At 55.8% G+C, this 53,510-nt stretch carries 69 protein-coding genes, 1 pseudogene and 1 riboswitch (1 of these 71 running past the window's edge); of the genes and pseudogenes, 8 read left to right on the plus strand and 62 right to left on the minus strand.

The window, feature by feature from the left end; genetic code table 11:
• Positions 1-180: 180 nt before the first annotated feature.
• From E0E20_RS05480 to E0E20_RS05695, 45 genes and pseudogenes are all read right to left on the minus strand, one after another.
• Entirely contained in the window at positions 181-624 is a 444-nt protein-coding gene (locus E0E20_RS05480) for a GNAT family N-acetyltransferase (RefSeq protein ID WP_207302833.1), read from the minus strand.
• Positions 625-651: 27 nt separating this feature from the next.
• Positions 652-972, minus strand: coding sequence for a TfoX/Sxy family protein (locus tag E0E20_RS05485; protein WP_130837218.1), 321 nt, complete (start codon positions 970-972; stop codon positions 652-654).
• A 19-nt stretch (positions 973-991) separates the two neighbouring features.
• Positions 992-1,420 carry a VOC family protein gene (locus tag E0E20_RS05490; RefSeq protein ID WP_001033924.1) on the minus strand — a complete coding sequence of 143 codons (429 nt, stop codon included), beginning with the start codon at positions 1,418-1,420 and terminating at the stop codon, positions 992-994.
• A 26-nt stretch (positions 1,421-1,446) separates the two neighbouring features.
• A complete protein-coding gene (locus E0E20_RS05495; protein ID WP_130837219.1) occupies positions 1,447-2,064 on the minus strand; it encodes a DNA alkylation repair protein in 618 nt (205 codons plus the stop codon).
• 33 nt (positions 2,065-2,097) lie between these two features.
• A complete protein-coding gene (locus tag E0E20_RS05500) occupies positions 2,098-2,379 on the minus strand; it encodes a CD1845 family protein (protein WP_009529863.1) in 282 nt (93 codons plus the stop codon).
• Between the two features lie 65 nt (positions 2,380-2,444).
• Positions 2,445-2,711: pseudogene (locus tag E0E20_RS14015) on the minus strand (N-6 DNA methylase); the annotation flags it as partial.
• 22 nt (positions 2,712-2,733) lie between these two features.
• Positions 2,734-2,892 (minus strand): hypothetical protein, encoded by a 159-nt coding sequence (locus E0E20_RS14140; RefSeq protein ID WP_242622673.1) that lies wholly within the window; start codon positions 2,890-2,892, stop codon positions 2,734-2,736.
• A 57-nt stretch (positions 2,893-2,949) separates the two neighbouring features.
• Positions 2,950-3,414, minus strand: coding sequence for a replication initiator protein A (locus tag E0E20_RS14145; RefSeq protein WP_242622674.1), 465 nt, complete (start codon positions 3,412-3,414; stop codon positions 2,950-2,952).
• Positions 3,415-3,920: 506 nt separating this feature from the next.
• On the minus strand, positions 3,921-4,322 hold the full coding sequence (gene rpsI / locus E0E20_RS05515) for a 30S ribosomal protein S9 (RefSeq protein WP_130837220.1): 402 nt from the start codon (positions 4,320-4,322) through the stop codon (positions 3,921-3,923).
• 20 nt (positions 4,323-4,342) lie between these two features.
• Positions 4,343-4,771, minus strand: coding sequence for a 50S ribosomal protein L13 (rplM, locus tag E0E20_RS05520; protein WP_130837221.1), 429 nt, complete (start codon positions 4,769-4,771; stop codon positions 4,343-4,345).
• Positions 4,772-4,908: 137 nt separating this feature from the next.
• A complete protein-coding gene (gene truA / locus E0E20_RS05525; protein ID WP_130837222.1) occupies positions 4,909-5,742 on the minus strand; it encodes a tRNA pseudouridine(38-40) synthase TruA in 834 nt (277 codons plus the stop codon).
• Between the two features lie 15 nt (positions 5,743-5,757).
• The gene (locus tag E0E20_RS05530) at positions 5,758-6,564 is read right to left on the minus strand and encodes an energy-coupling factor transporter transmembrane component T family protein (protein WP_130837223.1); all 807 of its coding nucleotides are present in this window, start codon (positions 6,562-6,564) and stop codon (positions 5,758-5,760) included.
• A 109-nt stretch (positions 6,565-6,673) separates the two neighbouring features.
• Entirely contained in the window at positions 6,674-7,546 is an 873-nt protein-coding gene (locus E0E20_RS05535; RefSeq protein WP_130837224.1) for an energy-coupling factor transporter ATPase, read from the minus strand.
• The gene (locus E0E20_RS05540; RefSeq protein WP_130837225.1) at positions 7,521-8,423 is read right to left on the minus strand and encodes an energy-coupling factor transporter ATPase; all 903 of its coding nucleotides are present in this window, start codon (positions 8,421-8,423) and stop codon (positions 7,521-7,523) included. The genes E0E20_RS05535 and E0E20_RS05540 overlap by 26 nt, the downstream gene beginning before the upstream one ends.
• A 239-nt stretch (positions 8,424-8,662) precedes the next feature.
• On the minus strand, positions 8,663-9,199 hold the full coding sequence (locus tag E0E20_RS05545) for a bL17 family ribosomal protein (protein ID WP_130837226.1): 537 nt from the start codon (positions 9,197-9,199) through the stop codon (positions 8,663-8,665).
• Between the two features lie 166 nt (positions 9,200-9,365).
• Entirely contained in the window at positions 9,366-10,328 is a 963-nt protein-coding gene (locus E0E20_RS05550; RefSeq protein ID WP_130837227.1) for a DNA-directed RNA polymerase subunit alpha, read from the minus strand.
• 135 nt (positions 10,329-10,463) lie between these two features.
• Positions 10,464-11,057, minus strand: coding sequence for a 30S ribosomal protein S4 (gene rpsD, locus E0E20_RS05555; protein WP_130837228.1), 594 nt, complete (start codon positions 11,055-11,057; stop codon positions 10,464-10,466).
• 83 nt (positions 11,058-11,140) lie between these two features.
• Entirely contained in the window at positions 11,141-11,548 is a 408-nt protein-coding gene (gene rpsK, locus E0E20_RS05560) for a 30S ribosomal protein S11 (RefSeq protein ID WP_130837229.1), read from the minus strand.
• A gap of 73 nt (positions 11,549-11,621) precedes the next feature.
• Positions 11,622-11,990: a 30S ribosomal protein S13 gene (gene rpsM, locus E0E20_RS05565; protein WP_130837230.1), complete on the minus strand. Its 369-nt coding sequence runs from the start codon at positions 11,988-11,990 to the stop codon at positions 11,622-11,624.
• 369 nt (positions 11,991-12,359) lie between these two features.
• A complete protein-coding gene (rpmJ, locus tag E0E20_RS05570; protein ID WP_130837231.1) occupies positions 12,360-12,473 on the minus strand; it encodes a 50S ribosomal protein L36 in 114 nt (37 codons plus the stop codon).
• Positions 12,474-12,620: 147 nt separating this feature from the next.
• Positions 12,621-12,839: a translation initiation factor IF-1 gene (gene infA, locus E0E20_RS05575; RefSeq protein ID WP_130837232.1), complete on the minus strand. Its 219-nt coding sequence runs from the start codon at positions 12,837-12,839 to the stop codon at positions 12,621-12,623.
• A 3-nt stretch (positions 12,840-12,842) separates the two neighbouring features.
• On the minus strand, positions 12,843-13,487 hold the full coding sequence (locus E0E20_RS05580) for an adenylate kinase (RefSeq protein ID WP_130837233.1): 645 nt from the start codon (positions 13,485-13,487) through the stop codon (positions 12,843-12,845).
• Between the two features lie 73 nt (positions 13,488-13,560).
• On the minus strand, positions 13,561-14,880 hold the full coding sequence (gene secY / locus E0E20_RS05585) for a preprotein translocase subunit SecY (protein ID WP_130837234.1): 1,320 nt from the start codon (positions 14,878-14,880) through the stop codon (positions 13,561-13,563).
• 16 nt (positions 14,881-14,896) lie between these two features.
• Positions 14,897-15,337, minus strand: a complete 441-nt coding sequence (gene rplO / locus E0E20_RS05590; RefSeq protein WP_130837235.1) for a 50S ribosomal protein L15 — start codon at positions 15,335-15,337, stop codon at positions 14,897-14,899.
• Between the two features lie 111 nt (positions 15,338-15,448).
• Positions 15,449-15,634 carry a 50S ribosomal protein L30 gene (gene rpmD / locus E0E20_RS05595; RefSeq protein WP_130837236.1) on the minus strand — a complete coding sequence of 62 codons (186 nt, stop codon included), beginning with the start codon at positions 15,632-15,634 and terminating at the stop codon, positions 15,449-15,451.
• Between the two features lie 38 nt (positions 15,635-15,672).
• Entirely contained in the window at positions 15,673-16,182 is a 510-nt protein-coding gene (gene rpsE, locus E0E20_RS05600; protein WP_130837237.1) for a 30S ribosomal protein S5, read from the minus strand.
• Between the two features lie 19 nt (positions 16,183-16,201).
• Positions 16,202-16,570 carry a 50S ribosomal protein L18 gene (rplR, locus tag E0E20_RS05605; protein ID WP_130837238.1) on the minus strand — a complete coding sequence of 123 codons (369 nt, stop codon included), beginning with the start codon at positions 16,568-16,570 and terminating at the stop codon, positions 16,202-16,204.
• 29 nt (positions 16,571-16,599) lie between these two features.
• Complete coding sequence (gene rplF, locus E0E20_RS05610; protein ID WP_130837239.1) at positions 16,600-17,139, minus strand: 50S ribosomal protein L6; 540 nt, start codon at positions 17,137-17,139, stop codon at positions 16,600-16,602.
• Between the two features lie 102 nt (positions 17,140-17,241).
• The gene (rpsH, locus tag E0E20_RS05615; protein WP_130837240.1) at positions 17,242-17,643 is read right to left on the minus strand and encodes a 30S ribosomal protein S8; all 402 of its coding nucleotides are present in this window, start codon (positions 17,641-17,643) and stop codon (positions 17,242-17,244) included.
• Positions 17,644-17,667: 24 nt separating this feature from the next.
• Complete coding sequence (locus tag E0E20_RS05620) at positions 17,668-17,853, minus strand: type Z 30S ribosomal protein S14 (RefSeq protein ID WP_130837241.1); 186 nt, start codon at positions 17,851-17,853, stop codon at positions 17,668-17,670.
• A 47-nt stretch (positions 17,854-17,900) separates the two neighbouring features.
• Positions 17,901-18,440, minus strand: a complete 540-nt coding sequence (rplE, locus tag E0E20_RS05625) for a 50S ribosomal protein L5 (protein ID WP_130837242.1) — start codon at positions 18,438-18,440, stop codon at positions 17,901-17,903.
• Positions 18,441-18,465: 25 nt separating this feature from the next.
• Positions 18,466-18,777 (minus strand): 50S ribosomal protein L24, encoded by a 312-nt coding sequence (gene rplX, locus E0E20_RS05630; protein WP_130837243.1) that lies wholly within the window; start codon positions 18,775-18,777, stop codon positions 18,466-18,468.
• 13 nt (positions 18,778-18,790) lie between these two features.
• A complete protein-coding gene (gene rplN, locus E0E20_RS05635; RefSeq protein ID WP_130837244.1) occupies positions 18,791-19,159 on the minus strand; it encodes a 50S ribosomal protein L14 in 369 nt (122 codons plus the stop codon).
• Between the two features lie 64 nt (positions 19,160-19,223).
• Entirely contained in the window at positions 19,224-19,481 is a 258-nt protein-coding gene (gene rpsQ, locus E0E20_RS05640) for a 30S ribosomal protein S17 (RefSeq protein WP_130837245.1), read from the minus strand.
• 43 nt (positions 19,482-19,524) lie between these two features.
• A complete protein-coding gene (gene rpmC, locus E0E20_RS05645) occupies positions 19,525-19,728 on the minus strand; it encodes a 50S ribosomal protein L29 (RefSeq protein WP_130837246.1) in 204 nt (67 codons plus the stop codon).
• Positions 19,728-20,156: a 50S ribosomal protein L16 gene (rplP, locus tag E0E20_RS05650; protein ID WP_130837247.1), complete on the minus strand. Its 429-nt coding sequence runs from the start codon at positions 20,154-20,156 to the stop codon at positions 19,728-19,730. Before rplP ends, rpmC begins: the two co-directional genes overlap by 1 nt.
• A complete protein-coding gene (gene rpsC, locus E0E20_RS05655; RefSeq protein WP_130837248.1) occupies positions 20,156-20,839 on the minus strand; it encodes a 30S ribosomal protein S3 in 684 nt (227 codons plus the stop codon). The genes rplP and rpsC overlap by 1 nt, the downstream gene beginning before the upstream one ends.
• A gap of 19 nt (positions 20,840-20,858) precedes the next feature.
• The gene (rplV, locus tag E0E20_RS05660; protein ID WP_130837249.1) at positions 20,859-21,260 is read right to left on the minus strand and encodes a 50S ribosomal protein L22; all 402 of its coding nucleotides are present in this window, start codon (positions 21,258-21,260) and stop codon (positions 20,859-20,861) included.
• 44 nt (positions 21,261-21,304) lie between these two features.
• Positions 21,305-21,586 carry a 30S ribosomal protein S19 gene (gene rpsS, locus E0E20_RS05665; RefSeq protein ID WP_130837250.1) on the minus strand — a complete coding sequence of 94 codons (282 nt, stop codon included), beginning with the start codon at positions 21,584-21,586 and terminating at the stop codon, positions 21,305-21,307.
• Between the two features lie 15 nt (positions 21,587-21,601).
• Positions 21,602-22,441 carry a 50S ribosomal protein L2 gene (rplB, locus tag E0E20_RS05670; protein ID WP_130837251.1) on the minus strand — a complete coding sequence of 280 codons (840 nt, stop codon included), beginning with the start codon at positions 22,439-22,441 and terminating at the stop codon, positions 21,602-21,604.
• 111 nt (positions 22,442-22,552) lie between these two features.
• Positions 22,553-22,852 (minus strand): 50S ribosomal protein L23, encoded by a 300-nt coding sequence (rplW, locus tag E0E20_RS05675; protein ID WP_130837252.1) that lies wholly within the window; start codon positions 22,850-22,852, stop codon positions 22,553-22,555.
• Positions 22,852-23,475: a 50S ribosomal protein L4 gene (gene rplD, locus E0E20_RS05680; RefSeq protein WP_130837253.1), complete on the minus strand. Its 624-nt coding sequence runs from the start codon at positions 23,473-23,475 to the stop codon at positions 22,852-22,854. Before rplD ends, rplW begins: the two co-directional genes overlap by 1 nt.
• 33 nt (positions 23,476-23,508) lie before the next feature.
• Positions 23,509-24,189 (minus strand): 50S ribosomal protein L3, encoded by a 681-nt coding sequence (gene rplC, locus E0E20_RS05685; RefSeq protein WP_130837254.1) that lies wholly within the window; start codon positions 24,187-24,189, stop codon positions 23,509-23,511.
• Between the two features lie 288 nt (positions 24,190-24,477).
• Positions 24,478-24,798 (minus strand): 30S ribosomal protein S10, encoded by a 321-nt coding sequence (gene rpsJ / locus E0E20_RS05690; protein WP_130837255.1) that lies wholly within the window; start codon positions 24,796-24,798, stop codon positions 24,478-24,480.
• Between the two features lie 425 nt (positions 24,799-25,223).
• A complete protein-coding gene (locus E0E20_RS05695; RefSeq protein WP_130837256.1) occupies positions 25,224-26,756 on the minus strand; it encodes a sodium/proline symporter in 1,533 nt (510 codons plus the stop codon).
• Positions 26,757-26,927: 171 nt separating this feature from the next.
• Here E0E20_RS05695 and E0E20_RS05700 point away from each other — a divergent pair, with 171 nt between their 5' ends.
• Complete coding sequence (locus tag E0E20_RS05700) at positions 26,928-28,328, plus strand: serine hydrolase (protein ID WP_130837257.1); 1,401 nt, start codon at positions 26,928-26,930, stop codon at positions 28,326-28,328.
• Positions 28,297-28,770: a DUF2752 domain-containing protein gene (locus E0E20_RS05705; RefSeq protein ID WP_130837258.1), complete on the plus strand. Its 474-nt coding sequence runs from the start codon at positions 28,297-28,299 to the stop codon at positions 28,768-28,770. Before E0E20_RS05700 ends, E0E20_RS05705 begins: the two co-directional genes overlap by 32 nt.
• Here E0E20_RS05705 and E0E20_RS05710 read toward each other — a convergent pair.
• The 7 genes from E0E20_RS05710 to xylB all read right to left on the minus strand — a co-directional run bounded on the left by E0E20_RS05710 (position 28,745) and on the right by xylB (position 36,716).
• Positions 28,745-29,626, minus strand: coding sequence for a class I SAM-dependent methyltransferase (locus tag E0E20_RS05710; protein ID WP_130837259.1), 882 nt, complete (start codon positions 29,624-29,626; stop codon positions 28,745-28,747). The genes E0E20_RS05705 and E0E20_RS05710 overlap by 26 nt on opposite strands.
• A gap of 84 nt (positions 29,627-29,710) precedes the next feature.
• A complete protein-coding gene (gene metK, locus E0E20_RS05715) occupies positions 29,711-30,901 on the minus strand; it encodes a methionine adenosyltransferase (RefSeq protein ID WP_130837457.1) in 1,191 nt (396 codons plus the stop codon).
• A gap of 260 nt (positions 30,902-31,161) precedes the next feature.
• A riboswitch (SAM riboswitch) is annotated at positions 31,162-31,274 on the minus strand.
• A 71-nt stretch (positions 31,275-31,345) separates the two neighbouring features.
• Positions 31,346-32,140: a DUF975 family protein gene (locus E0E20_RS05720; protein WP_165443998.1), complete on the minus strand. Its 795-nt coding sequence runs from the start codon at positions 32,138-32,140 to the stop codon at positions 31,346-31,348.
• Positions 32,058-32,735, minus strand: a complete 678-nt coding sequence (locus tag E0E20_RS13880; RefSeq protein WP_165443999.1) for a hypothetical protein — start codon at positions 32,733-32,735, stop codon at positions 32,058-32,060. The genes E0E20_RS05720 and E0E20_RS13880 overlap by 83 nt, the downstream gene beginning before the upstream one ends.
• Positions 32,736-33,034: 299 nt before the next feature.
• Positions 33,035-34,534, minus strand: a complete 1,500-nt coding sequence (locus E0E20_RS05725; RefSeq protein ID WP_130837261.1) for an L-fucose/L-arabinose isomerase family protein — start codon at positions 34,532-34,534, stop codon at positions 33,035-33,037.
• 52 nt (positions 34,535-34,586) lie between these two features.
• Entirely contained in the window at positions 34,587-35,219 is a 633-nt protein-coding gene (locus E0E20_RS05730) for a DUF4867 family protein (protein WP_130837262.1), read from the minus strand.
• Positions 35,220-35,243: 24 nt separating this feature from the next.
• Positions 35,244-36,716 (minus strand): xylulokinase, encoded by a 1,473-nt coding sequence (gene xylB, locus E0E20_RS05735; RefSeq protein ID WP_130837263.1) that lies wholly within the window; start codon positions 36,714-36,716, stop codon positions 35,244-35,246.
• 347 nt (positions 36,717-37,063) lie between these two features.
• On the opposite strand from xylB, the gene E0E20_RS05740 reads away from it, so the two are divergent.
• Positions 37,064-38,092 (plus strand): LacI family DNA-binding transcriptional regulator, encoded by a 1,029-nt coding sequence (locus tag E0E20_RS05740; RefSeq protein ID WP_130837264.1) that lies wholly within the window; start codon positions 37,064-37,066, stop codon positions 38,090-38,092.
• 95 nt (positions 38,093-38,187) lie between these two features.
• Here the strand turns inward: E0E20_RS05740 and arcC are convergent, their stop codons facing one another.
• Entirely contained in the window at positions 38,188-39,129 is a 942-nt protein-coding gene (gene arcC / locus E0E20_RS05745; RefSeq protein ID WP_130837265.1) for a carbamate kinase, read from the minus strand.
• Between the two features lie 221 nt (positions 39,130-39,350).
• Here arcC and cysK point away from each other — a divergent pair, with 221 nt between their 5' ends.
• Positions 39,351-40,292: a cysteine synthase A gene (cysK, locus tag E0E20_RS05750; protein WP_130837266.1), complete on the plus strand. Its 942-nt coding sequence runs from the start codon at positions 39,351-39,353 to the stop codon at positions 40,290-40,292.
• Between the two features lie 69 nt (positions 40,293-40,361).
• Here cysK and E0E20_RS05755 read toward each other — a convergent pair whose 3' ends face one another.
• The 3 genes from E0E20_RS05755 to E0E20_RS05765 form a co-directional block, all read right to left on the minus strand.
• Entirely contained in the window at positions 40,362-40,838 is a 477-nt protein-coding gene (locus tag E0E20_RS05755; protein ID WP_130837267.1) for a signal peptidase II, read from the minus strand.
• Positions 40,839-40,841: 3 nt separating this feature from the next.
• Positions 40,842-42,581: an ATP-dependent Clp protease ATP-binding subunit ClpX gene (gene clpX / locus E0E20_RS05760; RefSeq protein ID WP_130837268.1), complete on the minus strand. Its 1,740-nt coding sequence runs from the start codon at positions 42,579-42,581 to the stop codon at positions 40,842-40,844.
• 239 nt (positions 42,582-42,820) lie between these two features.
• Positions 42,821-44,494, minus strand: a complete 1,674-nt coding sequence (locus E0E20_RS05765) for a S1C family serine protease (protein ID WP_242622675.1) — start codon at positions 44,492-44,494, stop codon at positions 42,821-42,823.
• A 536-nt stretch (positions 44,495-45,030) separates the two neighbouring features.
• Between E0E20_RS05765 and E0E20_RS05770 the strand changes: the two genes are divergently transcribed.
• Positions 45,031-45,570 (plus strand): RNA polymerase sigma factor, encoded by a 540-nt coding sequence (locus E0E20_RS05770; protein WP_130837269.1) that lies wholly within the window; start codon positions 45,031-45,033, stop codon positions 45,568-45,570.
• Positions 45,560-46,501 (plus strand): hypothetical protein, encoded by a 942-nt coding sequence (locus tag E0E20_RS05775; protein ID WP_130837270.1) that lies wholly within the window; start codon positions 45,560-45,562, stop codon positions 46,499-46,501. Before E0E20_RS05770 ends, E0E20_RS05775 begins: the two co-directional genes overlap by 11 nt.
• A 123-nt stretch (positions 46,502-46,624) precedes the next feature.
• Here the strand turns inward: E0E20_RS05775 and E0E20_RS05780 are convergent, their stop codons facing one another.
• The 5 genes from E0E20_RS05780 to E0E20_RS05800 all read right to left on the minus strand — a co-directional run bounded on the left by E0E20_RS05780 (position 46,625) and on the right by E0E20_RS05800 (position 50,209).
• Positions 46,625-47,092 carry a hypothetical protein gene (locus E0E20_RS05780; protein ID WP_130837271.1) on the minus strand — a complete coding sequence of 156 codons (468 nt, stop codon included), beginning with the start codon at positions 47,090-47,092 and terminating at the stop codon, positions 46,625-46,627.
• A gap of 131 nt (positions 47,093-47,223) precedes the next feature.
• On the minus strand, positions 47,224-47,436 hold the full coding sequence (locus E0E20_RS05785) for a FeoB-associated Cys-rich membrane protein (RefSeq protein WP_165444000.1): 213 nt from the start codon (positions 47,434-47,436) through the stop codon (positions 47,224-47,226).
• Positions 47,437-47,478: 42 nt separating this feature from the next.
• Positions 47,479-49,764 (minus strand): ferrous iron transport protein B, encoded by a 2,286-nt coding sequence (gene feoB, locus E0E20_RS05790; protein WP_130837273.1) that lies wholly within the window; start codon positions 49,762-49,764, stop codon positions 47,479-47,481.
• Positions 49,764-49,985, minus strand: a complete 222-nt coding sequence (locus E0E20_RS05795) for a FeoA family protein (RefSeq protein WP_130837274.1) — start codon at positions 49,983-49,985, stop codon at positions 49,764-49,766. The genes feoB and E0E20_RS05795 overlap by 1 nt, the downstream gene beginning before the upstream one ends.
• A gap of 11 nt (positions 49,986-49,996) precedes the next feature.
• Positions 49,997-50,209 (minus strand): FeoA family protein, encoded by a 213-nt coding sequence (locus E0E20_RS05800; RefSeq protein WP_130837275.1) that lies wholly within the window; start codon positions 50,207-50,209, stop codon positions 49,997-49,999.
• A 258-nt stretch (positions 50,210-50,467) separates the two neighbouring features.
• On the opposite strand from E0E20_RS05800, the gene E0E20_RS05805 reads away from it, so the two are divergent.
• The gene (locus E0E20_RS05805; RefSeq protein WP_130837276.1) at positions 50,468-51,343 is read left to right on the plus strand and encodes a pyridoxamine kinase; all 876 of its coding nucleotides are present in this window, start codon (positions 50,468-50,470) and stop codon (positions 51,341-51,343) included.
• 118 nt (positions 51,344-51,461) lie between these two features.
• On the opposite strand, the gene E0E20_RS05810 is transcribed toward E0E20_RS05805, so the two are convergent.
• Positions 51,462-52,505 carry a DUF5692 family protein gene (locus E0E20_RS05810; RefSeq protein ID WP_130837277.1) on the minus strand — a complete coding sequence of 348 codons (1,044 nt, stop codon included), beginning with the start codon at positions 52,503-52,505 and terminating at the stop codon, positions 51,462-51,464.
• A 227-nt stretch (positions 52,506-52,732) separates the two neighbouring features.
• Between E0E20_RS05810 and E0E20_RS05815 the strand changes: the two genes are divergently transcribed.
• A protein-coding gene (locus tag E0E20_RS05815; protein ID WP_130837278.1) for a hypothetical protein crosses the window boundary here: on the plus strand, positions 52,733-53,510 show its 5' portion. It continues 368 nt past the right edge of the window; 778 of the gene's 1,146 nt are visible here — the first part of the coding sequence; its start codon is at positions 52,733-52,735; its stop codon lies off the right edge, out of view.

The raw sequence follows: 53,510 nt of genomic DNA on the forward strand, positions 1-53,510 counted from the left end.
AGAACATCTACCGTGTGGACAACGGAGACAAACAGGGAATCAAAGTTTCCGCAATCCAGAAGAAGACAAAGAACGTGCTGGACACGCTCGGAGTCGACCTATTACGTAAAATTTGAGGTTACAGTGTTATAAGGTTTTAATCTCAACATTATTATTTTTCTCCACAACTTTAAAATTGATTTATAACGCTCTTTTCAAATACACCATATCCACTAATTGTACTCCATTCTCATATATTGGGTTAGCATAATTGTCAGTAAAAAAATTTGGTATGATATGAGAACGAACAAAACCACATTTTTCATAAAATGAAATTGACATCGGAACATCACCTGTCCCAACTTGCAAAATGTTGTATTTTCCTTTGTATTTCTTAGCAATAAAGTCAATCAAAAATTTCGCATAACCTTTGCCTTGATATTCCGAAAATGTTGCAATGTTTTTAATTTCAAGTACACCATTTCCCTCATTAGTTACGACACACTCACATTTGATACCATTATCATCAAGCAGATACATTTTACCTTTATCAAGATAACGATCTATCATATCTTCCTGTTCATCTGCCAATAACAGTAACTCAATATAAGCTTTTTTATTTTCAATAACCTCGATTACTTCCATCAATCACACCACCAACTTCAAATTTTATTATTTCTTTTTCTTTGGTTTGGATACAGGTAATTCATCATACATTGAATTGAATAAACCAGTTAAAAAATCTTTATTGTCAACATCATCTACCAACAGCATTTCCTTTGCTCCATCATAGGGTAACTCATACTTTGCATTTGGCATATATGCTATTGCAGATTTAACAGGCTTAACTAAAAATCTATCATCATAAATTCCACCAACAATTTTTCCACGATAATAAATTATATATTCACCCATCATTGACCTATATGATATTTCTTCCAAATCGGATAGTTGTTCTAAAATAAAATCTAAATATTCTTTACTTGAAGCCATACTCTTCCCCTATTTATCCTCAAAATTTCAACAATCCATTTTCATCAAATTGAAAATTTGGTCCCCATGAAACTTCCCAATAGTATCCATCTAAATCCGAAAAATATGCGTGATATCCACCCCAAAAAACTTCCTGTGGCTCTTTTACAATTTTTCCACCTGCTTTTCTTACTAATGCAATTACAGTCTCTACATCTTCTTTATGTTCAACATTGTAGGCTAATGTAATTCCTGAAAATCCATTCCCTTTTGGTGGATTATTTTCATCAATATCTTTTGCTAATTGTTCCAAAGGAAATAGTTCAAACTTTGTTCCCGGAGTATCAAAAAAGCATACTGACGGATTATTTTCTCTGCAATCAGTCTTATATCCTAAACCATCTCTATAAAACTTTATTGACCTTTCCATATCTTTCACACCTAAACAAATACAAGTAATCTTGTTCATCGTTACCTCCTATGAATTCTTATTTGTCATACAATCAATTTACTTGCCAACTTGTAAACTTGTTTTATCTCTTTACTTTCTAATTTCCAGCTATCAAGCTCAATTTTAATCAACTCCGGGAATTTCTTACTAATATCCCTTAAAGCATTTCCAACTGATTTTCTCACATATTCGCTTGCATCTTCTTTTAAGTTGGCAATCCTTTCAATAGCTTCATTCGGATTTTCCTTGAAATATGGTCTACTTGTCCATATTCTTAGTCCCTCCGTAACAGCTCTCCTTGTATTAGGATTATTGTTTTTTAACCATTCATCAATTATTGGAAGTGCTTTTTCATATCCTTTTTTCTTGCAGAATTCATCAAATGCCTTTGCCAACACTTCCTGAACTCTCCAATTATCATCTTTGGAAACTTCATCTCTCATAAATGCTAAAATATCATCTTGTTCTGATAAATATCCAAAAAGAAATACACCGTACATCCTTACTTGATAAGTAACAGATTTATATGCTAAAAATGCCAAATTCTTAGCATATTCATTATCATTAGATTTATAATCGGTTAACGCTCTTTTCTCTTCCTCTTTGAAACCATTTTCTATCAAAGAAAATTCTTTTTCTAAACTCGCAATATATTCTTTCAAGTTGCCTCGCCTCCTCATAAAATATCTATTTTCCTACAACGCTTTAATCTTCTCATTTATCAATTCAATAAATGCTATCACAGTCGCTCCTATCATCGGAAGCCCATAAGGACTAAATAAAAAACCAATGACCAAGCCCGATATACCTATTCCGACTTCTCCTTGAATAAAAGAAGCTAATGCTCCAAATACGCAGAACACCATAACGATATACAGTAATGCTGTTCCAATACCAAGCAAGAATGTCAAGAAAGCTATCAAAATTGATAAGACAAGACTAATCGGAAATAAGATAATTTTTAATATCCATCGCATACACTACCTCTTTTTCTCTTTCGCTTATGTGCTGCTTACAACCATTATTTTTATGGATAATGACTCTAAGCAACACATAAACCATCAGTTTCTTCAGTTTTTAACTTTGGTAGAAGCTTCAAAACCTTTGATTTTACTGAACTATTTGCCTCTGTCATTATTATGACACGAAACCCGCAGCATGGATCGTAAACACGGCAATTCGAGAACGGTTTCAGGATCGAGACGAGAGTTTTTACGACGCTGGCAGGCGTATAGAATTCGCCGCCGCCTTTGCCTTCAACTTCGGCAAATTGTGCGATGCAGTATTCATAGGTTCGGCCCAGAAGATTCCAGAAGTGTCGTTTTGACACTTCAAGAAATGTCTTTCCCAGAGTTATCCACAGTCCGGTAGAAGCTTTTCACATAGATCAGGTTGGGCTTTCCGAGGCCTTGGCGCTTTCGTTCGATCAGTCCGGCCTTGCTTTCCAGCTCATCCAGAAGCTGAACGGCTTTCTTGTTGCCGCAGTTCATGCTCTCCATGATCTCAGCGATGGTACAGACGATATAGACGCGATCCTGATCATCCCGTCAGCCGTTCTTGTTTGAGAGTTCTGTCCGGTCAAACAGGATGCTGTACATCAGCTTGGCTTCCGCAGAGATCCTTTGGAAGGCTTCATGCTGGATGAGGAGCTTCGGAACCCGGAAGAAAGCGAACTGCTCGGCTTCGGCGCTGTGGATATAGTCAAGCACTCCTATCACCACCTCCCGGCAGGGGAACTCGTCCATCGGAAGCGGCTTCTGCCGGAAGTATTCCTTTTCCGGCTTGCCGTAGGGACACGTCGCAAACAGGCATTTCCTGTACTTGAACTCCGGATGGTAGTAGCAGCTGTCACAGGGCGATTTCTTTTTCGAAGACTCGGCCAGGTAGTAGCAGTTCTCCTTCTTGAGAGAGCATCCGGCTTTCCGGTTCTTCCAGAAGAAACAGCCTCTACAGCTTGTAGGACGGTCAGCGTAGTAACGCACGCCATCGATCACGATTGTTTCTTTTGCCATCGAATAATCCTCCTTTTTCATGATGGTTCTGCAGAGCCTGCAGAAATGAAAAAAGCCCAGTTACCGTTTCAGTACAGCAACAGCAACCGGGCTATGTATGGGAGGCTTTTCTTCTGGGAAGTCACAGACGCCCGGCAGGAAGAACTTTCTGCTGAGCGTCTCAAATGAGTATAGAACAGGATTAGAATGATCAGATTCGGTCAGATTCTGTCAGTCGGTCTGAACACCCCGGATATCTGAGATCGTAGTCATCTGAACCAGTCTTTTGGCTCAGGCTCCGAGGGCTGAAAAATGAGGTCAAATGCACTTCTTACGCTCTCTCATTTCAAAAAATCCCCTCAAAATTTAACTACAGTGGCCCGCAAAAGGCCGGTTCCCTCAGTATTAACTACTATTTTCCGGTCAGATTACGTCAGAATCTGCGAAAACAAATCAAAAAGTTTTGGGTAAAGAGAAAGCCCGGAAACCTTGTATTCCGGGCTTTTCTGAGTGTTTTCGACTCGTGATCAGCGCTTGCTGAACTGCGGTGCGCGACGTGCGGCCTTGAGACCGTATTTCTTTCTTTCCTTCATACGAGGATCTCTCGTAAGGAAGCCGGCTTTCTTGAGGATCGGTCTGTACGTCTCCGAATCCGCCTCGAGAAGAGCGCGGGCAATTCCGTGGCGGACAGCGCCCGCCTGACCGGTCGTGCCGCCGCCCTTGACCGTAACCTTAATATCATACTGATCCGCCGTCTGCGTCGCCGCCAGAGGCTGTCTGACAATGGTCTTGAGCGTTTCAAGCCCGAAATAATCATCCAGAGATCTGCCGTTGACCGTGATCTCGCCCTTTCCGGAAGTCATGAACACTCTGGCAACAGAGGATTTTCTTCTGCCGGTTCCGTAATAGGTAACTGCTGCTTTAGCCATGATTTCTCTCCTTTATCCGATCAAAACTTCAGTTCTTCGGGCTTCTGCGCGGCATGATTATGCTCGCTGCCCTCATAGACATAGAGCTTCTTGAACATCTGTCTGCCGAGGGGACCCTGAGGAAGCATGCCGTGCACTGCGTGCTCAATGACACGGACGGGCTTTTTCTCCAGCATCTCGCGAAGAGAGGTGTAGGACGCGTTGCCGACATAATCAGTATGTCTGAAGTAAATCTTCTGCTCCATCTTCTTTCCGGTGACCTTGATCTTGCCCGCGTTGAGGACGATCACGTTGTCGCCGCAGTCAAGAAAAGGGGTATAGGTGGGCTTATTCTTGCCGCGGAGAACTTTCGCCACTTCCGAAGCAAGGCGGCCGAGCGTCATTCCGGTTGCATCGACGACATACCACTTTCTCTCGATGGATGACTCGCTGGGCATATATGTTTTCATCGTATTTCCTCCATATAGAATCGTTCCAGACTATCGGTATGCGATTCGCAGGGGCAGCGTTCATCTTCACAAAACCGGGGAGTCTGTGCGCCGGAGTAGGCATACTCCGACTGATGTTCTGCCGTCGCACCAAAATATTATAAGCTGGTTCTTCCGGTATTGTCAAACAAAGTTTTCGTCTCTGTTTCATTCCGCGAACGGAGCGCAGGATCCCCCTCCGTAAAGAGAAAATCCGCAAGAACAAGTCCCTTGGGCGGCGCCGTGGGCCCTGCCCGCCGCCGTTCTTTCGCCTCCAGAATGGCGGGCATCTCCTCCGGCGCAAGGCGTCCCCGGCCGACTTCCATCAGCGTGCCTGCGATGATGCGGACCATATTGTAGAGAAAGCCGGTTCCCCTGATGCGGATCACGATTTCCCGCGGCATGCACTCCGATGTCGGCAGAACCTCCGCCGAAAGAATCGTGCGCACCGTTGTTTCCGCCTGTGAATAAATACTGCAGAAGCTCGCAAAATCGTGTGTCCCGACAAGATACTGCGCCGCTCTCTGCATGCTCCCGACGTCAAAGCGGCTGTAACTGTAATACGTATAGAGCCGCCGCACAGGGTTGGGAAAATCGGCATTATATATCGTATATTCATAGGTTTTGACCGTACCGCACCGGCGGGGATGAAAATCCGCGCGAACCTCACAGGAGCGCCGCACGCGGATCGAGGGCGGCAGAAAACGGTTCACCGCCAGGGCAAATTTCTCCGGAGGAATGTGGGACTCGGTGTCAAATACCGCAATGTTGCAGAGCGCATGAACCCCCGCGTCCGTGCGGCTCGCGCCGATCACCTCGATCGTCTCATCCGTAAGCTCGCAGAGCGCCCGGTCAAGCGCGCCCTCAATGGTCCGGGGATCCTGCTTCTGGCGCTGAAATCCGGCATATTCCGTTCCGTCATAGGCGACGGTCAGCATGATGCGTCTTGACATTGCGCTTTACTCCTCTCAAAAAGGGACCGCCCGCGTCGCCGCGGCCGCAGCAAAATAAAGGATCAGCACAAGGTAGGCGACACCGTCCCGCCGCTGATATCTGAGCGGCTTCATCCGGGTACGCCCCTCTCCCCCGCGGTAGCAGCGCGCCTCCATCGCCATCGCGAGATCGTTTGCGCGGCGGAACGCCGCGATAAACAGCGGCACCAGCAGAGGAACCATCGCCCGCACGCGGGCAAGAAGTCCCCCGCTCTCAAAGTCCGCTCCGCGCGCCATCTGCGCCTTTTGTATTTTGTCCAGTTCCTCTGTCAGAATCGGAATAAAACGCAGAGCGATCGACATCATCATGGCGATCTCGTGCACCGGAACATGAAGTCGCCGGAGCGGACGGAGCAGCTTTTCCAGCGCGTCCGTCATCTGATTCGGCGTTGTCGTGAGCGTCATGAGCGTCGACGCCGTGATAAGAAAAATCAGGCGAAACGCCATCTTCAGAGCAAAACGGCCCCCCTCCATGGTGAGCTGCAGCCGCCAGAAGCGCCAGAGCACATGCTCGCCCGGCGTCAGGAACAGGTTGAACAGAACCGTGATCGAAAGCAGAAACAGCACCGGGCGCATCCCGTTCAGAATGTAGCGGAACGGAACTCTCGACAGCGCCACCGCGGCAAAAAGAAACGCGCCCGCCGCCAGATACCCTGCAAAACGATCGATCAGAAACAGGGAAATGATATAGAAAAAAACACCGGCCACCTTGACCCGGGGATCAAGCCGGTGCAGCAGCGAATCTGTCTGATAATATTGTCCCAGCGTGATTTCCCTGAACATAAACTCCCCGCAAAATGATTCCGGTCGAAGACGTTCTCTCCCGTCCTCGCCGGAGCTTCTTTATTTCTCTTATTGTCTGCGGAAGCGCTGCAATCGGCTCCGCGGCAGCTCACCGCTCCGCGGCAGTGTCTCTTTTTCCCGGCAGCCTCCGGAGAATTTCCCGGGCAGCCTCCTCCACCGTCAGAGCGTCCGTTCGCACCGGAATCCCCTGCTCCTGCAGATGTCTCATAATATAGCTGATCTGCGGCGCGGCAAGCCCCATCTCCTCCAGCTCCCGAACACGGGAAAAGACCTCTTTCGGCGTTCCGTCGCAGGCAATCACTCCGCCGTTCATAACAAGAATCCGATCCATATATTTCGCCACATCATCCATGCTGTGCGAAACCAGAAGAATCGTGATTCCAAGCTCCCTGTGCATTCCGGAGATCAGATCATAGATTTCATCTCTTCCTCTGGGATCCAGTCCCGCCGTCGGTTCATCAAGAATCAGCACTTTCGGCTGCATGGCCAGAACGCCTGCGATGGCTGCGCGGCGCTTCTGTCCGCCGGAAAGCTCAAAGGGAGACATCGCATAGCAGCTCTCGTCCAGCTTCACCTGCCGGAGCGCCGCCAGCGCCCTCTCTTTCTGTTCCTCTGCCGAAAGACCCATGTTCCTCGGACCGAAGCATACATCCGTCAGCACATCCGCCTCAAACAACTGATGCTCGGGATACTGGAATACCAGTCCGACCTCGGCGCGGAGCTTTTTCCGGTCATACTTCTGCCCCCAGACATCCTCGCTGTTATATAGGATGCGTCCCGATGAGGGCCGAAGCAGGCCGTTCAGAAGCTGCACAAAAGTCGATTTGCCGGAGCCGGTATGGCCGATCAGGCCGATGAATTGTCCGTCCGCAAGCTCCGCGGAAAGCCCGTGTACCGCCGGCGAAGCCATTGCGGAGCCCTCATCATATATGTAATTAACATTCTCTGCCCGGATTGACATGCTCCCCCTGTTCGCTCTCCTGTCCGGATGCGGAAAAATATGGTTTCAGCGCTGCGGCCAGTTCTTCCTTTGTGAGTATCCCATCCGGAAGCGCCAGACCGTTTTTTTTCAGAATATATGCCAGCTCTGTCGCCGCCGGGACATCGAGATGCAGCGCCTTGAGCTTCTCCACATGAGAAAACACCTCCCGCGGAGTTCCCTGCATGGCGATCCGGCCGCCGTCCATGACGATCACGCGGCTCGCATAGATCACCTCTTCCATGTAATGCGTGATCAGAAGAATGGTGATCCGCTCCACGTCGTTGAGAGCCCGCGCTGCGCGGATGACCTCCTTGCGCCCGCTCGGATCGAGCATCGCCGTCGGCTCGTCCATGATGATACAGCCCGGGTGCATGGCGATCACACCGGCAATGGAAACCCGCTGCTTCTGCCCCCCGGAGAGGCGATTCGGCGATTTCTCGCGGTACTCCAGCATGCCCACCGCTTTCAGGCTCTCGTCCACGCGTTCCCGGATCTCCTGCGTCGGAACGCCGAGATTCTCCGGTCCGAAGCCCACATCCTCCTCCACAATCTGACCGATGATCTGATTGTCCGGATTCTGGAAGATCATCCCTGCTCTCTGTCGAATTTCCCAGAGCTTCTCCGCATCCTCCGTATTCATGCCATCGACCCACACCTCGCCCCCGGAGGGATAAAGCAGCGCGTTGATATGCTTTGCCAGCGTGGATTTGCCGGAGCCGTTGTGCCCGAGAATCGCGACAAACTCCCCCGCTTTCACCTCAATGTCAACGCCGTCCAGCGCCCGGATGACGGAGAGAGTATTCCCCTCGTCGTCTTTCTTTGTGTAGTTGTGGATCAGGCCTTTCGTTAAGATCATTGTTATCCGAAGTCCTGTGCGCGGTTAACTGCTCGTTACAGAGTACACCAAAAAAAGCGGGGACACAAGAGAGACGGCACAGCGCGCGGCGCACGAAGTACGCCATGCCCAGCGCTTTGCCGTTTCGCGGCGCCGCGCTGACGGCCTTCGCCGTATCGCTCCACCAACAAAAGCATCCCCGCCTGCACAGGAGCGTGCAGCGGGGATGCTTTTGTTGGTGGAGCGGCATGGCTTATGGTTTAGACAAATTCCAGCACAACCATCATGGCTGCATCGCCTTTTCTCTGGCCGATTTTGATGGCTCTGGTGTAGCCGCCCTTGCGGTCGGCATATTTCGCGCCGTACTCATCAAAGAGCTTTGCCACAAGGTCTACTTCCTTGGTGTTCTTCCTGCGGTTCTTGCCCTCCGCAGGAACCTCGACGACAGGATAAAGGAACTTCATGAGCTGGCGTCTTGCGTGGAGACGGCTCGGCTGATCCTTGCGAATCTGCTTGTCGACGGTCTCGTAAACCGAAACCTTTTTGCCGTCCTTTTCCTCTTTGAGGCGCTTGCCGTCCTTATCTTTCTTCGCCTGCTTAACCTGCACGGTCACGGTGTCGTAGTTGTCCTTTTCCTTGGCCGCCAGCGTGATCATCGGCTCGACGATCTTCTGAATCTCCTTGGCGCGTGCCTCCGTCGTCACAATCTTGCCCTTATAGACAAGCTGCGTGACCTGATTGCGGAGCAGCGCCTTTCTGAGCTTGGTCTTCTTGCCGAGTTTTCTGTACATTGCCATTTTGTGTTCATCCTTTCCTTAACGCAGCCTCCCGACCGCACTCTTCGGATTTTACCAGCCGGGAGTGTGAACTGTGAATCCCGCTCCGCGCTCGTCGGTCTTACCGGAACGGAAGCTCTGCCGGCTCCTGCCTCTGCAGAAGCGCGGCAGTATTTATCCGCATGATTTACTGCAGCTCTTCGCCGCCCCGGAGCTGAAGTCCGAGCTCCTTAAGCTTCGCCAAAACCTCCTCCAGAGACTTTCTGCCCAGATTCCGGACTTTCATCATTTCGTCGGGCGTCTTGTTGCAGAGCTCCTCGACCGTGTTGATGCCGGCTCTCTTCAGGCAGTTGTAAGAGCGGACGGAAAGCTCCAGCTCGTCGATGCTCATCTCCATGACCTTGGTCGCGGAATCATCCGCAGGCTGGCTCATTACGACGGCCTCCTGCGCATTCTCGCTCAGGTCGATGAAAATGGACAGATGCTCGCTGAGCACCTTGGCCGCAAGACTGACCGCCTCGTCCGGTGTCAGCGTGCCGTTGGTATATACATCCAGCGTGAGCTTGTCAAAGTCCGTCTGCTGGCCGACACGGGTGTTGGCGACCGTGCAGTTGACGCGCTCGACGGGAGTATAGATGGAATCGACCGGAATCACGCCGATCTTGGTCTCTTCTGTCTTGTTCTTATCAGAGCTTACATAGCCTCTGCCTCTGGTGATCGTCAGCTCGATGAAGAGCTTGGCTTTCTTTCCGCTCAGCGTCGCAATGACCTGATCGGGGTTCATGATCGTGATATCCTGATCGCACTGAATATCCGACGCACGGACAACGCCCTCTCCCTCATACTCGATGTATGCGGTTTTGGGCTCGTTCGTCTCACTCACATTGCGGATCGCAAGGCTCTTGATGTTCATGACGATTTCCGTCACATCCTCCTTGACGCCGGGAATGGTGGAGAACTCGTGCTGAACACCGTCGATCTTGATCTGGCTGACAGCGGCTCCCGGGAGGGAGGAAAGCATGATCCTCCGGAGGGAATTTCCCAGAGTGATGCCGTAGCCTCTCTCGAGCGGCTCCACTACAAAGCGGCCGTGCTTCCTGTCATCGGAGATCTCTTCCACAGTAATGTTCGGTCTCTCAAAATCAAACACGTTATAATCCTCCATGTCATCTTGCCATACACATCAGCAACTGCCGTACAGCGCCGCGGCGCGTCCGCCGTCCGGCGAACAATCCCCATGGATTCTTTGCCGGAAACGGCGACGCGCCCGCGCCGATTCTTTCAGTTACTTGGAGTAAAGCTCGACGATCATCATCTCATCGACAGGAACATCGATCTGCTCTCTGCGGGGAAGCGCGCTGACTGTGCCCTTCATCGCTTCCTTATCCACATCCACCCACTCGGGGGTCAGTCTCGCCGCGGTGATTTCGGCGATATCCTTGAATCTCTGCATGGATTTGGACTTCTCTCTCACCTCGACGACATCGCCGGCCTTGATGAGATAGGAGGGGATATTGATGCACTTGCCGTTGACAAGAACATGCTTGTGTCCAACGACCTGTCTGGCCTCTCTTCTTGTGCGGGCAAAGCCCATGCGGAACACAACATTGTCAAGACGGCTCTCCAGCATGATCATCAGATTCTCGCCGGTCATGCCCTTCATGCGGTCCGCTTTCTCATAATAGTTGCGGAAAGGCTTCTCCAGAACGCCGTAGATGAACTTCGCTTTCTGCTTCTCGCGGAGCTGCTGTCCGTACTCGGACATCTTGCGGCTGCGTCTGTTCAGTGTTCTGCGGGACTTCTTGTCATAGCCCAGAAATCCAGGCTCCAGATCAAGGGATCTGCATCTCTTTAATACCGGTACCTTATTGACTGCCATGATATGGCTCCTTTCTGTCGGGAGTTTCTCCCGATATGTGGTTTACAGCCGTCCGGCCTTCCTCCCACTGGTGAACAGGTCAGTTATACTCTTCTCTTCTTCGGAGGACGGCAGCCGTTGTGCGGGACCGGCGTCACATCCGTGATGGAAAGAACAGCGAGGCCGTTTGCGTTCAGAGAACGGATCGCCGCCTCTCTTCCCGAACCCGGGCCCTTGACGAAAACATCAACGGCCTTGAGTCCGTGAACCTGCGCCGCCCTGACCGCCGTCTCGGTGGCCATCTGCGCCGCATAGGGAGTAGACTTTCTGGAGCCCTTGAAGCCCAGTCCTCCCGCGCTTGCCCAGCTCAAGGTATTGCCCTGCGTATCGGTCAGCGTAACAATCGTATTGTTGAAAGAGCTCTGGATATGTGCCTGTCCGCGCTCCACATTCTTTCTGACACGCTTCTTGGCAGCAGCCTTCTTTGCCGCCGCGCTCATCTGTTTTGCCATGGATAAACTCTCTTTCTTTCCCGTTTTACCGGGAATGTGGAATCAACTCGCCGCGCAGCCGCGCGGTTCAACGTCACTTCTTCTTATTCGCAATAGTCTTCTTCGGGCCCTTGCGGGTTCTCGCGTTGGTCTTGGTCTTCTGACCGCGGCAGGGAAGCCCTTTCCTGTGGCGGGTTCCCCGGTAGCAGCCGATCTCCGTAAGGCGCTTGATGTCCATCGCGACCTGACGGCGAAGATCGCCCTCGACGGTATACTCCTCCGCGATGACTTCGCTGAGCTTTCTGACCTCGTCGTCCGTGAGATCACGGCAGCGGGTATCCGCGTTCACGCCCGCCTTGTTCACGATCTCCGTTGCGGACGCGCGTCCGATGCCGTAAATATAGGTAAGGCCGATCTCTACGCGCTTGTCTCTGGGTAAATCTACACCTGCGATACGAGCCATTTCTGATTATCCTCCATTGTTTGCTCATGTGCCCCGCGGCGGCCGAGCCGCCGTCTCTGTCCGGAGCACTGGCGTGAAAGCGCCGGTGTGTCCTGCTTTCACTGTTTACTGATTGATTGAGGCAGGACGAAGCTGTGATTCGTCCTAAGCGGCCTCCGGCCTTTTAAGCCTGCCGCTTTGCGCCCAACCGGAATTTCGCCCGTCCCGGATGCCGGATCCGTTTCTCATAAAGCAGATCCCGCCCGAATGCAGCGTTCCGGTCTGTCCGTTGCAAGATGCTCTGCAAGGTATCAAAGAGTAATGCATGGCGGCAGGCTCCGCAAAAGCGCCTGCGGCCGCAGTATTCTATGATAAAGAGTCATGAATGGCTCAACCCTGTCTCTGCTTATGCTTCGGATTCTCGCAGATCACGCGAATAATGCCTTTGCGCTTTACGACTTTGCACTTTTCGCACATCGGTTTGACGGATGCTCTGACCTTCATTCTCCTTATCCTCCTTCTTCCTGAATTTGCACCTGTTCAGCACCGCTGAACAACTCTCTCTATTTTTTGCAGCAAAAAATAAAGTGCACGGCTCGCAGAGAGCCGCACATAATATTACCATATAGAAATGCAGGATTCAAGAACAAATTACTTGGATCTCCAGACAATCCTCCCTTTGGTCAGATCGTAGGTGGACATTTCCAGCGTCACCTTGTCGCCCGGGAGAATACGGATAAAATTCTGGCGGAGCTTCCCGCTGATATGCGCCAGTACAATGGCGCCGTTCTCCAGCTCGACCCGGAAAAGCGTATTCGGAAGTTTTTCCACTACGGTTCCTTCCAGTTCAATTACATCTGCCTTTGACAAAACTCAGCCCTCCAGAATCCTTACAATATCGTCAAATACCACCTGAATATCCTGCGTTCCGTCCACGGTCCTAAGCACGCCGGCTTTCTCATAGTAGTCGATCAGCGGCTGTGTCTGCTCGTGATAGACGGCAAGGCGGCTCTTCACCGTCTCCGGCCTGTCATCGTCACGGAGCACCAGTTCTCCGCCGCAGCGGTCGCAGATCCCGTCCGCCGCCGGCTTCGCGTATTCCACGTGATAGGTCGCCCCGCAGCTCAGGCACGCTCTTCTGCCTCCCATGCGCCGCACAATATTTTCATCCGGAACATCCACATTGACGGCGAAGTCGATGCGGTCGCTTATTTTATCAAGCTCCCCGGCAAGCACCTCCGCCTGCGGGATGGTACGGGGGAAGCCGTCAAGAACATAGCCGTCCCTGCAGTCCTCTTTCGCCACGCGGTCGAGAAGTATCCGGACGGTCAGCTCATCCGGGACGAGCTTTCCCTGATCCATATAGGTCTTGGCCTCCATCCCGAGTGCCGTGCCGTTCTTAATATTGTAGCGGAATATATCACCGGTGGAAATATGCGGAATGCCGTACCTGTCCGCAAGCATCTTCGCCTGTGTGCCCTTGCCTGCCCCGGGCGCCCCCAGCATGACAATCTTCATTCGTCTGATCCCCTTTCTGCGCACATGCGGCTGCCCCTTTCCGGAGCAGCCGCATGATATGAACGATTCTCTCTTATGCGAGGAGACTCCGGTTCCTGCTCTTCATATATCCGACCGTCTGCGTCATCGACTGTACCTGCCGGATTGTCTCCAGCACAACGCTGACGACAATGATGAGGCTCGTTCCGCCGAATGAAACGTTCGCATTGAACACACCACGGAAGATGAACGGAAGAATACCGATGATGGTAAGACCCACCGCACCGATGAAAATGATGTATTTCAGCTTGTTCTCAAGATAGCTCTGCGTGGGCTTTCCAGGGCGTATTCCCTGCACCGTCGCCCCCTGCTTCTTGAGGTTGTTCGCGATCTCCAGCGGATTGAACGAAATGGAGGTGTAAAAATAGGCAAAGAACACAAGCAAAATGATATAGACGATCAGCCCCACGGAGTATTTCAGCTGTGCCGGATTGCACCAGTAGCTGGAGCTCAGGTACTTGAGCGCCTCAGACCACCAGCCGGTTCCGTGGTATCCCACCAGCGTGGAAATGATAACCGGAAATTCCATGATCGACGCCGCAAAAATGATCGGCATGACGCCGGCAGTATTTACCTTGATCGGAAGATCCTGTCTGCTGCTCTTGCCGTTCTTGAACTTGGCGGAATACATGATCGGAATATGGACCTCCGCGCCGTTCAGAAGAATAACCAGAATAACCATTCCCGCAATCACCGCGAGAATCACGGCCGTGGCGATCGTCGCCCTCGCCACGTTCTGTCCGAGCACGAACTGTCGGAACAGCGTTGCGACATCGGAGGGGATCCTCGAAATAATATTGATCGTCAGCACAATGGAAATGCCGTTTCCGATCCCCTTTTCCGTGATGCGCTCACCGAGCCACATCAGGAACGCACTGCCCGCCGTCAGCGTGGTGATGACCATGATCACGTTGACCGCATTGTATTCCTCCAGAAGACCGCTTCGCCCGAAGCCGATCGCCATAGCCGCCGACTCGATGAGCGACAGGCCGATGTTCATGTAGCGGGTGAGCGAGATCAGAAGCTTTCTGCCCTCTTCCCCCTCCCGCTGCATCTCTTCCAGCTTCGGAATGGCAATGGTCAGGAGCTGGATGATGATGGAGGCTGTGATGTACGGGGTAATATTCAGCGCCAGTACGGACATGTTAAGGAACGAACCGCCGGTAAAGGCATCGAACAGGCTGAACGCGTCGCTGGTCTGCTGTGCCGCAAACCAGTTCGAGAAGTAGTCCCTGTTTACCCCGGGCACCGGCAGCTGTGACCCGAAGCGGATCACAGCCATCATCAGCAGCGTAAAGAGGATCCGGTTCCGGATCTCCTTATACTGAAATGATTTCTTAACGGTGTCAAACATAAGCTATACCTCTGAGTCAGATAACTTCTGCCGTGCCGCCGGCCGCTTCGATCTTCTCCTTCGCCGACGCGCTGAAACCGACTGCCTTGACCGTGAGCTTCTTCGTAAGCTCGCCGTTCCCGAGGATCTTCACCCCGTCTCCGGTTTTGGAGATTGCGCCCGCCGCAAGAAGCGCCGCCGTATCGATCACATCGCCGTCATTGAATTTCTTCTCGAGCGTGCTCACGTTGACGCCGATGATCTCCTTGCTGTTGATATCCTTGAAGCCCCTCTTCGGAAGTCTTCTGTACAGGGGCATCTGGCCGCCCTCAAAGCCGGCTCTCGGTCTGCCGGAGCGCGCTTTCTGTCCCTTGTGTCCGAAGCCCGCCGTCTTGCCGTTTCCGGACGCATGGCCGCGGCCTCTGCGATATTCGCTGTGCCGGGAGCCGTCCGCCGGGTGTAAATTGGAAAGATTCATCTCTGGTCCTCCTTGCGCGGAAATACCTGCGGCAGGAAACCTGCCGCGGTACCCCGCTCGCTCTCACTTGACTATATACGGTGGCAGAGGCCCCGCCCCTGCACGCCGTAATTATTCGTTTACTTCTTCAACCTTGACGTAAGGCGCGATCCGTCTGATCTGTCCTCTCGTCGCCGCATTGTCGGGAAGAACAACGCTGCTGTTCAGCTTGTGGAAGCCCATGGACTCAATGATCGCTCTGTTTTTCGGAACCGAGCCGATCACGGACTTCACCAGTGTGATTTTCAGCTTGGACATGGTATTTCTCCTTTCACAGTGTCATGGGAACGGACGGATCAATACTTGAAATCCGCAACGTCCTTGCCGCGTCTTGCCGCGACCTCCTCCGGAACCTTGAGCTGGCTGAGACCCTCGAGGGTAGCCAGAACGACGTTCTGCTTGTTGTTGGAGCCGAGGGACTTGGTACGGATGTTCTTGATCCCTGCAAGCTCGCAGACCGTACGCGCCGGGCCGCCCGCGATGATACCGGTACCGTCGGGAGACTTCTTGAGCAGAACAGAGGCGGAGCCATACTGCCCGATGTAATCGTGGGAAATACTCAGGTTCTCATCCAGAGCGACGCTGACTAGATTCTTTGCCGCGTCCTCCTTGCCCTTGCGGATCGCCTCCGGAATTTCGGTCGCCTTTCCAAGGCCGACGCCGACATGTCCGTTGCTGTCGCCGACAACGACGAGCGCAGTGAACCGCATGTTGCGGCCGCCCTTAACCGTCTTGCTGACACGCTTGATGGTAACGACCTTTTCGGTCAGCTCAAACTGACTTGCATCAATCATAGCACGCTTCATGTGAAATCTTTCTCCCTTCTCAGAACTCTAAGCCGGCCTTGCGGGCTGCCTCTGCGAGCGCTGCGACCTTGCCCTGATAGATGTAGCCGCCTCGGTCAAACACGACCTTGGTGATGCCCTTTTCCACCGCTCTCTTTGCAACAAGATCGCCGATGTAGGCCGCCGCCTCGATGTCGTCGGTGTTCTTCAGCGCAGTCCTCACGTCCTTCTCCACCGTCCCCGCTGCGACAAGCGTTTTGCCGGCGGCGTCGTCAATGATCTGGGCATAGATATGGCTGTTGCTGCGATATACAGAAAGACGCGGTCTCTCTGCCGTTCCACTGAAACGGTTGCGAAGTCTGTAATGCTTCTTTTCGCGAATATCCTTTCTGGACTCCTTTGTAATCATGATTCACTCCTTATATGGTCTGCTGTCGATTACTTCTTACCGGTCTTGCCAACCTTGCGGCGAATGGTTTCATCAGCATACTTGATGCCCTTGCCCTTATAAGGCTCAGGTCTTCTCTTGTCTCTGATCTCGGCAGCCAGCTGACCGACACGCTCCTTATCAATACCCTTAACGGAGATGATCTGTCCCTCTACGGAAGTCTCGACGCCGTCGGGATCCTCCATCTCTACCGGGTGAGAATATCCTAATGTCAGAACTAATTTCTTACCCTGCTTGGCCGCTCGGTAACCGACACCGTTTACCTCGAGTTTCTTCTCAAAGCCTGTGGTAACACCGACGACCATGTTGTTCAGCAGACTTCTGGTAAGTCCATGGAGAGATTTCTCTCTCTTCAAGTCATTCGGTCTTTCAATGACGATCTGGCCGTTTTCCTGCTTGATCGTCATCTCCTTGGGGAGTGCTCTTGTCAGCGTTCCCTTGGGACCCTTCACCGTCACCGTGTTATTTTCTGCTACCTCGACGGTAACACCGGCGGGAATAGCGATTGGCATTTTACCTATGCGTGACATGCCCGTACCTCCATATATTCTGTCTTTACGTCTGTAAGCATAAAATTCTCCGGAAAGCGTCTCCCGCAGAGCCGCGTCTCCGAAACGGCAAGCGCGCCGCGATTACCAGATGAATGCAAGGACTTCGCCGCCGACGCCGAGCTCGCGGGCTTTCTTGTCGGTGATCACGCCCTGATTCGTAGAAAGAATAGCCGTTCCGAGGCCGTCAAGAACCTTGGGAAGGTTCTCCTTGTTCGCATAAACGCGAAGACCGGGCTTGGAGATTCTCTTTAAACCGGTAAGGATTCTGTCCGTCTTGTCCGCGCCGTACTTGAGAGTGATGCGGATGTCCTTGAAGCTGCCGTTATCGACAAGATCAAAGCTCTTCACATAGCCTTCGTCAAGGAGAATCTGCGCGATCGCCTGCTTCATCCTTGAGCAGGGAATATCGACGGTATCATGTTTTGCCGTATTTGCATTACGGATTCTTGTAAGCATATCCGCGATCGGATCATTTGTGCTCATCTGTATTTTGCCTCCTTATCAGAATTACCAGCTTGCTTTCTTAACGCCCGGGATCTGTCCTTTATAAGCCAGCTCACGGAAGCAGATTCTGCAGATCCCGTACTTCTTCAGAACAGAGTGGGGACGGCCGCAGATTTTGCAGCGAGTATAAGCTCTTGTCGAGAACTTAGGTTTCATCTGCTGTTTGATCTTCATGGATGTTTTCGCCATGGTCTGATTTATCCTCCAAAATTATATACGCCCTGCCGGAAGCTCCCTCACTTGGAAAAAGGCATTCCGAACAATCTGAGCAGCTCTCTCGCTTCCTCGTCGGTCTTCGCCGTGGTGGTGAAGATGACGTCCATTCCTCTCACCTTGTCAACCTTGTCATACTCGATCTCGGGGAAAATGATCTGCTCCCGGATGCCGAGCGCGTAGTTGCCTCTGCCGTCAAAGGAGTTCGGATTCACGCCGCGGAAGTCGCGAACGCGGGGCAGAGCCAGATTCACGAGCCGGTCAAGAAACTCGTACATTCTGTCGCCGCGGAGCGTGACCTTGCACCCGATGGGCATGCCCTCTCTGATCTTGAAGTTTGCGATGGACTTCTTCGCCTTGGTGTAGACCGGCTTCTGTCCGGTAATGACAGCCAGATCCGCAGCGGCTGCCTCAAGGAGCTTCTCGTTCTCCTTTGCCTCGCCGACTGCCATATTCACAACGATCTTATCCAGCTTCGGGATCTGCATCACGTTCTTGTAGCCGAACTTCTTCGTCATCTGTTCACGAATTTCGTCATTGTACTGATCTTTTAATCTGCTCAACGCTGTTACCTCCTTTCCGTTTCTCTCAGTCGATGGTCTTGCCGGTCGCCTTGGCGACGCGAACCTTTTTGCCGTCCTCGATCTTAAAGCCGACGCGGGTCACCTTGCCGCCCGCAAGAAGCATGACATTGGAAATATCCAGCGCCGCCTCCTCCTGAACCAGTCCGCCGTCCGGATGTCCCGCCGAGGGCTTGGTGTGCTTGGTCACCATGTTGACGCCCTCGACGACAACCCTGTGATTCTTCGGGTCAACGGAAGAAACCTTTCCCTCCTTGCCCTTATTCTTTCCAGCGATCACTCTGACGGTGTCGCCCTTTTTGATCTTGCATGTAGCCATGATAGTCTCCTCCTTACAGAACTTCCGGAGCCAAAGAAAGAATCTTCATGTACTGTTTCTCACGAAGCTCTCTGGCGACAGGTCCAAAAATACGGGTTCCCATAGGCGTCTTGTCGTCCTTGACGATAACCGCCGCATTCTCGTCAAAGCGAATGTAGGATCCGTCTGCTCTGTGGGTCTTCTGGACGGTACGGACAACGACGGCTTTCACCACGTCGCCTTTCTTGACAACGCCGCCGGGTATTGCATCCTTGACCGCGCAGACAACGATGTCGCCGATTCTTGCATATCTTCTTCTGGAGCCGCCGCTGACACGGATGACCAGAAGCTCTCTGGCGCCGGTATTATCAGCGACCTTTAATCTACTTTCCTGCTGAACCATAGTTGATTTCCTTTCTTGCAGAAATTCTCACAGCCCGGAACGGGTCAGGATAATCTCTGTCGGATTATCTTGCCTTTTCAACGACGGAAACAAGTCTCCATCTCTTGGTCTTTGAAAGCGGTCTGGTCTCCATCACTCTGACCGTATCGCCCTCGCCCGCCTCGTTGTTCTCATCGTGAGCCGTCAGCTTGTAGGTCTTTCTGACAATCTTGCCGATGACGGGATGCTTTACGTTGTCCTCAATGGCGACGACGATCGTCTTGTCCATCTTGCTGCTGACGACCTTGCCGATACGGACTTTTCTCAAATTTCTCTCTTCCATGATCTCTATCCTTTCACGTAACAGCGCTTTTTTTCGCCGCCGGTCAGTCAGCAGCCTTTCTGGTCAGAACGGTCTGAATGCGCGCAATGTTCTTGCGAACCTCGGTGATTCTCGCCGTGTTGTCCAGCTGATTGGTTGCATTCTGGAACCGCAGATTGAACAGTTCCTTCTTCGCGGAGACAAGCTCCTCGTTCAGCTCGGCAACCGTCTTGTTCTGCAGCTCTTTTACATATGTCGTACTCTTCATTATTCTGCACCGCCTTCCAACTGTGCCTTAGAAACGATCTTGCACCTGCAGGGAAGTTTGTTCGCTGCAAGGCGGAGCGCCTCTCTGGCGTCTGCTTCGGCTACGCCGGCAATCTCAAACATCACTCTGCCCGGCTTCACAACCGCCACCCAGAATTCCACAGCGCCCTTACCGGAACCCATTCGGACCTCGGCAGGCTTCTTGGTCACCGGCTTATCGGGAAAAATCTTGATCCAGATCTGACCGCCTCTCTTAACAAAGCGGGTCATGGCAACACGGGCCGCCTCGATCTGATTGGAGCGGATCCAGACCGGCTCCTCACAGACAAGCCCGAACTCACCGTAGGTAAGCGTTGTGCCGCGGCAGATCTTGCCGGACATGTTGCCACGGAACTGTTTACGATGCTTTACTCTCTTCGGCATTAACATTAGTTATCGCTCCCTTCCGTATCCGCAGCCTTTCTGGCCGCTTTGTCTGCGGGCTTTGCAGGAAGAATCTCACCCTTGTAGATCCAGACCTTGACGCCGACCTTGCCATAGGTGGTATCTGCCTCAGCAAAACCATAATCGATATCCGCGCGGAGCGTCTGCAGCGGAATGGTTCCCTCAGAATACGTTTCGGTACGGGCGATATCCGCGCCGCCAAGTCTCCCTGCGCAGGAGGTCTTGATTCCCAGAACGCCGGACTTCATGGTTCTGTTCATGCAGGACTTCATCGCTCTGCGGAACGAGACGCGCTGCTCAAGCTGCTGCGCGATATTCTCGGCGACAAGCTGGGCGTCTCTGTCCGGTCTCTTGATCTCCTTGATATCCAGCAGGCACTTTCTGGAGGTGAGCTTTTCCAGCTCTTTCTTGGTATTCTCGATCTCCGCGCCGCCCTTGCCGATGATCACGCCGGGCTTCGCCGCATAGACGGCGACTTTCACTCTGTCGGACGTTCTCTCAATGTCGATCTTGGAAACGCCTGCGTTCATCAGCTTCTTCTTGAGAAACTTTCTGATATTGTAGTCTTCCACTAAGAGGTCGGAGAAATCGCCCTCGGCATACCACTTGGAATCCCAGTCCTTGATCACGCCGACTCTCAGACCATGCGGGTTAACTTTCTGTCCCATTATAGGCTCCTTTCAATGCTTACTCTGCGTCTGCCTTCTTCTCGTCCAGAACGATCGTCAGATGGCACTCTCTCTTGAGAATCCGATATGCTCTGCCCTGTGCGCGGGGATGAATTCTCTTCATCACAGGCCCGTTGTCCGCACGGCACTCCGCCACATACAGATTCGCTGGGTTCATGCCATTGTTGTTCTCCGCATTGGCCACTGCCGACTTCAGCAGCTTGAGAATGACGCCGGAAGCATATCTGGTGTTGTACGCCAGAATTCCCTCTGCCACCGCGACATCCTTGCCTCTGATCGCATCCATAACAAAACACGCCTTCTGCACCGGGATCCTCGCAAAAGAAAGCTTTGCGGAGGGTCTGTTGTCTTTCCGGCTGTTTCTGTCTCTCTTAATCTGAGATCTATGTCCGTTCGCCATAGATACACACTCCTTTCAGTCTTACTGCCTCCCGAGACCGGAAATCAGCCTCTTCTCTCATCCTTATTGTTCCCGCTGTGGCCGCGGTAGGTTCTCGTCTGCACGAACTCACCCAGCTTGTGCCCGACCATATCCTCGGTCACGTACACCGGAACATGCTTCCTGCCGTCATGGACCGCAAAGGTGTGTCCCACGAACGACGGGAAAATAGTGGAACGGCGGGACCATGTCTTGATGACCGTCTTGTCGCCGGATGCATTTGCCGCATCAACTTTCTTCAACAGGCTCGCGTCTGCAAAAGGTCCTTTTTTAATCGATCTTGCCATGATGTATTCTCCTTATTATCTCGCGGACTTGGCGTTTCTTCTTCTGACAATGAGCTTATCGGAAGACTTCCTCCTGCGGGTCTTGTAACCCAGCGCAGGCTTGCCCCAAGGAGTGCTCGGTCCCGGGCGTCCCACCGGAGCCTTGCCCTCGCCGCCTCCGTGCGGATGATCGTTCGGGTTCATGACAGAGCCGCGAACCGTAGGACGGATACCCATGTGACGGATGCGGCCGGCCTTACCGTAGCTGATCAGGTTGTGATCGATGTTGCCGACGGTGCCGATCGTTGCTCTGCAGGTCAGCGGCACCATTCTCATCTCACCGGAGGGAAGACGGAGCGTCGCATATTTGCCCTCTTTCGCCATAAGCTGCGCCGCATTGCCAGCGGAGCGGACAAGCTGGCCGCCCTTTCCGGGATACAGCTCAACGTTGTGAACCATTTCACCGACCGGGATCTCGGAAAGCGGGAGGCAGTTGCCGACGCGGATCTCAGCCTGCGCGCCGTTCATGACTTTCATGCCGTCTGTCAGTCCCTGCGGAGCAAGGATATAGGACTTCTCGCCGTCCGCGTAGCAGATCAGCGCGATGTTCGCGGAGCGGTTCGGATCGTACTCGATGCCGATGACCGTCGCCGGAACGCCGTCCTTGCGTCTGCGGAAGTCGACCTGTCTGTATTTCTGCCGGTTGCCGCCGCCGTGATGTCTCACGGTGATCTTGCCTTGGTTATTGCGGCCGGCGTTCTTCTTGAGAGAAACGATGAGAGACTTCTCCGGAGTGCTCTTCGTCACCTCGGAAAAATCAGAGCCGGTCATATTACGTCTGGACGGCGTATATGCGGTGTATTTCTTGATTCCCATTTGTATATCTCCTTTTCTTTATCACACGCATGCTTTTGCTGCTGCCGCCGGCGGGAAGCCGTCTGCGCGTTTAATTGAATCCGGCAGCAGAATCGGGAAAGCTCCCCCGGATCAGAGTCCTGCGAACAGCTCAATATCCTTGCTGTCCTCGGTCAGCGTCACGATCGCTTTCTTAGTCTTCGCCGTGTAGCCGATCACATAGCCTCTTCTCTTCTTCTTGGCTCTGCAGTTCATCGTGTTGACTTTCGCGACCTTGGTTCCCTCGAACATCTTCTCGACGGCATCGCGGATCATGATCTTGTCTGCATCCGGATGAACATAGAACGTATATTTCTTCTCGCCCATGACGGACATGCTCTTCTCCGTGATGACCGGCTTCAGAATGACGTCATAATAATTTAATGCTGCCATTATGCGTACACCTCCTCGATCTTCGCAATGGCCGCTTTCGTCGCGATCACGGTCTTTGCGTTCATGATATCGTATACATTGAGCTCGCCGGTCTGCTCCGTCTTGACGCCCGCAAGGTTCCTCGCGGAAAGAATGACATTTTTGTCATTGTCTGCCAGAACAACCAGCGCCTTGCCGGAAACGTTCAGATTCTCCAGCACCCTGACAAAGTCCTTTGTCCGGATCGCGTCCAGCTTCAGCTCATCCATGACGATCAGCCGGTTGCCATTGACGCTGTCGGTCAGAGCGGACTTGAGAGCCGCCCTCTTCTCCTTGCGGTTCATCTTAAAGGAATAGTCGCGCGGAACCGGTGCAAACACCATGCCGCCACCGGTCCACTGCGGCGCTCTCGTCGAGCCCTGTCTCGCGTGGCCGGTTCCTTTCTGTCTCCACGGCTTTCTGCCGCCGCCGGAAACCTCGGAGCGGGTCTTCGCTTTCTGCGTCCCCTGCCGATTGTCTGCAAGCTGCTGCACAACAGCCATGTGAACGAGATGCTCATTCACCTCTGCGCCGAAGACTGCATCGCTGAGATCGATTTTGCCGACCTCCTTGCCCTCCATATTGTAAACAGATACGTTTGCCATCTGTATGATCCTCCTTTCATCCCGGACAGGCTATCAGGCTTCCGCCTTGGTGGTGTCCTTAAGCGTGACCAGCCCTTTCTTCGGTCCCGGGATCGCGCCCTTGACCAGAATCAGATTCTTTTCCGCGTCAACTCTGACGATCTCAAGATTGCGGACCGTCACCTGCTCCGTTCCCATGTGTCCGGGCATCGTCTTGCCCTTGAATACATGGCTCGGATCGGAGCTCGAGCCGTTGGAACCCTGATGGCGGTGGAACTTGGAGCCGTGCCCCATGGGTCCTCTGTGCTGGCCTTTCTGAATCGCAGAGACAAAGCCCTTTCCCTTGCTGATCGCCGTGGCATCGATCTTGTCGCCCTCTGCGAAGATATCGGCTTTGATCTCCTGTCCGAGCGTGTACTCCGCCGCATTGTCAAAACGGAATTCCTGAAGGAAACGCCTGCTCTCCGTGCCGGCTTTCTTGAAAACGCCCTGCTGTGCTTTCGGAACGCCGTGCTCGTGAATCACCTGCTTTTTGCCGCTCTTGTCGACGACCGTGATTCTGTCCTTTTTCGCGCCGAAGCCGACCTGAACCGCTTCGTAGCCGTCGTTCTCATTCGTCTTGACCTGCGTGACGACGCAGGGGCCGGCCTCGAGAACCGTAACGGGAACCAGTGTTCCGTCCTCTTTGAAAATCTGCGTCATGCCGATTTTTGTTGCCAGTATTGCTTTCTTCATAATCTGCCTCTTTCTGTCCCGTTTCTCATCCGGGACGTTTTCTACAGCGGACATCAGCAGGGGGCGCTTCCCGAATCGTCTCCCGCCGCACCGCAGACTGCTGTCTGACTGCTTCGCGGACGGTGCCCCCGTGCCTCTCCTTCCCGCAGGAAAGGGATGTCATACTAGTAGAGGTTCTGTCTTGCGCCGCATCATACGCCGGCGCGGAACGTTTATATCATCAATGAAAACTTCCCGGTCACAGGGCGGCGTCTCCGCCCTCTGGCTGATCTGTCCCCGGGGAGCCTCTCAGGCCTTGGTCTTCATCTTGATATCAATGTAGACGCCGGCCGGCATTTCCAGTCTCTGCAGCGCTTCGACGGTCTTGGGGGTCGGGTTGATCACATCGATCAGTCTCTTGTGGGTTCTCTGCTCGAACTGCTCGCGGGAATCCTTATACTTATGAACGGCGCGGAGAATGGTGACGACCTCCTTTTTCGTAGGAAGCGGCACCGGACCGCTCACCTGTGAGCCGTTCTTGCGGACGGTTTCGATGATCTTTCTGGACGATCCGTCGACCAGCTCGTGATCATACGCCTTAAGGGTGATTCTCATTACCTGATTTGCCATAAAAAAAGTCCCTCCTTTTCGCACTTTTTTTACAAGTACGACAAGCAGTGACTGTACACAGTTCCGTGTGTGTCATCGACCTTCCGATAAAAACGAAGCCGGAAAGGCTCCTTCGATGGTTTCGACTTCGCGACGCAGCACGCCGATTCTGCAGCTGTTTTGCAGATCCCGATTGTACAGTGACTTGCCGTCAGATTATTGAGGCGGTACCGGACCTCCCGGTACACTCCAGACATTCGCTCCACGGAATAACCCGTCATCCTGCGGATGACAGCAACCTCACGCTTCACAGCTATCATGTCACAGCGAAAATGATTATATCGGAGGAAAACGTCGAATGCAAGCGGTTTTCCGGGCCTCCGATATAATTATTGTATTTTTTTTCGTACAATTCGGTCTCTGTCCCGCCGTCCGGGTCCGGCGTCTCACTTCATCGCCGCGACCCGGTCATACTTCTCGAGGAGGTCCTGCGCCGGCGGGGGCGTAAGGAGCGACACCACGGCATTCACGGCCAGCGCAATCAGAAAGGCCGGGAGCAGCTCATAGATATTCCAGAGCCCGCCAAGGGGGCGCACAAGAAACTTCCATATAAATATCATCACACCGCCGGTCAGCATGCCCGCCATCGCGCCCGCGCCGCTCGAGCGGCGCCAGAAGAGCGCCAGCAGAATGGCGGGACCGAACGAAGCGCCGAAGCCCGCCCATGCGAACGAGACGATCTGGAACACCGAGCTGTCGCTGTCCCATGCAAGGAAAACCCCGACAACGGCGATCAGGATCAGGCTCACGCGGGAGATCAGAAGAAGTCTCTTCTGATCGATGCGCAGATGAAAGCATTCCATCAGGATATCGCTGGAGATGGACGAGGACGCCGCGAGAAGCTGCGAATCCGCCGTGGACATCGTGGACGCCAGTATCCCCGAAAGAACGACCCCGGCAAGGAGAGCAGGAAAAATGCCAGAAGAAGAAAGGAGGTCGGCGATCTCAATGATGACCGTCTCCGAGGCAGCCCCCTCCAGCACGGGGATCACCCCCGCCCGGCTCATCCCCAGCCCTGTCATGCCAATGAGGACTGCAGCCGCCATGGAAATGACGACCCACGCCGACGCGACCCGGCGGGAGAGCTTCAGCTTGCTGTCATTCTCAATCGCCATGAAGCGGAGAAGAATGTGCGGCATGCCGAAATACCCAAGCCCCCACGCGAGCGTGGAGCAGATGGTAAGAAGTGAATACGGGACGGCGCTTCCGGACAGGACGTCATATCCCGCCCGCATGGAGAGATAGCCCGGCAGAGCTCTCGCATTCTCTGCCACCGCTCCGATGCCGCCGGCCTGCACGACGCCGAAGACCAGAACCGAAAGCAGAGCCGCCGACATGACAATGCTCTGAATGAAGTCCGTGGTGCTTGCCGCAAGAAAGCCTCCCATCGCCGTGTAGAAAATAATGATGACGGCGCTGAGAATCATCGCCGCATGATAATCCATGCCGAACAGGGAGGAAAACAGCTTGCCGCAGGCCGCAAAGCCCGAGGCCGTATACGGGACGAAGAACACAATGATCCAGACCGCCGCAATCAGCGTGAGAATCCTGTGTCTGTCTCCGTAGCGGTTTGAAAAAAATCCGGGGATCGTGATCGAATGATTCGCCTCCGTATAGCGGCGAAGACGCTTTGCCACAATCAGCCAGTTGAGATACGTTCCCGCTGCGAGACCGATCGCCGTCCAGCCCGCATCCGCAAGGCCGGACAGATAACACACGCCGGGGAGCCCCATAAGAAGCCAGCTCGACATATCCGACGCCTCGGCACTCATCGCCGTCACAAAGGGGCCGAGCCTGCGCCCTCCGAGATAGAAATCTCCCACCGTCTCATTTTGTTCCGACAGCCTGATGCCGACGCCGATCATCACCAGCAGATAACAGACCATCGCCGTCAGCATCGCAATCTGTGCACCTGTCATTCCGTTCTCCCCTCTTCCGTTCCGTTTCCGCGGCGGCTCTTCCTGCGGTATCCCTGTCCGCCGCCATATGAAACGCATTATAGAGAGATTTGTTTGCTGCGTCAATACGTTATCGCAGTAAAGCAAGACGGACGGTCGACTTTTCGAGGGATCTGTGGGAGAATATTCATCATGAAAAAAAGAGCCGCGGCCGCCGCGGTGCTCCTCCTCGCGCTCGCCGCCGTGCTTCTCCTCCGGACAGGAAAGAGGCCGTTCGTCCGTCCGGGCGCGCAGGGCGGCGCTCCGCGCACAGAAGCCGAATCACAGGACGAAGCACAGGACAAATCAGAAGTCCGATCATATATTGAAGCAGACGCTGGGGCCGGAAGCTCTTCCGCCCCGGCGAAAGCCGCTCCTCTGTCGGCCCTCGCAAAAAGCGTCGCTGAATCCGAAGCGCTGCGGACAGAGCTTCTGCGGAAGCAGGCGGCCGCAGTGGAGGCCGCAAGGAAACGTGCAGAAAAAAAGGCCGCTCTCCTCGCCGAAAAGGAAGCGGCCCTGAACGCAGCCTGCCGCGCCGCGGACGCCCTGGAGGACCCCGCGCTCTCCTTTCCCGGAAAACCGGAGGTCCGCGCTCTGCCCGGGGCCGATCTCGCCGCCGCGCAGAGCACCTTCTCCCAGATCAGGGCCGAAGCAGCGAGCAGCGGACAAAAGAAGAGCCGCACGTCGGAAAAAAGCGGCTCCGCAGCGGCCGGATGCCTCGGGGAACTCCGCTTCTACGGAATGGACAAAACAGCGGACGATATGCCGGAGCTGCCGTATGATATGCCGCACGGCATGAGCAACCGCACCGTCGCGCAGCTCCGTGATGCCCTTGACGCCTGCACGGAAAACGGCCACAGCGTCGGCTTTGTTCTGCTCGACCTCACCAGCGGGGAGGCGGCTGCATGCCGGGCCGGGGCAAAGTATTACAGCGCAAGCATGATAAAGGCCCCTTACATTTTCAGTCTTCTGGATTCCGGCCTCCCTCTCGACGGGCATATGGAGGAGGCCATCCGGATATCCAGCAACAGCGATTATAATCTGCTCACCGAAAAATACGGCCGCGCCGTGTTCCGCCGGTATCTGGACGAAGCCGGAACGACAAACACCGAATGGGCGTCCCGTTACAGCGAGACGACGCCCATCGACATGACAAGGCTCTGGCTCAGGGGCGAAACGCTGCTGTCCAGAAACGGGAGCCGCGCCGCAAAGCTCCGGGACGTCCTCCAAGCCGGATACGGATCGGCCATAAAGGCTGCACTCGGCAAAAGCTGCGTGACATACAGCAAGGCCGGCTGGATCTCCTATGACGAGGATCCCCGCTACAACGTCTATGGAGACGCAGGCATCGTCGACGACGGCGCCTTTCCCTATATCCTGGTTATTATGTCCGATCTCGACAGCACGGAGGGCATTTCCCCCGTGAGCCGTCTCGTCCTTGCGCTGAACCGGCTTCATCTTGAGATGATGCGCGCATTTCTTTACAGAGAACAGAGCAGACTGCCTTCCGCAGGTATTCCGTATGAAAACCGCATTCCGGAAATTTCTGAATAATATAAGAAAGGACGCCGGAGCCATCGCGCTCCCTGCGCCCCTCCTGCTTCTGTGGCGTGCGCTGATGCTCGCGCGCTTCAAAGCCTCCTGTCCGTCGGTCATTCTGACCGGCTTTCCCTGCCCCGCCTGCGGTCTGACAAGAGCCGCGCTGGCTCTGCTGCGGGGCGATTTTCGGACGGCATGGCAGATGAATCCCTCGCTCTTTCTGCTTGTACCGTTCGTGTTCTGGTGCCTGTACTGGCGCTGGTGGAGGGAAGAGAGGATACGCGGCTTCCGGCCTCTTCTCCTTGCGCTCTGCATCGCCGCCATACTCCTTTTTGCCGCGCGCATGCTCCGTTACTTCCCGCGGCAGGCCCCCTATTCTTTCAGCTACCGGAGCGTCACCTCGCACCTCATTCCCGATTACAACCGCAGGGTCAGCGGGTATTTTCCGTCGCCGTAAAGCGTCCCGCCGCCCCGCAGGGGAGCACCAGTCCGTTTGAGGATACCGGGAGTCCCAGCTCGTCGGCCTCGATCACGCCTGCCGTTTTCCCATCCAGCACCGTGTGCAGCAGATAGCGGAGCACCGCGGGCTGCAGCCCTGTCGTATAGGAGCTCAGCAGGAAGAACAGGGGCTTTTCGGAGAGCAGGCCGGAGGTCTTCCGGAGCAGCTCGAAGACCCCCTCCTCCATCTTCCATATCTCGCCCTTGGGCCCTCTCCCGTAGGAGGGCGGATCCATAATCACGGCGTCATATCGGCTGCCGCGCCGGAGCTCTCTCTCGACGAATTTCATGCAGTCGTCCACGAGCCATCGGATCGGCGCAGAACCGAGTCCGCTGGCGGCCGCGTTTTCTCTCGCCCACGAAACCATGCCCTTGGACGCATCCACATGGGTCACCTGCGCGCCCGCCTTTGCCGCGGCACAGGTCGCGCCGCCGGTATACGCAAAGAGGTTCAGAACCCTCACTCCGCGCCCGCGCTGCACCGCGTCCCGGATGAGCGGCATAAACCAGTCCCAGTTCGCCGCCTGCTCGGGGAACAGACCCGTATGCTTGAAAGAGAACGGCTTCAAGTGGAAGCGCAGCTCACCGTAGCGTATCGTCCACTCCTCCGGCAGATCAAAAAATTCCCATTCCCCGCCGCCCTTTGCGCTCCTGAGGTAGTGCGCATTGGAATTTTTCCAGCTTTTTCCGCGGGGCGTATCCCAGATCACCTGCGGGTCCGGGCGGATCAGGCGGTACTGCCCCCATCGCTCCAGCTTCTCCCCGCCGGAGGTGTCGATCACTTCATAATCTTTCCAGTTTTCCGCCAGCCACATGACTGCGTTCCTCCCTGCCGCCGGATGCCGCAGCCTCTTCCGTCTGCTCCGTCGCTGCCGCCCCGTCCCGGAGCCCTCTGCCGCTTATGCCAGCTCCGCCCGGAGCTCCTCGACCTTGTCGAGCTTCTCCCACGGGAGCTCCACGTCGGTTCTTCCGAAATGCCCGTAGGCCGCCGTCGACTTGTAAATCGGACGGCGAAGATCGAGCATCCGGATGATGCCGGCCGGACGCAGATCGAAGTGCTTCCGGATGATCTCCGTGATGCGCTCGTCGGCGGTCTTTCCCGTCCCGAACGTATTGACATTGACCGAGGTCGGCTGCGCGACACCGATCGCGTAGGAGAGCTGAATTTCAAGACGGTCCGCATAGCCGGCCGCCACGAGGTTCTTCGCGACGTAGCGCGCCGCATAGGCCGCGGAGCGATCGACCTTGGTGCAGTCCTTTCCGGAGAACGCGCCGCCGCCGTGGCGTCCCGCTCCGCCATAGCTGTCCACAATGATCTTGCGTCCGGTCAGACCCGCATCCCCGTGCGGGCCGCCGATCACAAAGCGCCCGGTGGGATTGATATAGACCTTGGTATCCTGATCCACCATCGAGCCGTCCACCACGGCATCGATCACATATTTCCGTATATCCTCATGAATCTGTTCCTGTGTGGCCTTGTCGTCATGCTGCGTCGAAATCACGATGGCCTCGAGCCGCACCGGACAGTTCTCCGCATCATACTCGACTGAGACCTGAGACTTTCCGTCGGCGCGGAGATAGGGAAGCGTTCCGTTTTTTCTGACCTCCGTGAGCTTTCTCGTCAGCTTGTGCGCGAGATTGATCGAATAGGGCATATACTCCGGCGTCTCGTTGGTCGCATAACCGAACATCATACCCTGATCGCCCGCTCCGATCGCCTCGATCTCCTCGTCGGTCATGCGGTTCTCTCTCGCCTCAATAGCCCGGTCCACGCCCATGGCGATATCCGGAGACTGCTGATCCAGAGCGACAAAAACGGCGCAGGTATCACAGTCAAAGCCCTTGGACGAATCGTCGTAGCCGATCTCGCGGATCGTCTCGCGCACAATCCTCTGATAATCGACCGCCGCCTTGGTTGTGATCTCGCCCGTCACCAGAACAAAGCCCGTGCAGGTCGCCGTCTCACAGGCGACGCGGCTCATGGGATCCTGCTCCATGCAGGCGTCAAGGATGGCGTCCGAAACCGCATCGCAGATCTTGTCCGGATGTCCCTCTGTCACCGATTCCGAAGTAAAAATATATCTCTCCAGAAAAAATTCCTCCATGCCGAAGCACTCTGTGCGAGTCACACGCCGCAAGCCCCCTGCGCCGGCGCGCAGTGTGCCGAGCCGCTCTGCGGCTCATGCCGTCCCGCTGCCTGACAGCATTTTTCGTTTACTGAATGGTCCGCGCAGGCGGTTTTGCGGCTGCGATAGGGGGCGATCTGGGCTTCGGTGCAGATCGCCCTGCACAAAACAAAAAAATTCCGCGCGGCGAACACCGTGCGGAAAGAAAGCTAGGCCTTGCAATCCTCTTATTGTTCGACGCGCCTTTCGGCTCTCGCTCAGGTTGGCACCTTCCCATCTTGCAGGGGTTGCCGCGGCTTCACAGATCCTTTGTATCTCCACCGCCTCTGAATAAGAGTGAGGTATATTTAACTGTCCATCATCATACGCCTGCTCAGCCGCGCTGTCAACGAGGCGGAAGACCACACATCAGGTATTTTGTCCCGTTTCCTTTCCGGCAAGGGCACAATATGCCGCCGCCATCGCCCCTCTCCGATAGGCCGCGACCCAGAGATCCGCAATGCCGCAGGAAAGAAGCCCCAGCAGAAACAGCGGCACAAAGCTGAACGTGAGATAAAGGAGCTTTCCCATGTTTCTCCGCGTCATGCGCACGGACATCCGCAGCGCCTCCGCCGCACCCATATCCGGAAAGTCGATCAGCAGATACGGCGCCATGGAAAACAGCAGAGAAATGACGAAAGAGGTAAGAATGCCGAGCCCTGTCACGCCCCAGTAGAGCAGGCTCCCCGCCTGTGCCTTTCCCAGATGCAGGCCCAGTATTTCCCCGGGCAGCCCGCAGAGCACGCTGACCGCCGCCGGAAGCAGCTCGATGCGGATCACACGGTCCGCCTCGCCGCGGCGAAAGCCGCGCAGCAGATCGGCCCCCGATACCTGACCGCCGAAGAGAGCCGCCAGACTGACGTAGGAAACACCGTACTGAAACAGCCCCGCAAAGGCCGATATCAGCACCGACGCCAGCGAGTCCAGAACAATCCCTGCCGCGCCGCCCACCGCAAAAACGGCAGAGGACAGCTCCAGCAGAATAAATGAGGCCGACGCAGCAAGCAGAAACCCGCCGATCATCAGACCGTAATGCCCCAGCAGCGCGCCGCGGGCCTCTGCCTTGCACGCCCGTGAAAACTCAGATAATTGTTGCCGCATCGAGTATCGTCTCTCTTTCATTCCCATTCCGGTGCCGATCACCGCCGTCCTGTCCCGCGCCATCTCCGCCGGCCTTATTCTCGCTGCCGGCTTCATCCCCGCTCGCGCCGGTTTCGCCGTTTTCTCCGGAAATCGGCGTGCCGTCCGGGTAGAAGCCCGTCCCGCCGTCATCTGTACCGGTGTCATCACCCGGGGCCGGTCCCTCCATGATGCCCTGCACCGCCGCATCCGCATTGCCGTTCGCTCCAAGGTCAATGCCGTACTGCTGTTCCAGAAGCTCCAGCATATCGTCAAAGGAGTATCCATACATCTGCCGGGTCATCCGGTTTGCCGTCTCCCGCATGCCGGCATCCGTGAACAGCACATAATAGGAGCCGCCGACCATCACGGTATTGACCGCCAGAGCGACAGCGGAAATGATCGCCGCCCGTCTGGCCGCGGCCTCCATCCGCCGCGCCTCTCCCCGTGAGAGAAAGGCCAGCACAACCGCAACCGGAGCCAGAACATACGGAAGCACAATCGTCATCAGAAGCGTACTGAGGAGAGCGGCGATGCTCAGAAAAAACGCCGTCCCCGCCATCTGTTTTCCCTTATGTGCGCGGGCGTATCGGGGATCATAGCCGTCGTCGCTGCCGCGGTATCTGTTCTCTTCGCTCATATTCCACTTCCTGCACTTCCGTTTCCTGAATTTCCGCTTTTCTTCTGATTTCCTGCTGACGGAGCGTCTCCGCCTCCGGATTCATGTCTGTGCAATATTATACTCCGTCACTCCGCCGAAAAGCGACCGAAAATATGCAGGCGTGGGAAATATCCGCCCCCGGCTCTCCCATGCAGGAAAAGCAGAATACCGCAGAGCCGTTCAGGCCTGCGGTATTCTGTGCATAAAGCGTCTGCGTGACTGCTTAAGCGGCAAAGCCCGCTGACGTCTGCGTCTCTTTGATATGACGGATATTGCCGTTACTTCACAAACGGATTCTCATCCTCGTAGCGGACGCCGGCCGGACGATTGTAGCCGATTTCTTTCGGATCCACGCCGATGTATTTCAGAGCGTCATACAGCGTCTTACCGTAGTGACCGAACATGACCGCGCCGTGATGAGGATAATTCTTTCCGATCAGCTCATAGCGGTAGAAGCGGCCCATTTCCTTGATCGCGAACACGCCGATGCCGCCGAACGACTGCGTCGCCACCGGAAGAACCTCTCCCTCTGCAGCATAGGCGCGCAGCACGTTGTCCGCCGTGGACTGCAAACGATAGAACGTGATGTCGCCGGGATTGATGTCGCCCTCGATCGTCCCCTCGCACCACTCTGCCGGATGCGTGTTGGCCATGATCTTCTGATAATCGAGATGCGCGCCGTGGATCTTGCTGGAGCAGGTGTTGCCGCAGTGGAAACCCATGAAAGTATCGGTGAACTTATAGTCGAACTTGCCCTCGATGAACTCTCTGTACATATCTTTCGGGACAGAGTTGTTGATATCAAGCAGGGTGACAGGCTCGCCGGTGATGCAGATGCCGATGTACTCGGACAGCGTGCCGTAGATATCGACCTCGCAGGAAACCGGGATGCCGCGTCCGGTCAGACGGCTGTTCACATAGCAGGGCACAAAACGGAACATATCCTGAAACGCCGGCCAGCACTTCGTGGTCAGTGCGACATACTTGCGGTATCCCTTATGCGCCTCGACCCAGTCCGTGAGCGTCAGCTCGTACTGCGCAAGCTTCTTGAGCATCTCCGGGGCCTTGCCCTCGGCATAACCCATCTCCTGCGCCATATCCGCGGCGACAGCGGCGATTCTCTCGTCGCCCTCGTGCTTCTGATACGCCTCAAAGAGATCCAGCTCGGACTCCTCCTCGATCTCGACGCCGAGATTGAAGAGCTGCTTGATCGGCGCATTGCAGGCGAGGAAGTTCTGCGGGCGGGGTCCAAAGGAAATGATCTTGAGGTTCTGCAGGCCCTCCGCCACACGGGCTATCGGGAGGAACGCATGGATCATATCGGCGCAGTCCTCCGCGTCGCCCACCGGATATTCCGGAATATATGCCCTGATATTGCGGAGCGCCAGATTGTAGCTGGCATTCAGCATGCCGCAGTACGCGTCGCCGCGTCCGGTGATATCCAGCGAATGCTGCGACTCCTCCGCCGCCGCGCAGAACATCTTGGGGCCGTCAAAGTGCTTTGCCAGAAGCGTCTCGGCGATCTCGGGGCCGAAGTTTCCCAGATAGACGCAGAGCGCGTTGCAGCCCGCCTTTTTGATATCCTCAAGCGCGTTCACCATGTCGATCTCGCTCTCGACAACGGTGACGGGGCACTCATAGATGTCGTCCGCGCCGTATTTCGCGGTATAGGCCTTGACGAGGGCCGCTCTTCTGTCGACCGCAAGGTTTGCCGGGAAGCAGTCGCGGCTGACCGCCACGATGCCCACCTTGATAACGGGAACGTTTGCAAATGCCATGATATTCTCCTCCTGTGTTATATAAATCAATAAAAAGTTGATGAATTACCGCTCAGTCCTCATAGAGGTCGAGATTCTTTCCGACAAGCCCCAGCGGAGAGCCCTCTGCAAGGCCGCCCTCCGGATGCCCGATCAGCCACTTGTTCACCGCGGTGAGGTGACGGTCCTCGACCGTCCTCTCATGCTTCTCCCCAAGCTCCAGATTCGTCCCCGCAGGCAGCGCCACGCCGACCTGAAAGCCGTCTTTGCCCGGCGCGTTGCACGGCGCGTAGTGAAGCGTCGTCGCATAGACCTCCACAACCGTTCCCTCCGGGATCAGGAACGCCTCGACCTTTGCAGTGTCGTAGGTCATATCCGCCGAAACGTCCTGCTGGCGTCCGATCATCAGAACTGCGTCCGTCGCCGCAAAATTGATCTCAGAGCTGCGGTGATACTCCAGCGCATTGAGCTTCGTATTGTCTCCGTTGCAGTAGCCGACCTGCACCGGCAGCTCGCCGAACGCAAGGCTCTGCATCGCCCTGCCACCCTCCGTGGCCTCGAGCTCCGGATCGCCGGGAACGTAGACAACGTTCCCTTTCGGCATTTCCTTTTTCCGGAGCGCCCCGATCAGACCGGCAAACGACGGATCCTCAAGCACTCTGCCGTACGGCGCAAATTCGGGATCGCTTACTCTGTAAATTTTCATGCCCTCTCCTTTGTCTCGCATCCTTTATTTCGCAATTTCCTGAAAAACAGGCTTCAGCGCCGGGTACAGCGTGCGAAACTGCCGGTACCGCTCCTCGTACTTCGCCACAAGCTCCGGATCCGGCTCCTCGGTCTCCCGCACCTTTACGATCGCGTTCGCCGCATCCTCCACCGTCGCGTAGACCCCATCGGCCACCATCGCCAGCATCGCGCCGCCCATGCCCGGGCCCTCCTCGCAGGCCGGCACATCCACCTTGATATTGAGAATGTTCGCGATCATCCTGCGCCAGAGCGGGCTCTTCGCTCCTCCGCCGCAGATCTTCGTCCGATCGACATGGACGCCGAGAGAACGCGCGATCTCATACATATCGCGGGTGGCGAAGCACACTCCCTCGAGAACCGCCTGCGTCAGATCTGCCCGCGTCGTGTCCATCGTGATGCCGGTAAAGGTCGCCCGCGCCATCGGATCGTTCCACGGCGAGCGCTCGCCCATCAGATAGGGCAGGAAAAAGACATGGTTCTCGCCGAGCTTTGTAATATCCGCCTGCTCGCCGGCATAGTCCTTTGTGGCGAGGATGTCGTCCATCCACCACTTATTGCAGCTCGCCGCGCTGAGCATGCAGCCCATCAGATGGTAGGTACCGTCGGCATGATCAAAGGAGTGCAGCGCATTGTTGCTGTCCACTCTGAACTGGCGGGAGGAAATGAAGATCGTTCCGCTCGTTCCCAGAGAGATATTGCACCTGCCGTCGCCGACCGTGCCGGTTCCGACCGCCGCCGCCGCGTTGTCGCCCGCGCCCGCGGCAATCACTACCGCCTCCGGCAGACCGAGGCGCTTTGCCAGCTCCGGCTTCAGCGTTCCGACTTTCTCATAGCTCTCAAAAAGCTGTGGGAGCTGATCTTCCGTTACCCCGCAGATCTCCAGCATTTCCTTTGACCAGCGGCGGTTCTTCACGTCGAGCAGCAGCATGCCCGAGGCGTCCGAAAGATCGGTGGCAAAGGTTCCGGAAAGGCGATAGCAGAGATAATCCTTAGGGAGCATGATCCGGCGGATGCGCGCGAAATTCTCCGGCTCGTTGTCACGCACCCAGAGGAGCTTCGGCGCGGTAAAGCCGGCAAACGCAATGTTGGCCGTGTACTCCGAGAGCCTGTCCCTGCCGATCTCCTGATTGAGGTAATCCGTCTCTTTTACGGTGCGTCCGTCATTCCAGAGAATCGCCGGGCGGATCACCGCATCGTTCTCATCCAGAATCACCAGTCCGTGCATCTGCCCGCCGAAGCTGATGCCGGCGACCTTGTCCCGGTCAGCCCCGGAAACCAGCTCCTCAAGACCCGCGAGCGTCTGCTCAAACCAGTCCTCCGGATTCTGCTCCGACCAGCCCGGATGCGGAAAAAACAGCGGATATTCTCTGGAAACAACATTGTGAATTCTGCCCGTCTCGTCCATGAGCAGGAGCTTCACTGCGGATGTTCCCAGGTCAATGCCGATGTATAGCATAATGGTACCTCCTTTGCCGGCTCTGTCTGCGCCTCATAACTGCTGATATCGTGCCCGTGCACGCCATTTATAGCATACGCATTTCGCCTCAAAACTGCAACACTGTTTTTCCTTTTCGTTTATATGCACATATACAGGCTGAACTTTTTGTGCTCTTTCACCACTTGACGCACGGCTCCCTCCGCCTCGCCGTGCCTTTCCGTGCTCAGGCACGCTTCTTCGTTGACTTAAAGAAAAATGCAGGCTAAACTACAAGGCATACAGTTCCCTTTCATTCTGCGGTCTGCCCCGCTGATGCCGGCCGCCGCAGAGCAGCGTTTTTTCTATAAATTTAATGAGGACAGAGTATGGCAACCATCAAAGAAATCGCAGAGCTCGCCGGCGTCTCCCGCGGAACGGTCGACCGCGTCCTCAACAATCGCGGGGCCGTGAGCCCTGAAACAGAGAAAAAAATCCGTGAAATCGCCCGCGCCGTCCGCTACACGCCGAACCGCGCCGGCATTGTTCTCGCCGCGCAGAAAAAAAATCTGAAGCTCGGCTTCATCGTATTCGGGCACAGCAATCCTTTCTTCGACAAGGTTCTCCTCGGCGTCGAGGAGGAGTCCGCGGAGCTCCGCTGCTACAACTGCCGCGTGCTGACCCGCCGCGTCGGCGTGAGCACCGGCGAAATGATAGGCGCCATCGATCATCTGGTCCGGGAGGGCGTGAGCGGCCTCGCCATCGCTCCCGGCAACGACGATTCCATCCGGCATAAGATCGACGAGCTGGCGGAGCGGAACATCCCCGCCGTCACCCTGAATACCGATATCGAAAATTCCCGGCGCATCGCCTATGTGGGCAGCGACTATTATGAAAGCGGGCGCACCGCCGCCGGCCTCATCAGTCTTGTCACCGCGCCGTTCGCCGTGCCCGTCCATGTTGGCATTGTCTCGGGCTCCGATCAGATTCTGTGCCACACGAGACGCATCGCCGGCTTTCAGGAGCGCATCATGGAATGTTATCCCGGCATCTCCGTCGCGGACATCATCTACAACCATGACGACGACATCGAGAGCTACCGCAGAACCCGCGAAATGCTGGATGCGCACCCGGAAATCAATGCGCTGTATTTCGGCTCCGCCGGCGTGCACGGAGGGTGCCGGGCCCTGTGCGAATCCGGCAGGCAGAGCGCCGTCCGCGTCATCGCCCACGACGCCGTTTCAAGTACCGAGGAGCTGATCCGGCGGGGCGTCATTTCCGCCACCATCTGCCAGCAGCCGGAAAAACAGGGCTCTCTCCCCCTCTCTCTCCTTTTTTCCTATCTCACCACCGGAGAGAAGCCGGACAGCGAATACTACTATACTAATTCCGATATCCGCATCCGGGAAAATATCTGAAATCAAAAGGGGTATAGGGCAAAAACGCCCCCGCCGGGAAAGATCATGGTCTTTCCGGCCGGGGGCGCTGCTTTGTTCTTTATTTCCATGTCCGCTCAGGCGGTGATAACCGTCCCCGCATTTCCGGCGATGGCGTCGTCGACCCGGTCCAGCGATGTGATGAGCACGCGGCCGTCCGGCTTCGCGGCGAGATATTCGATCGCCGCCTCGATCTTCGGTTTCATCGTCGTCTCCCCGAACTGTCCCTCGCGGATCAGAATCTTTGCCTGCTCTGCATTCATCTGCGGAATGGCTTTCTGGTTCTCCGCGCCGAAGTTCTCGAACACATTCGGCACCGCCGTCAGAATGATCAGCTCATCCGCCATGATGTCCGCCGCCAGCTTTCCGGCGATCGCGTCCTTTTCAATGACCGCGGAGGCGCCCCGGAGCGCATGCTCCTGCACGATCACCGGGATCCCTCCGCCGCCGCAGCAGATCACCACCTGCCCGGCGTCCGCGAGGAGGCGGATCGTCTCAATCTCCATGATCTCCAGCGGTCTGGGCGTCGCCACAATGCGAAGATACCCGTGCCCCGGCTCCTCAGTCACAAAATTCCCTTTCTTTATCTCATTGTCCGCATCCTCTTTCGCCATATAGCGGCCGATTTTTTTTGAGGGACTGTAAAACGCCTCATCATAGGGATCGACGGCAACCTGCGTCAGTATCGTCGCGACCGTCGTCGAATTGCCGCGGGAGAGAAGCTCCGCGCGCAGCGAATTCTGAATATCATAGCCCACATAGCCTTGGCTCATGGCGCTGCACACACTCATCGGCGCCGGCGTATAATCAATATAGACGCGGCGAAGCTCCGTCATCGCCTTGTGAATCATCGAAACCTGCGGCCCGTTGCTGTGCGTGATCGTAAGCTGATAGCCGGCCTCGACCAGATCCGCCAGCGCCTGCGCCGTGACGCCGACCGCATCTTTCTGCTCGTTGGTCGTATAGCCGAGCGCGTTGTGCCCGAGCGCTACCACGACTTTCTTCTGATGACTGTTCATGGCTCCTCCCCGATAAGCCTCTGCCTGCGCAGCGGCATGCTGCTCCCGCCCTGCTCCGCCGCAAAGCGGACGACAGGTGGGATATCGCTGAAAGTATATCAAAAATATGGTTGACATGCCACCGAAAGGCAGTTATTATCTTTTCGAGATATTCATACGGAATTAGTAGGAATTAAGCAGCCGCCGCACGGCGGACAGCACAGGAAAGTGAGGATGAGATCATGGCAGACATAAAAACCAGCGCAGCACAGCTTATCGGACGCACCCCTCTTCTTGAGGCGTCAAACTATCAGAAAAAGAGCGGCACCACCGGCGCAAGAATCCTTGTAAAGCTCGAATATCTGAATCCGGCCGGTTCCGTCAAGGACCGCATCGCACTGGCGATGATCGAGGACGCCGAGGAGCGCGGCCTCCTCCGCCCCGGGGCGATCATCATTGAGCCCACCTCGGGAAATACCGGCATCGGCATCGCCTCCGTCGCCGCCGCAAAGGGCTACCGGGCCATTCTGACTCTCCCCGATACGATGAGCGTCGAACGCCGGAATCTCCTCCGCGCCTACGGCGCGGAGCTCGTCCTGACCGAGGGAGCGCAGGGCATGAAAGGAGCCATTGCCCGGGCGGAGGAGCTGAATCGCAGCATCTCCGGCTCGGTCATTCTCGGCCAGTTCTCCAATCCCGCCAACCCGCGGGCCCATTATCGGACCACCGGCCCCGAGATCTGGGAGGACACGGACGGCAGCGTCGACGCTTTTATCGCCGGCGTCGGTACCGGCGGGACGCTCAGCGGCGTCGGGAAATACCTCCGGGAAAAGAATCCGAACGTTAAGATCATCGCCGTGGAGCCCGACGATTCGGCCGTCCTCTCCGGCGAGAAGCCCGGCCCTCACAAAATTCAGGGCATCGGCGCAGGCTTCATCCCAGAAACGCTCGACACCGGGATCTACGACGAAATCATCCGCGTCCCGAACGAAAACGCCTTTGAGGAGGGACGCCGCATCGCCGTCAGCGAGGGCATCCTTGTCGGCATATCCTCCGGCGCAGCGCTGTGGGCAGCCGGGCAGCTTGCGAGACGGAAAGAGTTTCAGGGCAAGACCATTGTCGCCCTCCTCCCGGATTCCGGCGACCGGTATCTGTCCACTGCGCTGTTCTCCCCGGAGAGCTGAGCCGGCGTCCCCATGACCTTTTGTCTGTCTAACTGACGCCTGACACAGACTGCAGAGGCTGAACACGGATTACAGCGCCTTGAGCGCCGTCACGGCCGCTCCCAGCGCGATACCGAAATCCGCGAAATTGAACACAATGTTCCGAAGCGCCGGGATCCCGATATCAAAGCTGATGTAATCCGTGACGTACCCGCGGCGGAGCCGGTCGTAGGCATTGCTCCACGCCCCGCCGAGAAGAAGAGCGAATCCCGCTTTCAGCGTGTACCGCCCCGCCTTTCCCAGAGTGATGATAAAGACAGGCATCAGCGCCGCCGTGAGAAAAAGTGCGGCGGCGCCGACCACCGCCGGATACCGCTCTCCGAGATTCATCGCCGCGCCGCTGTTGCGGCTGTTCCTGAAGAGGATCAACCCGCGGCGGCTTTTTTGTATTCCGTCCATTCCTAGTTCCCGGGCCCTGCGTTTCATATACTGATCCGCTGCAAAAAGCCCTGCCGCCAGCAGCGGGAACAGAAGCGCCGCCCGGCCTTTCCGGGCTCTTCCACTCATTTCTCAGACAACCTCCGCCGCTCCGACAGACGCAGCCCCGTCCGGCAGCAGCTCTGTCCTTTTCATCTCCAGCTTCTTCTGCTCGCCCGCAATGCCGGCGGCGTCCGTGCGTATTCCGATCTTCGGCGCGCCCTTTCCCTCGATATAATCGCGGGTGATGGCCACCGTTCCGATGCTGTCGTCCTTGGGAACCTCGTACATAATATCCAGCATGAAGTCCTCAATAATCGCCCGCAGCGCCCGCGCCCCGGTCTCCTTTTCCATGGCGCGCTCCGCGATGGCCTCCAGCGCGTCCTCGTCAAAGTCAAGCCGCACCTCATCGAGCTCAAGGAGCTTCTGATACTGCTTGAGGATCGCATTCTTCGGCTCCTTAAGGATCTTCACCAGCATATCCCGGTCAAGCCCCTGCAGCGTGCAGACGACCGGAAGACGGCCGATAAATTCGGGGATAAAGCCGTAGGCGCGCAGGTCCTCCGTCGTCACGCGGGAGAGAAGATTCTTGTCCTTATCGTAGCGGTCCCTCAACTCCGCGTGATAGCCGAAACCGCTCTGCTTCGTGAGGCGTTCCCTGATCCGGTCCTCGAGATTCGGAAACGCGCCGCCGCAGATAAAAAGAATGTTGCGGGTATTGACCGTCGTCATCGGAACCATGGCGTTCTTGCTGCTCGCGCCGACGGGCACCTCCACCTCCGCGCCCTCGAGGAGCTTGAGCATTCCCTGCTGCACCGACTCCCCGTTGACATCCCGGGATGTCATCGTGCTCTTCTTGGCAATCTTGTCGATCTCGTCGACAAACACGATGCCCTGTTCTGCGCGCTCCACGTCATTGTCCGCCGCATCGAGGAGCTTTGAGATCACTGACTCAATATCGTCGCCGATATAGCCCGCCTCCGTGAGAGAGGTCGCATCCGCAATGGCGAGCGGCACATCAAGGAGCCGCGCCAGCGTCTTGACCAGATAGGTCTTGCCGCTGCCCGTCGGGCCGATCATGAGAATATTCGACTTCTCGATCTCGATGTCGTCCATGTGGCCGGTGGTCACCCGCTTGTAGTGGTTGTAGACCGCCACGGAGAGCGTCTTTTTCGCCCGCTCCTGTCCGACCACATATTCGTCGAGCTTTGCCTTGACGATGTGAGGCGCCGGCATGTCGTCGATGGTAAACACCGGCTTCGGCCGGTTCTCTTTCTTCTTTTTAACCTGCGGGCGCATTCCCTGCGGCCCCATGCCGCCGAAAATATCCCCGAGATTCAGGAAGCTGATGGTCGGGCCGCCTTTCTTTTTATCGCCCTTATTCTCGTCCGCTTCCCCGCCGCTCTCCTCGCCGCCGTCCGTGCTCCCGGCGGCTCCGGGTGCGGGCGCATCGTGCCGGGCTGTCTCTGTCCGGGCTTCCTCCTCACGAATCGCCTCTGTCCCGTCCGCCTTTCCCGCACCGCTTCCGCCTGCGCCGTCTTCCTCCGCCGCCGGTTCATCCGCGCGGCGCTGTGCGCTTTCCTCCGCGGCACGGCTCAGCTCTTCATAGAGCTGTCGGTTCATCTCCGCAAGCGACGAGGGGTCGCTCAGCATCTTCGTCAGATCAAGATGCGAGGCCATATTCATCATATTCTGCATGCAGCTTCTGCAGATGCACATGCCGTTCGGCAGATGCAGCATCGGCCCCGCCTGCTTCGACGAGCGGCGGCATACCGCGCAGTAGCTCTCGTATTCTTCGTCTCCGGAATGATGGTTGCTGAAATCTTCGCTCATAAGACTTCTGTCCTTTCTGATCCTGCCGCCGCATCCGGCCACATTCAAATCAAAGTATATCGTCCGCGCCGCGCGGCATCAAGTTAAGGATTTCTAAAGAAACGGAGCTCTTGCGGAAAACATCCCTTTACAAAAAGATACCGGCGGCGCGAAGCCCCGCGCCGCCGGCCGGCATCTTTCCGTGCCGCCTCATTCCTTTTTCGGACATCTCGCCCGTTTCCGGGTGCGTCCCTGTCCTGTCAGTTCGATCCGTTGCCGAAGACATCGCCGTCAAAGAAATATCCGAACGGGCTTCGGGAACCGCCCGAGCCCTCTCCCGGGTTCTCTTCCTCTCCGGGCGCAGCTCCTCCGCTCTCCTGCGACCCGCTGCCGCTCCCTGCGGAGGCCCGGTTCACCTCCTTGCTTCCGCTCAGCTTCAAGGTGATCTCCCGCTCCCCGTAACTGCCGTTGTCGGCTCGCTGGATCGTCAGCGTAACCTTGGTTCCCGCCTTGTAATACGCAAGCTGCTCTTTCAGCTCATCCATTCCCGAAACCGAAACGCCGCCGATCTTTGTGATAATATCGCCCTTTTGAAGTCCCGAATCCGCCGCGCCGGTGCCACTCATGATTTCCGCGACGTACACGCCCTCGGGCATATTGTAGGCGCTCGCGACCTGCGCCGTCACACTGATTCCGCTGATTCCCAGATAGCCCTGCTCATCCTCCGAAACCTTTTCCCTCGTCTCACGGTTCATCAGCTCCTCGATGATCGGGATCGCACGGGACATCGGAATCGCATAGCCCATGCCCTCGACCTTTGTCGCGCCGATCTTGTTGGAATTGATGCCGATGACCTCTCCGCGGCTGTTCAGCAGCGCACCGCCGGAATTTCCGGGATTGATGGCCGCATCCGTCTGAATGAAGACATTGGTTTCCGTATCCGAAAGAGGAAGCTCCCTGTCCACCGCGCTGATGACACCTGTCGTGACGGACTGCCCGTAACCAAGCGCATTGCCGATCGCGATCGCAGGCTCCCCGACTCTCAGCTCATCGGAATCTCCGATCGTCGCGACCGTGATCTGCGCTCTGGTGTCCTCCGGGATATCCGAACGCTTCACCGCGAGCACCGCAAGATCATTCCCGGAATTTGTCCCCTTGATATTGGCCTCCGCCGTCGAATTGTCGATGAACTGCACCTTGAGCTCATTGGCATTCGAGACGACATGGTTGTTCGTTGCGATCAGAAGCTCCGTATCGGTCTCTGCAATAATGATGCCCGATCCCGCGGATTCCTCCTCCGAGGTATAGACCTGACCGAAGAGATCCTGCTGCGTCACGATCGCGCTGTTGTAAACCGACACGATGGACGGCATCACCGCCTCCGCGATATCGGACACGTCCGTGACGGTTCCCGCGCCGCCGCTCCCGCCGGTGCTGCTGGTCTTCAGCGTCACTCCGCCCGAGGCTTTTTCCTCCGATGCCCCGGCGCTTCCCCCGTCCTCCGCGGAAACGGAGCCTCCGTTTTCCGCCGGCGCTTCCGCGTTCTCCTGCGGCGTCTCCGGGGAAGCTTTCTCCGTGGACGGGCCCGCGCTGATCACCGCAAGCGACTGTACGCCGACGGCGCCGGCCCCGGCGCAGAGACCGAAGACCGCAGCCACGGCAAGCGCCAGCGCGGCGCGCGCGCCGCCGCTCATTTTGCCGCCTTTTCTCTTCCTGCGTCCCTTTCCGTTCTCATCGTTGCCCGGCATCGGATTGGAGCCGTAGGCACTGCTGTACGGATTGTAATAATTTCCGCTCTGATGATGTCCGTCCTCGCGGCCGCTGCCCTGACCCGAAGCATCCGCACTGTAAAGAGAGGAGCCTCTGCTCTCCTGCTGTCCCTGTACTTCATTCTGTCCGTTATCATTCTGTCTGTCATTCTGCTCGTCGTACATATCGCTTCTTCCTTTCTTTTTATGATCCGGAGCCCTCTGCCATCCCCGGGTCTTTCCGCCCCGGAGCAGTCCCGGCCCGCGCCTTATTTCTCACTTCTATGTTGAACAGTATAAAAGCCAATTGTGTTCAAACTGTGTTCAATCCATTAGAAATCCGTGAAAAAAGCGCCGGTCTGCCGCAAGCAAAGCAGCAGACAGCGGAAAACGCAAGATATCCGCCCACAAGCGCAGGCGTCGCTCCAAAAAACCGACGTTAAATATAACGGAATCAGGGGATAGACCATTTCACTGGAAATATCGGCAAAGCGAGGCACGCGCCGCAAAATCCGCGCAGGCGGTTTTGCGGCTGCAATCAGGGGCTATTTGGGCTTCGGCACAAATAGCTGTGTAAAAATCAGCGCATCGGCGTGATTTTTCACACTACCATTTCCGAAGAGGGAAAAATGAACCGATCGTTCATCCGCGACAATATATAAGCGTAAGAGCAACATCCTTATCGTCGACGAGAGGGGAAAGGGAGAAAACGATAACCTGCGATGAATAATCATGAATTCGAGCAATTTGTCCATGATAACGGGAAAGATATTCTCCGATTTTGCAGAATGCTCTGCAATGACGGAGAAGCCGGAGACGAATTGTACCAAGACACGATGCTTAAGCTGTTGGTGAAGAGACAGCGGTTGGATTCCCAGCAGAATGTGAAGAACTACGCCTTATCCGTATCCACGCTGCTCTGGAAAAACAAAAAGAAAAAATATGCGAACAGAAACCGGCTGGTCCCTATAGACAGCATGGATCGCATGGAGCTCGAAGAAAATCTGTATATGGCAGACACATCAGCTGCATCACCGGAAAGCCGCATCCTGCGGGAGAATGAGAAAAGCGCTGTTCAGCAGACCGTTGCAAAATTATCAGAAAAGTACCGGATTCCTATTCTCCTGTATTATTCGGCAGATATGTCGATTCAGGAAATAGCGGATTTTTTACAGATCCCGGGCGGCACGGTAAAAAGCCGCATGAGCAAAGCAAAATGTTTGTTGAAAAAAGAATTGGAGGCATTAGGATATGACAGATGAAAAACTGGATCAAATCTTAAAGCAGGCGCTTGCTCCGGAAATTGAAGATTCCGAAATTCAAATCAGAGGAAAGGCAGGGAAGCATACCATGAGAATAAAAAAAGTAATTGCGGGCGGCGTCGCCGCATGCGCGGCACTGACCTTAGTCGCCGCCGGAGGATATTTCGGCAGCGCCGGAGGATATTTTGGCGGATTTTTAAAGCGGGAAGGAAATGAACCTGTCAGCGGGGCGAATGAGCAAAAGGTGAGCGTCGGCAACTTATTTGCCGTAACCGCATACGCGGCCGACTTGCCCGAGGGAATTTCTTCCGGAGACGTCGTGGGACTGAATACGGCTTCCGCGACGTATGGAAGTTCAAAGTATCTGGATAACCGCTTTGCCATTTCAGGACAGAATATCGAAAAGATAAAAATCACCACCGACAAATGCCGTCTGTATTCCGTCACATCCGTCTACGAGGGCGACGCAGATTATGAAGAAGCGCAAAGCGGCGAAATGAGCGGCAGCGACGAATATGTAAGAATCACGGACGCGGGCCCGGACTATGACGAGGAGACCGCGGCCGAACCGGCGCCGTATCACTATGAGCACCTTGTCGTCGCGGGAAATACGTATGAGGGCGCTTATCATGACGATATCATGTTCGGCATGTCCGTTCCGGAGGAGCTCTGGAGCACCAACGACGATATGCAGGCGGCGTTTCACGAAGACATCGATCAGGTAAATGGCGCGATTCTCACGATGGAAGTTACATTCTCGGACGGCAGTACGGAAACGCATCATTATCGCCTGAATACCGGAAAGATTTTCGTGCCCGCGGATCGCGACGGATACCTGCAGTGGGATAAGCTCACCCGGTTTATCACGGCTGAGGAGGAAAAAGCGGAGACCTGCTATGTCTACGGATATCTGATGGAAAAAATTGATTGATGAAAAACCGCAGCACGAGAAACGGCATGACCTCGGGCGTCATGCCATTCCCGGCAAAACAGTCAAATACCCCGCTGCATGCAGCGGGGTATAATCTGATCCGTCTTTTGGTTATGACTCCTTTTACTGCGCGAGCTCCTTTTCCCAGCCGGCGGTGAGCGAAGCGAGCTTTTCGTTGATCGCTTTCGCATCTCCCTCCGCGTAGAGAATCCGGCCTCCCTCCATCAGGAGCCGCCGCGATTTGGTATCAATCGTCTCCGACTTGGTGCTGTATTCCTTGGTAATCAGCTCCTCGCCGTCCATATTCGCCGCAGACGCGGTATAAAACGCCTCCGCCTCGGCAGGATCCGAGAAGCGCACATACTGAATCACATACCGCGACTCGGCCTCTGTCGCCATATAGGCATCGATCACACTTGTATAGCCGAGATCATCCGCATAATGCGCCTTGACATCCCCCACGGCAAGACCAGACTCACTGCAGATCTGTGAGAACTCCTGCCCCGTCGCAATAAACTTGGAAAGACTGCACCCGGTAAACAGCAGGAGCAGCAGAGCTCCCAGCAGAGTCACCTGTATTTTCCTGCGCATAGCCGCTCCTCCTCTCCTGTGAATTTCTTATGTACTAAATATAGTCTACATGATTTTCACTCTGAAAGGCGGAATTTCTGCGCTGCAAAATCACCAATCTTTTTTCATTTTCTTTGTATAGACTGACTTAGTCAATGCCCATCCGCCCCCTGTTTCGCGCGGAGCTCCGCCAGCTTTGCCGCTTCCTCCCTCGCGTGCGCGCAGTTTCCTCCGCAGCACCCAGAGGAGGAGCCGCAGCCGGCGCATCCGCCCCCGTTCAGTTCATTTCTGAAGCTGCGGATCACACTGCGCCCGCTGAAAAAAACGACCGCCGCAATAATAATCCAGACAATAATATTTCCCATACAAACCACCATTCCAAAACACTTTGTTTTTCCCGAAGACAATCAGCCGGCGCTCGCCTCCACCGATGTGAGGGAGCGTGTGCTCTCATCCGGCCGATAGCCCCTGCGGAGCAGCAGATAAATAATGCCGGCCGCCACGGCAAAAGCCACCACCGTCCAGAAGCCGAACGCGACCTCCCCGCCGATGAAGCCGCCGATCTGATAGACGATCAGAGCCACGACATACGCCCACAGGCACTGGAAGCCGACCGTTGCGAGCGTCCACTTTGCGTTGTTCATCTCCCGCTTGATCGCGCCGATCGCCGCAAAGCAGGGAGCGCACAGCAGGTTGAAGCACATGAAGGCAAAGGCCGAGAACACGGTATAATCGGCGGCGATGCGTCCCCAGATCTGATCGCCCTCCTCGCTGAGCTCCTCCTCGGAATCGTCATAGTTGTAGAGCACGCCGAACGTTCCGACAACCTCCTCCTTGGCCACAAGACCGGTCACTGTCGCCACCGTGGGCTTCCAGCTCCCGAAGCCGAGAGGTTTGAAAACCACGGATGCGGCATTGCCCACGCCCGCAAGAATCGACGCATCCATCGGGTTCACCTCATCGACGGAGATATCCATTCTGTCCGCGATCTGTTCGACCGCCGCCTCCGTAACGATCGTCTCATCGGCAAAGAGATTCTCCACCATTCCGAAGTGTCCGTTGACCGATCCGAAATTCGACAGGAACCAAATCAGGATCGAGGAAAGCACAATGACGGAGCCTGCACGCTTGATGAACGACCAGCCGCGCTCCCATGTCGCACGGAGCACGCCCACGCCGGACGGCACATGATATGCCGGAAGCTCCATGACGAACGGCGCCGGCTCACCGGCAAAAACCTTGAACTTTTTCAGAATAATGCCCGTGACAATGATGGAGCCGATGCCGATGAAGTAGGCGGAGGCCGCCACCATGGCGCTGCCGTGGAACAGTGCGCCCGCGATCAGTCCAATGATCGGAAGCTTTGCGCCGCAGGGCATGAACGTCGTGGTCATGACCGTCAGCTTGCGGTCCCGGTCATTCTCAATGGTGCGGGAAGCCATGACGCCGGGCACGCCGCAGCCGGTCGCCACCAGCATCGGAATGAACGATTTGCCCGACAGGCCGAACTGACGGAACACACGGTCCATGACAAAGGCGACACGGGACATGTAGCCGATGTCCTCCAGAATGGAGAGCAGGAGGAACAGTACGAGCATCTGCGGGACAAAGCCGAGCACCGCGCCCACGCCGGCGACAATGCCGTCCTGAATCAAGCCGTACAGGACGGAGCCCTCGGCGACGCCGACCGCGCCGAGGATTACGTCGAACCATGCCGGAACCCACTCGCCGAAGATCACATCATTTGTGAAATCCGTCGCAGCCGTACCGATCGAGACGCTCCAGCCGCCCATCGCGACGGCGTAGACAAGAAACATGACGACCGCAAAGATCGGCAGGCCAAGGATCCGGTTCGTGACAATCTTGTCAATCTTATCGGAGACCGTGAGCGAACCTTTCGGAGCGGACTTCCTCACCGCGCCCGCACAGGCTCCGGTGATATATTCATAGCGTGCGTTCGTGATGATGGATTCCGCGTCGTCGTCCTCCGCTTTCTCCACCGCCGAAATCAGCCTCTCGATCTCGCTCTTCTGCGCGGCGCTGAGACTGAGCGAAGCCACAACCTTTTCATCCCGCTCAAACAGCTTGACCGCATACCAGCGCTGAAGTCGTGCATCCACCAGCCCGCCGGTCAGCTTCTCAATGCCGGTGATCGCTTCTTCAATTTTACCGGTAAAGATCTGCGGGACGGCGGATACCTTTTTTGTTCTCGCCGCCTCGACCGCTTTCTTTGCCGCCGCAAGGCTGTTCTCATTTTTCAGCGCGGAAATCTCGATCACCTCGCAGCCGAGCTTCTTTCCCAGCTCGCCGATGTCGATCCGGTCGCCCGCCTTGCGGACGAGATCCATCATGTTGACCGCCATGACGACCGGGATGCCCAGCTCGATGAGCTGCGTGGTCAGATACAGATTTCTCTCGATATTGGTTCCGTCCACAATGTTGAGAATTGCGTCCGGCTTCTCCGTGACGAGATAGGTCCGGGAGACGACCTCCTCAAGCGTGTACGGGGAAAGAGAATAGATGCCGGGAAGATCCTGAATCACGACATCGGACTCGCCTTTCAGCCTGCCCTCTTTCTTTTCCACCGTGACGCCCGGCCAGTTTCCCACATACTGACTGGAGCCGGTCAGCGCGTTGAACAGCGTCGTCTTACCGCAGTTCGGATTCCCTGCAAGAGCAATTTTAATCGACATTATTCCACCTCCACCATCTGGGCGTCGCCTTTGCGTACAGACAGCTCATATCCGCGGATGTTGAGCTCCATCGGATCCCCGAGCGGCGCAACCTTGCGGACGTGAATCTCCACGCCCTTTGTGATCCCCATGTCCATGATCCTGCGCTTCACGGGTCCCTCCCCGTGGAGCTTCAGTACCCTGCAGTCCTCGCCGACCTTGACATCGCTCAATGTCTTCATCTCTTCCCTCCTCAGACCATGATTCTTTTTACCAGATCCTCATTCAGAGCAACCCGCACGTTTTTCACGTTCACAATCGCGCCGCCGTTATTGAGGTTTACAAGCGTGATTTCCTCACCGCCGATAAATCCCATTTCCGCCAGATGATGACGCACAAGGTCTCCGCCGCCTACCTTGAGGATGCGGTAGCTCTTTCCGGGCTCTGCAAGCTGTAATGGAAACATGTCATGTTCTCCTCTGATGAAGCATTCCGGTTAATCATAGTTAACTTACAGCAGTAGTATACAGTTATTTCCTCCTAACTTCCAGTAAAAATACGCATAAATTCATCACAATATTCCATCCTCTTTTTGGAATATTTATGACATTTCGCGTATATCGGGTATACTGTATTCTGTTACCAAACGATTTCCGCGCGTCTTTGCCTGCCGGGCGGCTTTATCGGATTTTTTTCATATTTATATAAAAGCGGAGCTGCTTTCATGAAACGAATCGCAACCATACAGGATATTTCCTGCGTCGGAAAATGCTCGCTCTCCGTCGCTCTTCCCATCATTTCCGCTCTCGGCGCGGAGGCTGCCGCCCTCCCCACGGCCGTGCTGTCGACGCACACGGCGTTCCCCGACTTCACCTTTCGGGATCTGACGCCGGACATTCCCGGCATTCTCCGGCACTGGAGGCAGGAAAAAATCCATTTTGACGCGGTATACAGCGGTTATCTAGCATCCCACGAGCAGATCCGCCTTGTGGAGGAGCTGTTTGACCTCGCCTCCCCCGGCGTGCTTCGCATCGTGGATCCCGTCATGGGAGATCACGGGCGTCTGTACACCGGCTTTGACCGCAGCTTTCCCGAGTCCATGCGAGAGCTGTGCGCCTCCGCCGATGTCATCCTGCCCAATCTGACGGAGGCCTGTCTGCTCGCCGGCATCTCTTACCGGGAAACGCTCTCCGGCGAAGAATCCGCGGCGCTCCTCCGCCGGCTTGCAGAGCTCGGTCCCCGCTATGCCGTTCTGACCGGAGCCGCAGACGAAGACCGGCGGCAGATCGGCGCGCTCTGCTTCGACCGGTCGGAGAACCGTTTCCATGCTCACTACACCCGGCTCCTGTCGCCGGCCTTTCACGGCACGGGGGATATTTTTGCCAGCACCATGGCCGGCGCGCTGGTGCGGGGGCTCCCGATCGACCGGGCCATGGCGCTGGCCGTCGACTTCACCGCCGAATGTATCCGCCTCACCCCCACGGATCCCGCGCTTCGCCGCTACGGCGTCCATTTTGAGGCGGCGCTCCCGTGGCTGATTCGCCGTATCGGACAGGAATGCGGCGGCCCGGATGATACAGACAGAACTGCTGAGACATGACAGAGGGAGCCGGGGCGTTCTGCCCCGGCTCCCTCTGTCATGTCTGCCGTCTTATGCTTTATGCTTCTGCTGTCTCAGCGTTTATCCCGTTTGCCCGCGGCCGGACCGATCCGCCGCGTTATGCCTCTCTTCTCGCCATCGCCTCTTCAAAATCTCTGGTACCTTTCCAGATCTCATTCCTGTACGGATTGATCCCGCGCGCCTTTGACCGTTTGATCAGAGCTGCCGCGCAAGCCACATTGACACCGATGGAGAGCACCGCGACAAAGCCCATCGCACCCGCATCCGCCGCAGCGGTCGGATGAGCCAGAGGATCCATCACGCCGTCCGTATACATCCGCGGCAGCACCGCAAAGATTCCCTGATCCTGAAAAAGCGGGAACACCTGCGCAAACATGCACCAGATCGCCAGCGTGTTGGCGCGGTTCTGAATCCAGCCGCCCTTGTTCCAGAACATCGCGGCAAAGGTCGGTGCAAGGAGCAGAGCAAGGCCGCAGTACCAGCTGTGCGTCGGAAGATTGAGATAGGTGTACTCAAAATTCCAGACATCATACGCCAGAATATAGACCCACGTCATGTCCGGCCACAGCATATCCTGCTGCTTTTTGGAGGAATAGATTCCCCACCAGCCGGTCATAAGGAAAATATTGATCAGTCCCGCAATGCCGTTCGCCCAGTTCCACCAGCCGCCGTAGAGCCACACGCCCTCGGAGGAGAGCCACCAGCGGCTGCCGGTCTCGGCCAGCGCGATGGAGCCGCGGATCGCATTCTCGAAATCCGATCCGACGGCAATCAGAATGTTAATCGCAACGATAATGAACGGGAACGGCTTGAACCACGCTTTTTTCCCGATCCAGACATTATATTTAAGGAACATGAAGCCGATGCAGCCAATGGTCGCCGCATAGAGCTTCGCATAGTGGAACCAGCTGTTCATGTGGATGTAGGTCTGATTGTTCAGCGCCCAGTCCGCTCCCGCCGCCGCTCCGGCGGCGATGGCGATAAAATAGACCGTAAGGGCGGCCGGAATGGCAAGAAATACCGTGTAGCCGCCCGCCTTGGTACGCCGCGCGATCTCGTTGACGACGATCAGCGCCGTGAAAACCAGAACCCATCCGAGCACCTGCCAGATGGATCCTTCCCCGTAAACCTGAAATAACATGTGAGAGCCTCCCCTGCATAATTTTAAGAAAACGCGATCCCGGCCGCCGCGGAAACGGCACGAAGCATAAGATCTCCTTATAATAATAACAAGGCCGCCTCTGCTTTTTGAGCATATTCATCCAAAAAAAAGGCATATACGAACATTTTTGCTTTCGGAAGCTATTTTCATCCTCAAAAGGACATGCTAAAATCGTTCCGAAAAATAACAGCTCATGAGGATATCGCATGCACGCCCCGGACTCTTCCGTCAGAAAAAGCACTGTCTTCACCGTCCCTGCCTATTATAAGGACTTCCTCTGCAAGGGAGGCCGCTGCCGTCACACCTGCTGCGACGGTCTGGCCATCGCCATCACGCAGGACGAATATTTCCGCCTCGTCGGTCTCGCCTGCACGGAGAGGCTCCGCCGGCAGCTCGATGTCTCCCTCATCCGCATTCCCTACGGCGACCCGGGACGCTTTGCCCTGCTCTCGCCGGATTTCACCGGACGCTGCCGCATGCTGGACGAAGACGGCCTCTGCCGACTGCACGCCGAATGCGGCGGCGATATGCTGGCCGGCGTATGCCGGTATTTCCCGCGGCGTCCACGGCGGCAGGGAAGCGGGGCGGAGCCCGAAGCGGAGCACAGATCGGAAAGCGGTCCGGAATGCGCCTGCGCAAACGCCTGTGAGCACACGCTGGAGCTTCTCTGGGACAACCCGGACGCCATGCGCCTTGTGACGCAGGAGCTCTCCTTTGATCTCCCCAGGGCGCCCGCCTCCGGAGAGATACCGCCGGCGCTCTGCCGACGCATGACCGTCGTCATGGCGGACAGCTCTCGCCCCTTTGCCGACCGTCTGCAGGAGCTCGGCTGTCCCGGGCCGGATTACAGCGACGCCCATCTGCAGCGCATCCGGCGAATCATCGCGTGGGCGGAGGAAAGCTGCGCCTCCGTCTCCGTTTTCTGCCGCCGGGCGCTTACTCTGCCCGATATTTGCTTTGCCCGGCATTTTGAGCAGCTCGCAA

Source organism: Lachnoclostridium sp. Marseille-P6806, assembly GCF_900625025.1.
Lineage (GTDB): Bacteria > Bacillota > Clostridia > Lachnospirales > Lachnospiraceae > CAG-791.

Excerpts from the sequence above, each read along its gene's own strand:
- rpsC (WP_130837248.1), bottom strand. The coding sequence starts at position 20,839 with ATGGGACAGAAAGTTAACCCGCATGGTCTGAGAGTCGGCGTGATCAAG.
- rpsS (WP_130837250.1), bottom strand. The coding sequence starts at position 21,586 with ATGGCAAGATCGATTAAAAAAGGACCTTTTGCAGACGCGAGCCTGTTG.
- E0E20_RS14145 (WP_242622674.1), bottom strand. The coding sequence starts at position 3,414 with ATGGCAAAAGAAACAATCGTGATCGATGGCGTGCGTTACTACGCTGAC.
- rplW (WP_130837252.1), bottom strand. The coding sequence starts at position 22,852 with ATGGCAGCATTAAATTATTATGACGTCATTCTGAAGCCGGTCATCACG.
- rpsH (WP_130837240.1), bottom strand. The coding sequence starts at position 17,643 with ATGAGCACAAATGATCCGATCGCGGATATGCTTACAAGAATCCGTAAT.
- arcC (WP_130837265.1), bottom strand. The coding sequence starts at position 39,129 with ATGAACAGTCATCAGAAGAAAGTCGTGGTAGCGCTCGGGCACAACGCG.
- rplD (WP_130837253.1), bottom strand. The coding sequence starts at position 23,475 with ATGGCAAACGTATCTGTTTACAATATGGAGGGCAAGGAGGTCGGCAAA.
- E0E20_RS05725 (WP_130837261.1), bottom strand. The coding sequence starts at position 34,534 with ATGGCATTTGCAAACGTTCCCGTTATCAAGGTGGGCATCGTGGCGGTC.
- rplF (WP_130837239.1), bottom strand. The coding sequence starts at position 17,139 with ATGTCACGCATAGGTAAAATGCCAATCGCTATTCCCGCCGGTGTTACC.
- feoB (WP_130837273.1), bottom strand. The coding sequence starts at position 49,764 with ATGTCGATTAAAATTGCTCTTGCAGGGAATCCGAACTGCGGTAAGACG.
- E0E20_RS05500 (WP_009529863.1), bottom strand. The coding sequence starts at position 2,379 with ATGCGATGGATATTAAAAATTATCTTATTTCCGATTAGTCTTGTCTTA.
- rpmJ (WP_130837231.1), bottom strand. The coding sequence starts at position 12,473 with ATGAAGGTCAGAGCATCCGTCAAACCGATGTGCGAAAAGTGCAAAGTC.
- rpsQ (WP_130837245.1), bottom strand. The coding sequence starts at position 19,481 with ATGGAAGAGAGAAATTTGAGAAAAGTCCGTATCGGCAAGGTCGTCAGC.
- rplM (WP_130837221.1), bottom strand. The coding sequence starts at position 4,771 with ATGAAAACATATATGCCCAGCGAGTCATCCATCGAGAGAAAGTGGTAT.
- E0E20_RS05580 (WP_130837233.1), bottom strand. The coding sequence starts at position 13,487 with ATGAAGATTGTCATGCTGGGGGCGCCCGGGGCAGGCAAGGGCACACAG.
- E0E20_RS05805 (WP_130837276.1), top strand. The coding sequence starts at position 50,468 with ATGAAACGAATCGCAACCATACAGGATATTTCCTGCGTCGGAAAATGC.
- rpsE (WP_130837237.1), bottom strand. The coding sequence starts at position 16,182 with ATGAAGCGTGCTATGATTGATGCAAGTCAGTTTGAGCTGACCGAAAAG.
- rpsD (WP_130837228.1), bottom strand. The coding sequence starts at position 11,057 with ATGGCAGTCAATAAGGTACCGGTATTAAAGAGATGCAGATCCCTTGAT.
- clpX (WP_130837268.1), bottom strand. The coding sequence starts at position 42,581 with ATGAGCGAAGATTTCAGCAACCATCATTCCGGAGACGAAGAATACGAG.
- rpsM (WP_130837230.1), bottom strand. The coding sequence starts at position 11,990 with ATGGCTCGTATCGCAGGTGTAGATTTACCCAGAGACAAGCGCGTAGAG.
- E0E20_RS05780 (WP_130837271.1), bottom strand. The coding sequence starts at position 47,092 with ATGCGCAGGAAAATACAGGTGACTCTGCTGGGAGCTCTGCTGCTCCTG.
- E0E20_RS05765 (WP_242622675.1), bottom strand. The coding sequence starts at position 44,494 with ATGTACGACGAGCAGAATGACAGACAGAATGATAACGGACAGAATGAA.
- E0E20_RS14140 (WP_242622673.1), bottom strand. The coding sequence starts at position 2,892 with ATGAACTGCGGCAACAAGAAAGCCGTTCAGCTTCTGGATGAGCTGGAA.
- truA (WP_130837222.1), bottom strand. The coding sequence starts at position 5,742 with ATGTCAAGACGCATCATGCTGACCGTCGCCTATGACGGAACGGAATAT.
- secY (WP_130837234.1), bottom strand. The coding sequence starts at position 14,880 with ATGTTTGACACCGTTAAGAAATCATTTCAGTATAAGGAGATCCGGAAC.
- E0E20_RS05545 (WP_130837226.1), bottom strand. The coding sequence starts at position 9,199 with ATGGCAATGTACAGAAAACTCGGCAAGAAGACCAAGCTCAGAAAGGCG.
- E0E20_RS05785 (WP_165444000.1), bottom strand. The coding sequence starts at position 47,436 with ATGGGAAATATTATTGTCTGGATTATTATTGCGGCGGTCGTTTTTTTC.
- E0E20_RS05730 (WP_130837262.1), bottom strand. The coding sequence starts at position 35,219 with ATGAAAATTTACAGAGTAAGCGATCCCGAATTTGCGCCGTACGGCAGA.
- rpsK (WP_130837229.1), bottom strand. The coding sequence starts at position 11,548 with ATGGCAAAACAGATGAGCGCGGCGGCAAAGAAGGCTGCTGCCAAGAAG.
- E0E20_RS05540 (WP_130837225.1), bottom strand. The coding sequence starts at position 8,423 with ATGATCTTAACGAAAGGCCTGATCCACAACTACACAAAGAAAGACGAC.
- rplV (WP_130837249.1), bottom strand. The coding sequence starts at position 21,260 with ATGGCGAACGGACATAGATCTCAGATTAAGAGAGACAGAAACAGCCGG.
- E0E20_RS05755 (WP_130837267.1), bottom strand. The coding sequence starts at position 40,838 with ATGAGTGGAAGAGCCCGGAAAGGCCGGGCGGCGCTTCTGTTCCCGCTG.
- E0E20_RS05775 (WP_130837270.1), top strand. The coding sequence starts at position 45,560 with ATGACAGATGAAAAACTGGATCAAATCTTAAAGCAGGCGCTTGCTCCG.
- cysK (WP_130837266.1), top strand. The coding sequence starts at position 39,351 with ATGGCAGACATAAAAACCAGCGCAGCACAGCTTATCGGACGCACCCCT.
- E0E20_RS13880 (WP_165443999.1), bottom strand. The coding sequence starts at position 32,735 with ATGAGCGAAGAGAACAGATACCGCGGCAGCGACGACGGCTATGATCCC.
- E0E20_RS05720 (WP_165443998.1), bottom strand. The coding sequence starts at position 32,140 with ATGGCGCGGGACAGGACGGCGGTGATCGGCACCGGAATGGGAATGAAA.
- rpmC (WP_130837246.1), bottom strand. The coding sequence starts at position 19,728 with ATGAAGAGTACGACATATGTAAAAGAGCTGCAGAACAAGACGGTTGCC.
- rplB (WP_130837251.1), bottom strand. The coding sequence starts at position 22,441 with ATGGGAATCAAGAAATACACCGCATATACGCCGTCCAGACGTAATATG.
- E0E20_RS05710 (WP_130837259.1), bottom strand. The coding sequence starts at position 29,626 with ATGTGGCTGGCGGAAAACTGGAAAGATTATGAAGTGATCGACACCTCC.
- rplO (WP_130837235.1), bottom strand. The coding sequence starts at position 15,337 with ATGAATCTTTCCAATTTACACCCGGCGGACGGCTCCCGGCACAGCGAA.
- rplX (WP_130837243.1), bottom strand. The coding sequence starts at position 18,777 with ATGGCTACATGCAAGATCAAAAAGGGCGACACCGTCAGAGTGATCGCT.
- rplP (WP_130837247.1), bottom strand. The coding sequence starts at position 20,156 with ATGTTAATGCCGAAGAGAGTAAAGCATCGTAAACAGTTCCGTGGCAAC.
- E0E20_RS05535 (WP_130837224.1), bottom strand. The coding sequence starts at position 7,546 with ATGTCAATCCGGGCAGAGAATGTTAATTACATATATGATGAGGGCTCC.
- E0E20_RS05695 (WP_130837256.1), bottom strand. The coding sequence starts at position 26,756 with ATGACAGGTGCACAGATTGCGATGCTGACGGCGATGGTCTGTTATCTG.
- E0E20_RS05530 (WP_130837223.1), bottom strand. The coding sequence starts at position 6,564 with ATGTTCAGGGAAATCACGCTGGGACAATATTATCAGACAGATTCGCTG.
- E0E20_RS05740 (WP_130837264.1), top strand. The coding sequence starts at position 37,064 with ATGGCAACCATCAAAGAAATCGCAGAGCTCGCCGGCGTCTCCCGCGGA.
- rpmD (WP_130837236.1), bottom strand. The coding sequence starts at position 15,634 with ATGTCCAAGCTGAAAATCACACTGGTGAAGTCCGTGATCGGCTCGGTT.
- rpsI (WP_130837220.1), bottom strand. The coding sequence starts at position 4,322 with ATGGCTAAAGCAGCAGTTACCTATTACGGAACCGGCAGAAGAAAATCC.
- rplN (WP_130837244.1), bottom strand. The coding sequence starts at position 19,159 with ATGGTTCAGCAGGAAAGTAGATTAAAGGTCGCTGATAATACCGGCGCC.
- E0E20_RS05795 (WP_130837274.1), bottom strand. The coding sequence starts at position 49,985 with ATGAAGACATTGAGCGATGTCAAGGTCGGCGAGGACTGCAGGGTACTG.
- xylB (WP_130837263.1), bottom strand. The coding sequence starts at position 36,716 with ATGCTATACATCGGCATTGACCTGGGAACATCCGCAGTGAAGCTCCTG.
- rplC (WP_130837254.1), bottom strand. The coding sequence starts at position 24,189 with ATGAAGAAAGCAATACTGGCAACAAAAATCGGCATGACGCAGATTTTC.
- E0E20_RS05705 (WP_130837258.1), top strand. The coding sequence starts at position 28,297 with ATGAAAACCGCATTCCGGAAATTTCTGAATAATATAAGAAAGGACGCC.
- rpsJ (WP_130837255.1), bottom strand. The coding sequence starts at position 24,798 with ATGGCAAATCAGGTAATGAGAATCACCCTTAAGGCGTATGATCACGAG.
- E0E20_RS05810 (WP_130837277.1), bottom strand. The coding sequence starts at position 52,505 with ATGTTATTTCAGGTTTACGGGGAAGGATCCATCTGGCAGGTGCTCGGA.
- E0E20_RS05620 (WP_130837241.1), bottom strand. The coding sequence starts at position 17,853 with ATGGCGAAAACATCCATGAAGATCAAACAGCAGATGAAACCTAAGTTC.
- E0E20_RS05480 (WP_207302833.1), bottom strand. The coding sequence starts at position 624 with ATGGAAGTAATCGAGGTTATTGAAAATAAAAAAGCTTATATTGAGTTA.
- rplR (WP_130837238.1), bottom strand. The coding sequence starts at position 16,570 with ATGATTACAAAGGAGTCCAGAAAGGATATTCGCGAAAAGAAGCATTAC.
- E0E20_RS05800 (WP_130837275.1), bottom strand. The coding sequence starts at position 50,209 with ATGTTTCCATTACAGCTTGCAGAGCCCGGAAAGAGCTACCGCATCCTC.
- E0E20_RS05700 (WP_130837257.1), top strand. The coding sequence starts at position 26,928 with ATGAAAAAAAGAGCCGCGGCCGCCGCGGTGCTCCTCCTCGCGCTCGCC.
- E0E20_RS05490 (WP_001033924.1), bottom strand. The coding sequence starts at position 1,420 with ATGAACAAGATTACTTGTATTTGTTTAGGTGTGAAAGATATGGAAAGG.
- E0E20_RS05770 (WP_130837269.1), top strand. The coding sequence starts at position 45,031 with ATGAATAATCATGAATTCGAGCAATTTGTCCATGATAACGGGAAAGAT.
- E0E20_RS05485 (WP_130837218.1), bottom strand. The coding sequence starts at position 972 with ATGGCTTCAAGTAAAGAATATTTAGATTTTATTTTAGAACAACTATCC.